Here is a 53,525-nt window from a genome sequence, read left to right as displayed (position 1 = left end):
CGTCTTCGACGACTTCGCCTACGCCTCCTCGTCCGACCCGCAGATCACCGCGCACAACTGGACCGTGCGGACCAACAGCGGCGGCCCCGGCGTCCCCGGGGCGAGCTGGCCGGCGTCCAACGTCGGCTTCCCCGTCGTCAGCGGGAGCAACAGGGCCCTGCAACTGCGGGCGGCCACCGACGGCACCGCCGGGGGCACCTCGCAGGCCGAGTTCCTGCACCAGCGCAAGTTCTTCGAGGGCACGTACGCCGCGCGGGTGAAGTTCGCCGACGCCCCCGACAGCGGCCCGGACGGCGACAACATCGTGGAGACGTTCTTCACCATCACGCCCCTGGCGTACGACCTCGACCCGGACTACAGCGAGCAGGACTTCGAGTATCTGCCGAACGGCGGCTGGGGCGCGCAGGGCCCGATCATGTACACGACCACCTGGGAGACCTACCGCAACGAGCCCTGGCTCGCGGTCAACACGCACACCGAGCGGACGGCGAGCTACGCCGGCTGGCACGACCTCGTGCTGCAGGTCTCCGGAGGCACGGTGCGTTACTACATCGACGGCACGCTGTTCGCCGAGCACGGCGGCGACTACTACCCCGAAACCCCGCAGTCGGTGAACTTCAACCTCTGGTTCATCAGCGGCGGGCTGCTGGGCAGCGCCACTCCGCGCGCCTACACCCAGCAGGTCGACTGGTTCTACTTCAGCAAGAACGAGGTCGTGGCTCCGGCCGAGATCACCTCCAGGGTGAACGCGTTCCGGAGCGCGGGCACCACGTGGAAGGACACGGTACCGATGCCGTAGCTCGGCAGCCGGTCCGGCCCGGGCCCCGGCGGCGGCCGGGCCCGGGCCTCGTGCCTGGTCCGGAAGGGCTCAATCCAGCAGGTCGGGGTCGGAGGCGAGGATCTGGTCCAGCAGGGGCTGGAAGTTGATCCAGCCGACGACGTCGTTGCCGATCTGGCCGTGGGTGAGCTTGGCGTTCTCGTGCGAGATGGGCACCGTCGGCCCGGCGGCCTTGGCCGCGAGCTGCGCCTGGCAGCTGCGCTCCATCGTGATGAACCACCAGGCCGCCGCCTCCACGCTGTCGCCGACGGTCAGCAGCCCGTGGTTGCGCAGGATCACCGCTTTGTGCGAGCCCAGCGCCTGCGCGATGCGGCGGCCCTCCTCGGTCTCCACGACCACCCCGGTGTAGTCGTCGAACAGGGCGTGGTCCTCGTAGAACGCGCACGCGTCCTGCGTCAGCGGCTCGAGCAGCGTGCCCAGCGCCGACAGGGCCTTGCCGTACACCGAGTGGGAGTGGGCGGCCGCGACCACGTCGGGCCTGGCCTGGTGGACCATCGAGTGGATGGCGAACGCCGCCTGGTTGACGTGGTAGCGGCCCTCCACCACCTGGCCCTCGTGGTTGACCAGGATCAGGTCGCTGACCTTGATCTGCTTGAACGACATGCCGAACGGGTTCACCCAGAAGTGATCGGTGTGCTCCGGATCCCGGGCCGTGATGTGGCCGGCCACCCCCTCCTCGAAGCCGAACCTCCCGAACAGGCGCAGCGCCGCCGCGAGCCGCTCCTTGCGGTGGCGCCGCTCCTCCTCCACGGTGTCGAACGTCGGCGGCAGCCGGAAGGCGAGCTGGTCGGCGGGCACTGGCTGCAGGTCGGACAGGCTCATCGCGGCTCCCAAGGCTCGTGAGGCGTACCCGTCCAGCCTGTCTCCGGCACCCCTCTCCTGTCCATGCCGAAACAGAATCCTCTTCGGTTTCCTCTGGCGGGTTCGGCCCTGCCCCCTGGGGCAGTAGAGGCCGGGTCCAACAGGGCAGTGAAGGCCGGCCGAAACCGCGTAAGGTGCATGCAGCGCGAGAGACGGGAGGTACCGATGCGGCTGGAGGCGGTCTTCTTCGACGTCGGAGAGACCCTGGTGGACGAGACCCGCGAGTACGGCACCTGGGCCGACTGGCTGGGCGTCCCGCGGCACACCTTCTCCGCCGTGTTCGGCGCCGTGATCGCGCGCGGCGGCGACTACCGGGACACCTTCCAGCACTTCCGGCCGGGTTTCGACCTCCACAAGGAGCGAGAGCGCCGGGCTCGGGAAGGCAGGCCCGAGACGTTCGGCGAGGAGAACCTCTACCCCGACGCCCGGCCCTGCCTGGCCGAGCTGCGGGAGATGGGCCTGCGCGTCGGCCTCGCCGGCAACCAGACCGCCCGCGCCGAGACCATCCTGCGCGCCCTGAACCTGCCCGTGGACGTGATCGGCACCTCCGAAGGCTGGGGCGTGGAGAAGCCGGACGCGTCCTTCTTCGACCGCCTGGTGGCGGAGGCCGGCTGCCCGGCGGAGTCCGTTCTCTACGTGGGCGACCGCCTCGACAACGACATCCGGCCCGCGCAGAAGGCCGGGGTGCGCACCGCCCTCGTCCGGCGGGGTCCCTGGGGCCACATCCTCCGCGACGAGCCGGCGGCCCGGGCGTGCCTGTTCCACGTCGACTCGCTGGCCGAGCTGCCCGCTCTGATCCGCAAGCACAACGGCGACTGATCGCTCAACCGGCCTCGGTGAGGTCGATCGAGGCGGCCAGCTCCGTCGCCACGTCGAGCAGGTTCCGTACGGCCTGCCGGTCGCGCGCGGGGTGCCAGGCCATGACGGTCTCGGCGCGTTCATCGGCGAGCGGCACGAAGACGACCCCGGTGCGCCGGAGGCTGTGCGCGGACCGGGCGAGCCGGGTGACGCCGACTCCGGCGGCGACCAGGCCGAGCAGGCTCGGCACGCCGTCGGCCCGCTGCACCACCCGCGGCTCGAAGCCCGCCGCGCGGAAGTCCTCGTCGTACTTCCGGTGCCACGGCTCCCACGAGCCGCGCGGGGTGAGCACCCAGGGCTCGCCGGCCAGATCGGCGAGCCGCAGCCCGGCCCGCCCGGCGAGCGGGTGGCCCGCCGGCAGGACCGCGCAGACGGGCTCGGCGACCAGCGTCGCGGTCACCAGGTCGTCGACCAGCGGCGGCCGGGTGAACGCCGCGTCGTACCGGTCCTCGCGCAGGCCCGCCACGAGGTCGGCGATGCCGACGGCCTCGGCGAGCAGCTCGACGTCCGGATACCGCTCCCGGAACGCGCGGACGACCGGCGGCATCATGTAGTTCGCGGTGGAGACGAGGAAGGCCACCCGAAGCCGGCCGATCTCACCGCGCACCGCCTTTCTGGCGGTCTCCAGGGCCGCGTCCGCGCGAGTCAGGACGGCCCGCGCCTCGGGCAGGAACACGCGGCCGACCTCGGTCAGGCGCGTGCCCCGGGTGTCGCGGTCGAACAGCCGTGCGCCGAGGGCGTGTTCGAGCGCCGCGATCTGCTGCGACAGCGACTGCTGGGCGATGTGCAGCTCCCGTGCGGCGACGGTGAAGCTCAGATGCTCGGCCACGGCGACGAAATACCGCAGATGACGCAGCTCGGGGGTCACAGGCTCTGACTGTAACCGCTGCAGGGAACGTGTGTTGGCCGCGCGGGGCTCGCTCGGGGGAGAGTGGTCGCACTGATCACGAGAACGAGGAGTGGGACCATGACCGGACGGGTGTGGTTGATCACCGGATGCTCCGCGGGCTTCGGCCGGGAGCTGGCCGAGGCCGCTCTGGCCGCCGGTGACCGCGTGATGGCGACGGCGCGACGCCCCGAGACGCTGGCGGACCTGGCGGAAACGGGCGGTGACCGCGTGCGCGTCGCACGGCTGGACGTCACCGACGCCGCGTCGATCGACGTCGCGGTGGCCGAGACCCTGTCGGCCTTCGGCCGGATCGACGTGGTGGTGAACAACGCCGGCCACGGGTCGGTGGGGGCCGTCGAAGAGCTCGACATGGCCGACCTGCGCGCGCTGATGGAGGTCATGTTCTTCGGGGCGGTGGCCGTGACCAAGGCCGTCCTGCCGCATCTGCGCCGGCAGGGGAGCGGGACGATCGTGCAGATGAGCTCGATGGGCGGGCAGCTGAGCATGCCGGGCTTCGGCGCCTACTGCGCCGCCAAGTTCGCCCTGGAGGGGGTGTCGGAAGCGCTCGCCGCCGAGGTCGCACCCTTCGGCGTACGGGTGCTGATCGTGGAGCCGGGCGCGTTCCGCACCGAGTTCGGCGGCCACCGCATGCACCGCTCGGAGCCCATCGACGCCTACCGGGTGTCCACGGGCGCGACCCGGGCCGCGGTGGACGAGATGGACGGCGCCCAGCCGGGGGACCCGGCCAAGGCCGCGCAGGCGATCCTCCAGGTCCTCGCCCACGACGAGCCGCCGCTGCGGCTCGCCCTGGGCGACGACGCGGTGGACGCCATCCGCGCCCACCACGAGATGCTCCGCGCGGACCTGGACGACTGGGAGAAGCTCAGCCGGGCGACGAGCCTCTAGAGTCGCCGGCGCCGGGGTCGAGGACGACGCGGAAGCGGGCGTCACCGGAGATCATGCGCTGGTAGGCCTTGGGCGCCTCGCTCAGCGGGAACACCTCGTTGCGGGAGCGGATGCCCTGGTCGAGCGCGAACCGCAGGTTGTCCTCGTTGTCGATCGCCGTGCCGGTCAGGCTGCCGCGCACGACGCGCTCACCGAAGATGAGGTCGCTCGTCGCCACCTGGATCGGATCGGGGGCGGCCCCGACGACGACCAGTTGCCCACGCCGGCCGAGCCCCGGCACCAGTGGCGACATCGACGCACCCGAGGCCGCGGTGGCGACGATGACGGCCGCTCCGCCCAGCCGTTGCAGGGCGGCGCCGGGATCGGTCCGCGTGGTGTCGATGTAGTCGTCGGCACCGAGTTCGGCGGCCAGCGCAGCCTTCCCGCTGCCTCGCGCGATGGCGACGACCCGATGGCCCAGCGCCCGGGCGTACTGGAGGCCGAGGTGGCCGAGGCCGCCGAGTCCCTGCACCGCAACCAGCGCGCCGGGACGCGGGGCCGCCGACAGCAGCGCCTTGTACATGGTCAGGCCCGCGCACAGCAGGGGCGCACCGGCCAGGGAGCCGAGCTCGGGCGGGATCCGAACGAGGCCGGTCGCCCGTGCGTAGGTCACCTCGGCGTAGCCGCCGTCGACGTCGGTACCCGTACGCGGTTGATCGGAGCAGTTGACGAAGTCTCCGCGTCGGCACGGCTCGCAGGCGTTGTCCTGGCCGCCGAGGAAGCCGACGCCGACGCGCTCGCCGATCTGCCACGCCGGGCCGACGCCCTCGCCGAGGGCCTCGATCACGCCGATGATCTCGTGGCCGGGCACGATCGGCGCCGAGGGGTCGGGCCGCAGCCCTTCGACGGCGAGCACGTCGGTGTGGCAGATGCCGCAGGCCTCGACACGGATCCGTACGTGCCCGGGTGACGGCTCGTGCCGCTCGCGTTCGACCAGGTCGAACTGCCGCCGGCCGGTGACGGTGACGGCACGGTAGGTGGAGGCGCTCACGCGGGCAGGTCCGTTCCGGCCTGTTCGCGCACCATGCGGCCGGCGTACCAGTCCGGCCAGCCGGGGTCCTCGGCACCGATGCGCGCCTCGTGCTCGCCGTGCGCGACCGCGGCACGGCGCAGCGCGGCCGCGAGGTCCGAGGCCGAGACGAACGTGGCGACCGGCGGGTCCAGCCGTCCCGGGAGCCGGGTGGTGACCTCCTGCACCACCCAGCCGTTGCCGTCCGGGTCGCTGAACGACAGGAACGAGCCGTAGCTGCGGCGCTGTGGATCCGGGCCGGGCACTCGGGCGTCGGTGCCCGCGTGGTGGAAGATGCCACCGGCGTCGTGGAACACCTCGCTCGTGTCGGCGCCGAGCCGCTTGAGCTCGTCGTACGCGGCTTCGATGTCGTCGACGACCAGATGCAGGCCCTGGGCCGAGCCCGGCGCCTGGGACGTGACCGACGTGCCGAAGATGACCGACGCCGGCGAGCCGGGCGGGGTCACCTGCACCACCCTGAACCCCTCGCCGGTGGCGATGTCGGCGTCCAGCCGCCACCCCAGCGCCGTGTAGAAGTCCTTGGCCCGGTCGACGTCCGAGACCGGCACCACGACGACCTCAAGTTTCATGTCCATGCCCTGCGCCTCCTGCGCTGGTTGTGAGGAAATGCCGAAACGACGAGACTCCGAGCGGCGGGCGTCCGGGGCGGCCAGGCCGTCCCGGACGAGCGGCGGGGCTCACAGGCGGGAGACCTGGTAGTGGCCGATGCGCCAGCCCTCCTCCGTCCGCTTCACCAGCACGCTGAGACAGACGTCGAGGGTGGGGCGGTCGGTGAAGGAGAAGTCGACGGCCAGGTATCCGAGGACGAGGTCGTCGGCGGGCGCCGCGGTCTCCAGGATGCGGTACGCGGCCGTCAGTCCGGGCGGCTGGGAGTCGTAGTAGGCGGCTACACCCGGCCTCCCGACGGTGTAGGGGCGCAGCCCTTGGAAGATCGCGTCCTCAGTGAACAGGGCGGCGATCTGCTGCGGTTCGTGGGCGTCGACGCCGGCCTTCCACCGGTCGAGGACGTCCCTGAGGATCGTTTCCCTGTCCTTGTCGCTGGTCATCAGGCGCCTCCTGCCGGTGGAACCGGGCGTGCGGATCAATGGCCGGCGCTCATGCCGCCGTCGACGTGGAGGATCTCACCGGTGACGAAGGGTGCGTTCTCCAGGTAGACGACCGCGTCCGCGATGTCGCTCGGCTCGCCCATCCGGCCTACCGGGTGCAGCGCTGCGAGGGCCTCGTGGGTCTCCTCGGGGTGCATGGGGGTCTTGATGGTGCCGGGTGAGACGGCGTTGACGCGGATGCCCCGCGTGGCGTACTCGATGGCGAGCGATTTGGTCGCGGACTGCAGGCCGCCCTTGGTCAGCGAGGCCAGCACGGACGGGACCCGGGAGTCGGCGTTGTCCACCAGGCTGGTGGTGATGGTGACGACGTGGCCGCCGCCCTGGGTCAGCATGCGGGCGATGGCGAGCTGGGTGACGTGGAAGAAGCCGTCGAGGTTCACCTTGGTCACGGCGGTGTAGTCGTCGAGGGTGTAGTCGGTGAACGGCTTGGCGACGAAGATGCCCGCGTTGTTCACCAGGGTGTCCACCCGGCCGAACCGCTCGACGGCCGCCGCGACTGCGCGTTCGGCGGTGGCGGGGTCGGCGACGTCGCCCTGGACGGTGAGGACGCCGGGGTCGTCGGAGGGCGCGATGGTGCGCGAGACGGCGACGACGGCGTAGCCCAGCTTGCGGTAGGCCTCGACCAGCGCGGCGCCGATGCCCTGCGACGCGCCGGTGATGAGGGCGACCTTCTGCTGCTGAATGCTCATGATTGCTCTCCTCCAAAGGGAACCGATCGGTTACTAGTCAACCGGTCGTCTATTTCTGTCTGTGAACTTAGGCCGCCGGGGAGGAGAAATCAAAGGTTCACGGCGCCTCGGCCAGAACCGGAATCCTTCCAACTGATAGGCACAGGCTCCTACACCTGGATCAGCGCACCTACGCCCGGGGGCGAGGGCTAGCGACGGTGCGGGTCGCCCTCGGGCAGCCAGGCGTCCGGGCCGTGGATCCCGAAGCGGTCGTCGGTGCGCAGAGCCTCGACGACGTCGAGCACCGAGGTGCGGACTTCGCCGCGACGCCACACCAGAGACCAGGTCCAGTAGATCTCCGGCGCGATGACCTGCCGCCGGACGAGGTCCGGCGGCAGCGGGGTGGCCTGGCCCTTGGGAGAGTTGACGACCGGGCGGCGGCAACGGCGCACATGGTCGAAGAACGCCGGGCCGGTGATGCCGCCGTCGGAGATGCGTACGGCCCGGGCCCCGGTCTGGCCGGCCAGTTCCTCGGCGTAGGCGTTCCACGACGACCAGGAGGTGGTGTCCTCGTCGAGGAGGACGCCGGTCTCCCGGGCGGGAACCGCGGTCGTGTCACGGCCGGTGGCCACGGCGTAGAGGCGGTCGGCGCCGATGAGCTGGGCGTGCAGGCCGCGTCGCTCCAGATCGTCGGTGCGCAGCCAGCAGATCGCGAGGTCCAGGCCGCCTTCGGCGACCCGGGCGGCCTGGGTGTGCGAGGGCGCGACCCAGGCGTCGACATTGACCTGCGCCACCGCCGCGGTGCGGGCGATCAGGTCCGATGGCAGCCAGTTGACGTAGCCGAGCCGGACCGGCTCGGATCCGGCCAGCCGGCGGGCCCGGTGCCGGAGGTCGTCGGCGCGTTCCAGCAGGGCCCGGGCGTCGGAAAGCAGGGCGAAACCGGCCGGGGTGAGGGACACCGAGCGGCGGTCCCGGTCGAACAGGCGCACGCCCAGGTCGCGCTCCAGCGCCTTGATCTGCTGGGACAGGGAAGGGCCGGCGATCAGCAGGCGCCTGGCGGCGCTGCCGAAGTTCAGTTCCTCGGCGACCGCGACGAAGTACCGCAGCTGGCGCAACTCCACGCTCGCCATGCTAGGACGGCGAGAGGCTGCGCCTACCGGCCCGGCCATCCGGGCGGGTGTCAAAGACCGGCGGCCACCTCGGCGCGGGCACCGAGCAGCGCCAGGCAGTTGGCCCACAGGGGGCCGAGCCGCCGCGTGTCGTTGTAGAGCTTGGCGAACAGAACGTGCCCCTCCAACTGGGCCACCACCGACCGCGCGGCTTCCCGTGTGTCGGCCACGGTGACGTCCTCACGCGCCAGAGCCTCGAGGATGACCGCATCGATCATCTCGACCTGCGCGTCAAAGATCTCCTGCAGCCGCCCGCGGATGGCTTCGGTCTGGTTGCTCATCTCCAGCGTGAGATTTCCGAACAGGCAGCCCGAGACGGTGCCGCAGTCCCGCTGCCCGGCACGCTGGGCGGCCTGGGCCGCCTCGAACAGCCGGCGCAGACGGTGCAGCGGCTCCGCCTCGCTGGACAGAATTTGCTTCCAGGCCCGCTCCTGGTCGGCCCAGTGCTCGTCGATGACCGCCAGAGCGAGGGCTTCCTTGGTCTCGAAGAAGTAGTAGAAGCTGCCCTTGGGCACGCCGGCCGCCTTGCAGATCTCCGCCACGCCCAAGGCGGAGTAACCGCGCAGCTCGATGAGCATTCGCGCGGCGCCGAGGATCTTCTCCTTGGCATCGCTGGTCCGTCCCATAAGGTCACTATACGACCGGTCGTATAGGCGCTATCTCGGAGACCTTGCAGTCCGCGGTGGCGCGGGGTGGCGGGCGGGGCCGTCGTCACATCATGAGTTCGGGGTGACTCGAACGGCCGAGGTCGGTCAGCCGTTCGTCCAGCGCCCTCGTCTGCCCCGCCGGCGGCAGGACCTTCAGCACGCCCCGTACGCGGTCGTGCCCGATCGCGTACCACTGATCCTCCAGCGCGTCGACCGCCTGCCTGAGGTGTTCGGCGGCCTGGTCGCCGTCGGTGGAGGCGTGGGCGGCGGCGAGGTCGGCGAGCAGCACCGAGCGCTGCTTGCCGCCGTTCGGGCCCAGGTCGTCGAGCGCCTGGCGCAGCCGGCGGGCCGCCTCCTCGTGGTTGCCCGCCGTCAGCGCGCTGTAGCCGGCGAAGCCGTCGAGCCTGGCCCGCTCGAAGAAGTCCAGCCAGGGCGGGTCGTCACCGCCCGCGTCGACCATGTGGTCGGCGCGGTCGATGTGGCGCATGCACTCCTTCGGCTCGCCGCAGCGGGCCGAGATCTCCGAGGCCACGCAGTGCAGCCATGCCCTCGTGAGCGGGCCGACGCCGTGCCAGGCGTGCGCGAACGCCGCGTCCAGCAGGCCCAGGGCGTCCGTACGGTTGCCCTCGAACCCCGGCACGAACGCCGCGTGGGCGAGCACGGCGGCGGCGAGCGGATGGTCGCCGCACTCCCGGGTGGCCGACAGGGCCATCCGGTACAGCCGCGCCGCGGTGGGGCCGTCGTTCAGGTCGAAGAAGGCGACCCTGCCCGACAGCAGGGCCGAGCGCGCGGCCGCCTCGGCCAGCGTCTGCCTGACCGCTCCCTCCGGCGCCGCCCGCAGCAGGCTCATGCCGAGCCGGGTGTGCGCGACCGACGCCTGGAAGATGTCGTCCGGCGGCGAGGTCCAGTAGAGGGCGCCCTGCTTGTCGACGACCCGGGCGAACGCCTCGGCCGACTCGGCGTCGACCCCGCGCCCGCGTTCCACCGCCGCGGGAAGACGCTCGCCGCCCTCGCCGAGGAGCGGGGCGAGCACGCTCGCGCCCAGGAGCCCCCGCAGGAACGTGGAGCGGTCGATGCCGTCTGCGACGATCATGCTCAGCAGCCTCCGTATCTCGTCCACCACCTCCGTGACCGGCCGCATGGCCATCTCGTCGGGGGTGAGCAGTCCCAGCTCGCTCGCGGGCTTGTCGAAAATCGTCACGAGATGCTTGCGGTAGCGCGGATCCGGCCACCGCTCCCCGGTCTCCCACCGCCGCACCGTGTTGGCCGTCAGGCCGGTGTCCTTCTCGTCGCACGACCGCATGGACGTACGGATGCGCTCGCACAGCTCCTCGTAGGACCACCCGCGCTGCAGGCGTTCCCACGCGAGCCGGCGGTTCGGCGGATGGCGGTGGTTGGCCGGCATGTCGCACCCCTCCTCGCACGACCGCAAGCACGCTGTGTCAGCGTGACACGCTGACACTACGGGAGATTCCGTGTTCGTGTGGCTACTGGCTGTGATTGGACGTCTCCTGGCTGATACTCCAACCGCTTCAAAAGCGCTTAGCTTGGCCCACTTCCGCGAGCAGCCGTTGGAGATGGGTGACATGACCACGTTGGAGGACATCGCACGGGTCCATACCGGCTGGATCATCTGGCGGTCGGACGTCGGCCGCTGGTGGGCGACCAGACGCGGGCCGGTGGACCTCGACGCGATCCGCATGGGATGCGCGATGACGCTCGACGCCGACGACCCCGAGGCCCTCGCCGCCGCCTTGGCCGCCCAGGCCGAGCTGACCGCGGCGTTCGCCGCCGACCCCGCCGCCGCCGGGTGACCGGGGGTCGCGGCGCGGTCAGCGGCCGTGCCGGAGACGGTCCCTGATGTAGTCGACGACGTGAACCGCGCAGGCGCCGTTGTGGGCGCCTGCGCGATCGGTGACAGTGAACTCGGCCGGCGACGCGCACGACGACCCGCCCCAGCTACACCGGCGTTCGTGGCCCTTCGTGCCCGGCCGGTAGTCGTCCGCCTCCCAGAACTTGATCTGCAACAGGTCCATCCGCCCATGCCTCCGCTGCTCAGACGAGGAGATCGTGCCGTCCTTCTCGTCCGCATTGTGTCCCGTCTGCCGCCGCAGTTCCTTCCGTACGGCGTCGAGGATCACCGGCGTGGCGTTCGTCGGCACCAGCCATTCGCCGCCCTGGCGCCGCCCGCGTGCGCCGGTCTCCGCATAAGGGCTTCCCGCCTCCGATGCACATCGCTATAGTGCGAGTTGCAATAAGGCAATGGGGGAGTGATGGCGCGGGGACGGGCGGACAGGGACCTGGTCGGGCTCACGGTGCTCGCCCTGCTGTCCGTACGGCCCGCGCACCCCTACGAGCTGCACCGGTTCGTCATCGACACGCACAAGGACTACATCAGTGGCCTGCCGCGCAGCCTCTACCACGCGGTCGACCGGCTGGCCCGCGAGGAGCTCATCGCCCCCGTGGAGACCAGCAGGGAGGGCCGCCGGCCGGAGCGCACGGTCTACCGGGTGACCGAGTCGGGGCGGGCCGAGCTGGGCACGCGGCTGCGCCGTCTCCTCGAACAGCCGGACGGCGACACCAAGGTCTTCGTGGCCGCGGTGTCGCTGGTGGGATGCCTTCCGGTCCCCGAGGCGGAGCGGGCGCTGGGCACCCGGGCCGCCACGCTGGAGGGCGCCATCGTCTCCGCCGACGCGCACATCGAGGCGCTCACCGGCTCAGGCCTGCCGCGCGTGCTGGTCCTCGAAGTGGAGTACGACCGGGCGATGAAGGCCGCCGAGCTGGAGTGGGTCCGCGCGACCCTCGCCGAGATCCGGTCCGGCCAGGTCTCCTGGAGCGCCGATTCGAACAGCGGACAGCTCGACCAGCAGTGACGCGCCGGCCGGATGCGCCAACATCCGGCCGGCGCCGGACCCGACCACCGCGAAGCGGCCGATCAGGACTCGCACACCAGAGGATAGGCGGCTTCGCGGTCACCCGAGAGGAGCCGCAACCTTGTCCGACGACATCCACCGCCTGCTCGACGCGCTGACCGCGGCCTGGAACGACGCGGACGCCGCCGCCTTCGCCGGGCTGTTCACCGAGGACGCCGACTACGTGACGTTCTTCGGCCTCCACATGGAGGGCCGCCGGGCCATCGAGGACAGCCATCGGGCGCTGTTCGAGGGCCCGCTGAAGGGGTCCCGCCTGGGCGGGCCCGCCGCCGCGCCGCCACTGCGGAAGATCCGCTTCCTGAGCCCGGACGCGGCGCTGGTCGTCACCACCGGGGGCTCGGCCCTGCCGGACGGCGCGGCCGATCCGGGCCGTGACTCGATCATGACGTTCACCGCGGTCAGGGAGGGCGACGGCTGGCGCTTCGCGTCGTTCCAGAACACGCGCATCGGCACGCCGTGACGGCCGCCGGAACCCTCCTCTGTGAGGTGCGCGGCGTCGTCGAGGCGCCGGTCGAGCGTGTGGCAGGCCTGCTCCTGCGCGTACGGCCGGGGCCGGTGGGACGCGACAACTGCTTCCCGTTCGCCGACCACGGCGGAACGCTCACGGGCGGGCCGGACCGCTTCGTCCTGGCCGTGCCCGGCCACGCGATGACGGTCGAGGTGGGCCGGGACCGGCTGGCCGCGCAGGGCGGCTGGTGGTGGCGGGGCGAGTACCGCCTCGCACCCGACCCCGCCGGCACGCTGCTGGTTCACCAGGTCCGCAACGTGGCCGAGCGGCTGAGATGGGGGGTGCCCCTGGCCAACCGGTTCTTCCTCGGGTTCCGACCGGCCACTCGTGTGGGTTTCGCGGTCCTGCTCGACCGGGTGGGCGCCGAGCTGCACTGCCCGGTCCGCCTGCTGGACAGTCCCTGAGGTGTCCCCGGACCGGCCCCGGCGGGGGCCGGTCCGGGGGACGTCGACAGGGTGTCAGCCCTTCTCCGCGCCTTCGTCGGCGCCGTCCGCCACCGTCACCGGCCTGCCGCCGGGCCTTGACCTCGACGTGCTGTGACGAGCCCGGTTCGCGATGGTGGCGGAGTCAGGCATGATCGAATAGATGTTCTAATATGATGGTCCTATGACGGCTTTTCAGGCTTCACTGCTGGACTGGGGTGAAGATGTTCATGTCGGCCCGCTCGGCTCGTCCGTGCGGCGCACCTCCCTGGAGCGCGGCGCCTGGATCGACGTACGGCCGCACTGGATCGAGGGGGCCGACGCGCTCTTCGAACGCCTGCTGGAGGCCGTGCCGTGGCACGCCGAGCGCAGGCACATGTACGACCGGGTCGTGGACGTGCCCCGCCTGCTGAAGTTCTACGACGAGGACGAGGAGCTTCCCGACCCGGTGCTGGCCGAGGCGAGGGACGCGCTCAACGCCCACTACGAGGAGGAGCTCGGCGAGCCGTTCCGTACGGCGGGGATGTGCCTCTACCGCGACGGCAGGGACAGCGTCGCCTGGCACGGCGACACGATCGGGCGGGGGAGCACGCAGGACACGATGGTCGCGATCGTGTCGGTCGGCACGCCGCGTCCGCTGCTGCTGCGCCCGCGCGGCGGGGGGCCGGCGCTGCGGCACGACCTGGGCCACGGCGACCTCGTCGTCATGGGCGGAAGCTGTCAGCGCACCTGGGAGCACGCCATCCCCAAGTCGGCCAAGGTGATCGGCGCCCGGATCAGCGTCCAGTTCCGCCCGAGAGGCGTGCGCTGAGGGATCGCGGCCCGCCCCTGACGGCCGGCGCGACGCCCTCGCCACCGCGGGACGCGATGGATCTCCGGGGCAGCCGCGCCACGGTCTTCAGGCACCTCGATCCCGATCCGCGGTGACCGTGCTCGGCATCGTGATCCGCGAACCGTGAACCGGCACGGCTTCTCGTCCGACTGTGCATGATGACGGGAGGACGAGATGACCGATGAGTTGCTGGTGGTTCGCGCTCAGCTGGGCGAGCGTGCGGCGCTGGCCGAGCTGCTGGCCCGGTGGCGGATGCCGGTGTGGACGTACGTGCGGCGCATGCTGGACGGCGAACGGGCCGACGACGTGACCCAGGAGATCTGGCTGGCCGTGGTCCGCGGCCTGCCCCGGCTCAGGGAACCCGGCCGGTTCGCGCCGTGGCTGTTCACGATCGCCCGGCGGTCGGTCACCGACCGGCTGCGCGGCGAGTACGCCTGGGCCCAGGAAACGTCCGGATTCGGCGACATGGTGGGCGAGAGGATCGCCGAAGACCCGGTCGAGGCCATGGTGGATCGCGCCGCGCTGGTGAACGTGCTGTCAGACCTGCCGGTGCCGGAGCGGGAGATCCTCGTCCTGTTCTACCTGGAGGACCTGCCGATAGAGGAATGCGCGTACATCTGCCAGATTCCTGCCGGAACGGTCAAGTCCCGGCTCAACCGCGCCCGTCGTCTGCTGCGTGAGCACCTGGAAGAGAAGGGATACCGGCCATGACCGAAGAGCCGCGCCTGCCGGCGCAGGACATGATCGAGCGGCTGGCGCCGGCGCTGTCGCTGAGCACCCGTATCCGGGCGGTGACGGCGCTGCTGGCCGGAATGGCGGGCACGCTGTTCGTGAGCGCGTTGTGGTGGTCGGAGCCCGGCCCGCTGCCCGGCCGCACGCATCTGGCGTTCGCGATGCTCACCGTGTTCTGCCTGACCTGGGCCGGATACGGCGGGTGGCTGTTGACGCGCCGGGTTCCGCTGTTCGCCGCCGACCAGGTGATCGCCGCCTGGATCGGCCTGGCCGCCTCGCTGGTCACCACGGCGGTCGTGACGGTCGTGGCCGTAGGGCGGGGCAGCGGGGCGGGGCCGGCCCTGGCGGTCGGGGGCCTGTTCGTCGCGGTGGCCCTGGTGCTGGCTGTGCGCGCCCATGCGCGACGGGAGGCGCTGCTGAGGCGCATGCACGAGCTGACCGGCCGGGAGGAGGAGGGGGGAACGCGCTCGCCCTGACCGGGATCGCCCCCCTGCCGATACGACGCCGAGCCTGACCGGACGGCCCGCGTCCCGAGACCCACCGCCCCTCTTCCGATATCCACGGCCCCGCCCCCAGGGCGGTGGGCGGGCCGTTGACATGTGCGGTTTGCTGGTAGTCCTTGAGTAAGGCCGCGGCAAAGGACCGGCCCAGTCGCGCAAGAAAGGCCACGGATGATCCCGCACCCCTACGTCCCCGCCCCCGCTCGATACGACGACATGCGGTACCGGCGCAGCGGAAGGAGTGGCGTGTTGCTCCCCGAGATCTCCCTCGGGCTGTGGCACAACTTCGGCGACGGCCACCCGCTCGACGTGCAGCGCGCCGTTCTGCGCCGGGCCTTCGACCTCGGCATCACCCACTTCGACCTGGCCAACAACTACGGCCCGCCGTACGGCTCGGCGGAGGAGAACTTCGGCCGCCACCTGCGCGCCGACTTCCGGCCCTACCGCGACGAGTTGTTCGTCTCGACGAAGGCGGGTTACGACATGTGGCCCGGGCCGTACGGCGAGTGGGGGTCGCGCAAGTATCTGCTGGCGAGCCTCGACCGGTCGCTGAGCCGGATGGGCCTCGACTACGTCGACGTCTTCTACTCCCACCGGCCCGACCCGGACACCCCCATCGAGGAGACGATGGGCGCCCTCGACACGGCGGTGCGCTCCGGCAAGGCGCTCTACGTGGGCATCTCGAACTACTCCGCCGAGCAGACCGAGCGGGCCGCCGCCGTGCTGCGCGAACTGGGCACCCCGCTCCTGGTCCACCAGCCGCGCTACTCCATGCTGGACCGCTGGGTGGAGGACGGCCTGCTGGACACGCTGGAGCGGGCCGGGGCGGGGTGCATCGCCTACTCGCCGCTGGCGCAGGGCCTGCTCACCGGGCGCTACCTCGACGGCGAGGTGCCGGCCGACTCGCGGATGGCGATCGGCCACTTCCTGAAGCGCGACCGGCTCACCTCCGATCTGCTGGAGACCCTGCGCGGCCTGAACAAGATCGCCCAGGAACGCGGCCAGTCGCTCGCGCAGCTCGCGCTGGCGTGGATCCTGCGCGACCAGAGGGTCACGTCCGTGCTGGTCGGGGCGAGCTCGGTCGGGCAGCTCGAACAGAACGTCGCGGCCCTGGCCGCACCGGCGCTCACCGCCGAGGAGCTGTCCGAGATCGAAAGCCTGCTGTAGGCCACGCGGACGTGGTCCCGGGCCGGCGCGCAACGCGCCGCCCCGGCCGTCCGTGTCAGGAGAACGCGTCGACGCCGGTGAGTTCGCACGACAGGTCCCAGAGCCGGGACGCCTCCTCGGGGTCGATCGCCCACGGCTTGACCCCTCCGGTGTCCATGTCGTCGGCCGTCGCGAGCTCGGCGACGTCGCAGTCCTGGCAGTAGACCCCGCCCTGATCCGCGAGCATGGGAGAGGTCGCCGCCCAGACCGTCGTCGCCGCGCCCTGCTCCGGAGTCTTGAAGCCCTCCGCCGCCGTGCCGTCGGGGGAGATCCAGCCCAGGGCGATCTGCTCCTCGCGGGGGATGTGCCGCTGGAGGGGAGTGAGAATCTCGCCCGGATGTAGGGCGAAGGCCCGTATGCCGGTGGCCGCCCCGAGCGCGTCGAGGCGCACGGCGAACAGGATGTTCGCCGTCTTCGACTGCCCATAGGCCAGCCACCTGTCGTACCCGTCGCGGAAGTGGATGTCGTTCCATCGGATCCCTGTCGCGAAGTGGCCGCCGGAGGACACCGACACCACCCGCGATCCTCCGGCGGCCAGGGCGGGGCGAAGGCGGTTGACGAGGGCGAAGTGACCGAGGTGGTTGACCGCGAACTGGGCCTCCCACCCGGGGCCGACGCGAGTCTCCGGGCAGGCCATGATGCCGGCGTTGGCGATGAGGATGTCGATGGTCCTGCCGGTCTCCACAAGCGTTTCCGCGAACACGCGAACGCTGTGCAGGTCCGCCAGGTCGAGTTCGCGGGTCTCCGCGCCCGGGATGTCGCGCAGCGCCTCCTTCGCCACCGCAGGCCTGCGCGCGGGGACGATCACCTGAGCCCCCGCCGCGCTCAGCGCCCGCGTCGTCTCCAGGCCGAGCCCGGAGTACCCCCCGGTGACCAGGGCCGTACGCCCGGACAGATCGATTCCCGCGAGCACCTCGCGCGCGGTGCTGCGGGCGCCGAAACCACTGCCGATCCTGTGCTGTGTCGTCATAAGAAGGACGCTAGAAACTAGAGTGTGCTCTAGGTCAAGCTGTACGATCCGCCGCATGACCAGGCATACGGAAGCTCTGTCCATCGGGCAGGTCTCGGAGGCGACCGGGCTGAGCGTGCACGCGCTGCGGTTCTTCGAACGCGAGGGGCTCTTCCTCCGGCCGATCCCCCGATCGGCCGGAAGACAGCGGGTGTACGACCCGGCGGACGTGCAGTGGCTGGTCCTGTGCAACCGCCTGCGCGACTCCGGCATGCCCATCGCCACCCTGCGCAGGTTCGCCGAGCTCGTACGGTCGGGGCCGGGCAACGAGCACGAGCGCCTCGCCCTGCTGGAGGAGCACGAGCGCACCGTCAGGGCACGGATCGCCGAGCTCGACGCGAGCCTCGCCGTCATCCACGACAAGGTGGTCACCTATCGCGGGCACCTGCGCGACGGGACCGCGGCGGGACTCTGGTCGCCGACGCCGTCACGATGATCCGGCGGCGTGAGGGGCGCCGCGGTCAGTCGACCTCGGCGCTGCCGTTCACGCGGAGCTTGCGGCGGGCCCGCTCGTAGAAGGTCGTCGTCCCGAGCCGCACCACGCGGGCGGCGGCGCGCAGCGCGGTCACCGTGAGCCGGTCGCCGGGGCCCAGGTGGCCGCCGATGGTGCCGTCGACCTCCAGGGCGAGCTGCCCGCTGGTCGGGAGCACGTCGAGCGTCACCTCCTCGTCGGCCGACAGGACCAGCGCCCGGTTGAACGCCGAGTGGGCGGCGGCCGGGACGACGAGGAAGCCCTCGACGGTGGGGGAGACGATCGGGCCGCCCGCCGAGAAGTTGTACGCGGTGGACCCGGTGGAGGTGGAGACGATCACGGCGTCGGCGGAGTACCGGACGAACGGCTCACCGTAGACAGAGACGGACACGGCCGCGAGCCCGTCGCCGGGGATGCGGACGAGGGCGATGTCGTTGAACGCGGTCACCATCCGGCCGTCGTGGCTGATCGCCCGGACCGCCATGCGCGGCTCGACCGTGTATCGGTGCTCGTCGATCGCGGACAGCGCGGGAGCCAGCTCGTCCACGTCGATCTCGGCGAGGAAGCCGAGCCGTCCCAGGTTGACCCCGAGGACGGGCGTCGGCCGCCCGGCGATCAGGCGCATCGTGCGCAGCATCGTGCCGTCGCCGCCGAGGCTGACGAGCAGATCGGACCGTCTGACCAGGGTCGGGGCGTCCACCGCGATGGCGCTGCAGTCGATGCGCCCGACCTCGTCGGGCAGCCCCAGCACCGTGCAGTCCCGCTTGCGCGCCCACTCGACGATCGTGTCGATCGCCTCCTTGGAGTCGCGTTGCGGGTGCAGGACGAGACCCACGGTGCTGACCATGCCCATGTCCACACTGTACGGCCAGGCCGTTTGTGGGCTGCCCTACCGAACGGGCTCCGGGGCCGCCTGGTCCACGGGGAGGTAGACCCGGAACCGGGTGTCGCCGGGACGCGAATCCACCCTGATGTCCCCGTGGTGCTTGTTGACCACGATCCGGTAGGAGATGTCCAGGCCCAGGCCGGTGCCCTCGCCGACGGGCTTGGTGGTGAAGAACGGTTCGAAGATGCGAGGCCGGACCTCGGGCGGGATGCCGGAGCCGGTGTCGCCGACCTCGACGATCACGTGGCCGTCCTTGCGCCGGGTGCGGAGGGTCAGCGTGCCCGTGCCGTCCATCGCGCCGAGCGCGTTGTCGATGAGGTTGGTCCACACCTGGTTCAGCTCCGCCGCGTACGCCGGGATGAGCGGCAGCGACCGGTCGTACTCCTTGACCGTGCGGACGCCCTCGGGGATCTTGCCGTGCAGCATGGTCAGCGTGGCGTCGAGCAGGTCGTGCACGTCGACCGTCTGGTGCGGGGCGCGGTCGAGCTGGGAGTACTGCTTGGCGGCGGCGACCAGGCCGGAGATCCGGTTGACCGCGTCGTCGATCTCGCACATCAGCAGTTCGGTGTCCACCGTGTAGGTGAGCCACCGGACCGCGGCCTCGCGGTTCTCCTCGCCCACCGCCCCGGCGATCTGGTCGAGCCAGGCCGCGTCGAGGCCGCCGGCCACGAGCGTCGCCGCCAGGTCCCAGCCGCCGACGATGTCGTGGTCGTCCAGCCAGTCGGCGACCGCGTCCTCGGCGTCGGAGCGCGCCAGCGGCGTCAGGTCGGGGGCGGAGGCGGACCGCTTGACCGCGTCCTCCTGGAGCTCCACCAGGTCGTGCAGTTGACTGCCGTCCAGCCGCCCGTCGGCGATCATGGCGAGCTTGTGCCGCATGCCCGCCACCCGCTCGCGCAGCGCCGACGTCGCCCGTACGGCGGCGGCCGCCGGGTTGTTCAGCTCGTGCGTCAGGCCGGCCGACAGCGAGCCGAGCGCGAGCAGCCGCTCCCGTTCGCCGACGATCGTCTGGGTGGCGCGCATGCCGAGGAACAGCCCCTCGAGCAGGTGCATCGCCATCGGGAACCACTCGCGCACACACGCCCTGATCACCTCGGCCGGGAGCACGAAGAACTCGGCGTCGGTGACCGCGGTCAGCGTGTTCATGTAGAGCTGGGAGAACTCCCCCGTGATGTACGCCTGGGTGGCGCCGCCGTACACGCCGCGCTGGCCGGTGCGGCTCACCTCGACCTCGTCGCCCTGCACCCGCCTGCTCATCGCGACCGTGCCGCTCAGCAGCACGAAGAAGCAGGTGGCGGGGTCGCCCTCCTGGTAGACGCGGGTCCCGGCGAGCCGCCGCTCCACCCGGCCCGCCTCCGACAACCGGGCGAGCTGCGCGTCGTCCAGCGCCTCGAACAGGAACAGGGTGCGCAGCTCGTCAGGCGACAGTGTCGGCTCACTCGGTGTCGGCTCACTCGGATGGTCGGTCATCGAGCCTCCAGATAGCGGTGGACGAGCGAGACCGCCATGGCGCCCTCGCCGACGGCCGAGGCGACGCGCTTGACCGACCCGGCCCGCACGTCGCCCGCCGCGAAGACGCCGGGCATGCTCGACTCCAGGTGATAGGGATCTCTGGACGGCGTCCACCCGGCCGGGCGGCGGCCGTCCGCCAGCAGGTCGGAGCCGGTCAGCACGAAGCCGGATCCGTCGCGGGCGACCACGTCGCCGAGCCAGTCGGTGCGCGGTTCCGCCCCGATGAAGACGAACAGCCACGACGTCGGTACGGCGGTCGTCAGGCCGGTCCGCCCGTCGCACAGGATCAGGCGCTCCAGGTGGTCGCGGCCCTCGCCGCCGACCACCTGCGTGCGCGGATGGACCTCGATCGACGGAATGGCCTCGATCTGATCGATCAAATACTGCGACATCGACCGGGTGAGGTCCTCTCCCCGGATGATGATGTGCACCTTGCGGGCGTACCGGGAGAAGTACACCGCCGCCTGCCCGGCCGAGTTCGCGCCGCCGACGATGTAGACCTCTTCCCCGGCGCAGCTCGGGGCCTCGGTGGCGGCGGCGCCGTAGAAAACGCCCCGGCCGGTCAGGTCGGCCAGGCCGGGCGCGTCCAGGAGCCGGTAGGACACTCCGGTCGCCAGCACGACCGTGTGCGCCGTCACGGCGGTGCCGTCGCCGAAGTGCAGCAGGGTGGCCGAGCCGCTTCGTTCGAGGCCGACGACCTCCCGGGTGGTGAGCAGCTCGGTGTTGAACTTCAGCGCCTGCCTGCGGGCGCGGTCGGTGAGCTGGGCGCCGGAGACCCCGTCGGGGAAGCCCAGGTAGTTCTCGATCCGGCTGCTCTGCCCGGCCTGACCGCCGGTGGCCCGCTGCTCCACGAGCAGAGTGCGCAGTCCCTCGGACGCGCCGTACACCGCGGCGCCGAGGCCGGCGGGGCCCGCGCCGATCACGGCGAGGTCGTAGAGATCCGAGGCCGGGGTGGTGGCCATGCCGACGTGCGCGGCGAGATCGGCCTCCGTGGGCCGTGCCAGGGCCTTGCCGTCCGTGGTGATCACCACCGGCACGTCCGCCTCGCTCATCCCTGCGGCGGTCAGCAGGCGTACGCCCTCGGCCTCGTCGGCCCGCAGCCAGCGGTACGGCACGAGGTTGCGGGCGAGGAAGTCGCGCACCGTGAACGAGTGCGCCGACCAGCGATGACCCACGACCTTGGTCTCCGGCATCGTCACGGCGGGGGTGGCGAGCCAGGCCTCCAGCAGCGCGTCCAGCACCGGGTAGAGCTTCTCCTCCGGTGGGTTCCACGGCTTGAGCAGGTAGTGGTCGAGATCGACGATGTTGATCGCGCTGATGGCGGCGTCGGTGTCGGCGTATGCGGTCAGCAGCACTCTGCGCGCCAGCGGGAAGACGTCCATGGCCGCTTCGAGGAACTCGATGCCGTTCATCTGGGGCATCCGGTAGTCGGCCAGGATGACGGCGACCTGCTCGCCGCGCAGCTTGATCTCGTGCAGCGCGTCGAGCGCGCTGGGGCCGGACTCGGCTCGGATCACCCGGTAGCGGTCGCCGTATCGGCGACGTACGTCACGAGCCACCGCCCGGGAGACGGAAGGGTCGTCATCGACGGTAAGGATCGCGGCATTCTGCACAACTCACACGGTACTGGCGGCTCTTCGCTGAACGGCACCCCCGGGACATAGGTCCCACGGTAGGGGGACGTTCGCCGGTCGCCCCGCCGCCGCTCATGGCCAAGGCTGGGGGCGTGGCCATGAGTGGGGGCGTGGCCGTGATCGGGGGAGACGGAGGAGGTCGCCATGCCCATGACCGTCCGCGACGTCATGAACAGGTTCGTCGTCGCCGTCGAGGCGACGGCCTCGTTCTCCGACGTGGTCACCGCCATGTGCCGGTTCCACGTCGGGGCCGTCCCTGTCGTGGACGGGGACCGGCGCGTGATCGGCATGGTGAGCGACGACGACCTGCTGCTCAAGGACCTCGACAGGCGGCCCGGCGATCTGATCATCGAGGGGCCGTCCCGCCGCAGGGAGCGCAGGAAGGCGAGCGGCCGCAGCGTCGCCCAGATCATGAGCAGCCCCGCGATCACGGTCACCGAGGACACCCCGCTGCGGCGGGCGGCCTGTCTCATGCACCGCAACAGGATCAAGGAGCTGCCGGTGGTGGACGGGCAGACCGGCCGCATCACCGGGCTGGTCAAACAGTCCGATCTGATCAGGGCGTTCTGCCGGCCCCCGGAGGACCTCCGCGACGACGTCCTCGAGGTGGCGTCGCGCCACTCCCGCCAGTGCGCCGTACGGATCCAGGACGGGATCGTCCACCTCGACGGCGGCGTGGAGCGGCGTTCCCAGCTCTGCGCCCTGATCGAGGAGGTCTGGCAGGTGGACGGCGTGGTGGACGTCGACTCCTCCATGACATACGAGATCGACGATGTGGACCGGGCCGTCCCCGCGGGCGCGCCCCGGCGGACCGGCCCGGCGGAAGGCGGGCGGGATCGATGAGCGTCGAGACCACGACCGCGTCCGAGGTGATGACCCGGACGCTCGTCACGGTGGAGCCGGAGGAGTCGCCGTTGATGGCCTGGGAGCTCATGTGGCGGGCCGGTGTCCACCACCTCCCGGTCGTGGACGCCTGCTGCCGGCTCGTCGGCGTGCTCGGGCGGGAGGACGTCGCCGCGCACTGGTCGGGTGGCCCCGCCGAGCAGTCGCAGGCGGTGGTGCGCACGCTCGTGCAGGGGCGGCGCTGTCCCCGGGTCACCCCGGACGCCCCGCTGTCCGAGGTCGCCGCGCTGATGGTCGACGCCGACTGCGGCGCGGTCCCCGTGCTCGGCCCGGACGACGTCCTGCGGGGCCTGGTCACCACCACCGACGTGCTGATGGCGCTGGCCGGGAGGACGGCGCGTCCGGCCGGCGACCCCACGGACGTGAAGGGCGGCCTGTTCCACCTGGAGCCGGTGCCGCCCGTCACCTGTCCATGAGCAGGACGGCCGCCCCCTCGACACGGTCGGCGGCCAGGTCGGCCAGCGCCTGGCCGGCGGCGTCGAAGGAGTAGGGCGTCGTCGTGACCCGCGGATGGTGGAGGGCCGCCAGCCGCAGGAACTCCCGCCCGTCGTCGCGGGTGTTGGCCGTGACGCTGCGCAGCGTGCGCTCCTGGAACAGGTGGCGCTGGTAGTTCAGCACCGGGATGTCGGTGAGGTGGATCCCCGCCACCGCGAGCGTGCCGCCCCGGTCGAGCGCGGCCAGCGCGACCGGCACGAGGTCGCCGACCGGGGCGAACAGGATGGCCGCGTCCAGGGGCTCGGGCGGCGGGTCGGCGCTGCCCGCTGCGGAGGCCGCGCCCAGCTGGAGCGCGAGCTCCCTCGCCGCCGCCGACCTCGTCATCACGTGTACGGTCGCGCCCTCGGCGATCGCGATCTGGGCGGTCAGATGGGCAGAGGCGCCGAACCCGTAGACGCCGAGCCGCCCTCCCGGGGGCAGGTCGGCGCGGACCAGCGCGCGATAGCCGATGATCCCCGCGCACAGCAGCGGGGCGAGCGTCTCGGCCGGGGTGTCCTCGGGCAGCGGGTAGACGTACGCGGCGGGGGCGGTCAGCAGCTCCGCGTACCCGCCGTCGGCGTCCCAGCCCGTGTAGGTGGACGCGGGGCACAGATTCTCCGCACCGCGCAGGCAGTAGCGGCACCGGCCGCAGGTCGAGCGCAGCCAGGCCACCCCCACGCGGGTGCCGACCGGCGGCCCCGCCGTGTCCGGGCCGAGCCCCGCCACGCGTCCCACGACCTCGTGCCCGGGAACCGTACGAGGGCGTCTCGGGGGGAGGTCGCCCTCGGCGAGGTGCAGGTCGGTGCGGCAGACCGCGCACACCTCGACGCGGACCAGCAGTTCCCCGGGCCCGGGCACGGGGTCCGGCAGCACGGCCCGCTCCAGCGGCCGTGTCGCGACGGGCCCCGGCCGGGCCACGACCCAGGCGTCCATCACGCGTGCTGGATGCGCCGGCCGCTGACCTCGTTGGGCGAGATCCGGATGTAGAGCGGACGGTCGCCGCCCGCCCACGAGTCCACGGCGTTCTTGTTCACGTCGCCGGTGATGTGGTGGGCCCCGCCGCGCACGAGCACGCTCCAGCCCTCTCGGGTGCTCTCGTCGATGTGGTCCACCTCGAAGGCCACCATGAAGTCGGCCCCCTCGATCCCCGTGCGCAGGTCGGCGTCCATCGGGCCGCCGAGAGCGGTGCGGAACAAGACGGCGCCCTGCTCGATCGTGTAGTTGACCGGCAGGATCACGGGCCCGGTCGGGTTGTTGAAGGCGACCCTGCCCACACCGCCCGGCGAGATCAGCCGCAGGCACTCCTCGCGGTCGAGCTTGTCCAGGCGCGGCATGCCGGCGGGAGCCGTGTCTTCAGTCATGCGAACCTCCACGATGATCCTCAACGGGCGTCGGCGACCAGTCTGCCGTTCCCGTCCCTCCGGCGGCACCGACGTCCGTCGCTCGGCGGAGGGACTAAGGGCCCGGGAAGCCTTGGCCGCCGCTTGCCGTAATCCATCCCCAATCGCATGCCCCGAATGGGCACGACCGTCACGTGGAAGTGCTGAGCAGCCGCATACTCCTGCGATCGGCCGACCGGGCCGCGAGCCGCCGTTTCTATCGCGACGTCCTGGGCCTGGCCGTCAACCGGGAGTTCGGCCCGGTCGAGGACCCCGGGGTGGTGTTCTTCCTGGGGCAGGGGTTCGTCGAGGTCTCGCCGCGGACCGGCGACGTACGGGAGGGGCCGGCGATCTGGTTGCAGGTGCGCGACGTGCAGAGGGAGCACGACCGGCTGGTGGAGGCCGGGGTGCGGGTGTCCCGCCCGCCTCGGCTGGAGCCGTGGGGGCTGGTGGAGATGTGGATCGAGGACCCCGACGGCCTGCCGATCATGCTGGTCGAGATCCCCGAGGGTCATCCGCTGCGGCGCGACCAGCGTTCCTTCACAGCGCGCCCCGCCTGAGCCCCGTCTCCGGCCGCCCCGCGTGGTTGCGGTGCTGCTGAATTGAAGAATTCTTCAATTGCGAATATGCTGGACCACGCCGACGGAGGAGAGGACGACATGCACGAGTTCACGGCGGAGCTGCGCGCCCGGCTCGCGGAGGCGCGCGAGGAACTGCGACGGGCGCGGGAGAGCGGCGACGAGCATGGCGTCCAGGTCGCCTCGGGCCGGCTGGACAACCTGAACCGACTGGCCGCCGACCACGGGATCGGCCCGGAAGTCGCGGGAGGGGCGGAGTGAGCCCGATGCCCGTCCCGCTCTACCAGGCCAAGGCCGATTTCTTCCGCACTCTGGGACATCCGGTGCGCATCCGCGTGCTCGAACTCCTGCGGGACGGGCCACGCCCGGTCCGCGAGTTACTCACCGAGATCGAGGTGGAGGCGTCGAACCTGTCCCAGCAGCTCGCCGTGCTGCGCCGCACCGGCCTGGTCGGCGCGGTCAGGGAGGGCGGCACGGTGGTCTACTCGCTGGCCACCCCCGACGTCGTGGACCTGCTCGCGGCGGCCCGGCGGATCCTCACCGACATGATCACCGGTCAGGGCGAGCTGCTGGCCGAGCTTCAGGCGGAGGCGGCGGAGTGACCGGCGCGGCCAAGCGGCTGTACGGCCGGGTCGCGGGGCTGCTGCCGTCGCCCGCCGACTGGCGACCGGCCCGCCGCAGCCCCGGCCGCGACCTGATCGCCGGGCTCACGGTCGCGGTGGTGGCCCTGCCGCTCGCGCTGGCCTTCGGGGTCGGCTCCGGGCTGGGCGCGCAGGCCGGCCTGGCGACCGCCGTCGTCGCGGGCGCGATCGCCGCCGTCTTCGGCGGCAGCAACCTCCAGGTGTCGGGGCCCACGGGGGCCATGACGGTCGTCCTCGTCCCGATCGTGCACAGTCACGGCCCGGGCGGGGTGCTCGCGGTCGGCCTGCTCGCCGGGATCGTGCTCATGGTGCTCGCGCTGGCCCGGGTCGGCAGGTACGCCCGCTACATGCCCACCCCCGTCATCGAAGGTTTCACGGCGGGCATCGCCGTCGTCATCGCGCTCCAGCAGGCGCCCGCGGCGCTCGGCGTGACCGGCGAGGGGGAGCGGGTGTGGCAGGCGGCGGGGAACGCGGTCGCGAACTTCGCGCGCGACCCGCATCCGGTCCCGATCGCGATGGCGCTCGTGGTCGCCGGGGTCATGCTGCTGGGCGCGCGGTGGCGGCCCGCGGTGCCGTTCTCCTTCCTCACGGTCGTGGTCGCCACGGTCGTGGCCGAGGCCGCAGGGCTGGACGTCGCCCGCATCGGAACCCTGCCGGCCGGGCTGCCCGCGCCGTCGATCGGCTTCCTCGATCCGGGCGCCGTCACCTCGCTGCTCCCGGCGGCCCTCGCCGTGGCCGCCCTCGGGGCCCTCGAGAGCCTGTTGTGCGCCTCGGTCGCCGACGGCATGAGCGTGGGGGAGCGGCACGACCCCGACCGCGAGCTGTTCGGGCAGGGCCTGGCGAACGTCGTCTCCCCGCTCTTCGGCGGCATCCCCGCCACCGCCGCGATCGCCCGTACGGCGGTCAACGTCCGATCGGGTGCCCGCTCTCGCCTGGCCGCCCTGACGCACGCCGTCGTGCTCGCCGCCATCGTGTTCAGCGCGGGCGGCCTGGTGGGGCGCATCCCGCTGGCCGCGCTGGCCGGAGTGCTCCTGGCCACGACGATCCGCATGGTCGAGGTCGGCTCGCTGCGCGCCATCGCCCGCTCCACCCGGGGCGACGCCGCGGTGATGGTCCTCACCTTCGCCGTCACCGTCGTCTTCGACCTCGTCACCGCGGTCGCGGTCGGCGTCGGCGTCGCGATCGTGCTCGCCCTGCGGGCCGTCGCGCGCAGCGCGCAGATCGAGCAGGTCCCGCTGGAGGCCGGCGACCACAGTGACGAGGAACGGCGCCTGCTGGCCGAGCACATCGTGGCCTACCGGTTCGACGGCCCGCTGTTCTTCGGCGCGGCCCACCGCTTCCTGCTCGAGCTGTCGGAGGTCGCCGACGTGCGGGTGGTCATCCTGCGCATGTCGCGCGTGTCCACGATCGACGCAACCGGCGCCGGTGTCCTCGGGGACGCGATCAGGCGGCTGGAGGGGAAGGGGATCGTCGTGCTGCTGTCGGGCATCCGGCCGGGCCACGACGAGGTCCTCGGCGGGCTCGGGGTGGCCGACCACCTCCGCCGCGACGGGCTCGTCTTCCCGGACACGCCGGCCGCGATCGCCCACGCGAGGACGCTGCTCGGACTCCCGTCCGCGCCGCCGCCGACCCCGGTCCTCTCGGCACGTCACCCGGACGTTTCCGCGCCGACGGTGTGATCGGCGCACGACTCCCCGTAGGCTTCCGAGTGGAAGAACAATAGCCTTAATTTCCTACCAGCTTTGTGGGAGACTGGGGTGATGAGCACCTGGCCCCGCGAGACACCTGTCACCGCCGCCGTCACGGCCGCGCGCTGGGTGCGGTCGGCGGCGGTCGACGACGACCTGGGACGGCGATGGCGGGCCAACCCCGATCCCCGGGGGCGGTCGGCCGGGGCCGGTGACGTCTCGTCCCTCTACGCCGGCGCGGCCGGCGTCGTGCTGTTCTTCCTCGAACTCGCCGCCGCCACCGGCCACGAGGCGTACCTGGAGGACGCGCTCGCGGGAGCGCGCAGGATCGCCGTCACCTGGCCCGAGCAGCGCGACCCGACCTTCTACCACGGGCTCGCCGGCCTGGTCTTCGCGATGGCGGAGACGGGGTGGGCGACGGGCGACGAGGAGATCTTCGGGGCGTCCCGCGCCGCCGCCGACCGCCTCGTCCGCGACGCCCGCCCCCTCGGCGACGGCATCGGCTGGACCGGTGACCCGGCGCAGCGCGGTGACGGGGGGATCGTGCTCGCGCTGCTGCACGCGGCCGGCATCCTCGGTGTCCCGGCGTACGAGGAGGTGGCGATCGAGGCGGGGGAGCGCATCGCGGGCCTCGTCGTCCCCGGGCACCGTTTCGGCGGCGACGCCGCCCCCGACCTGCCCGTGGACGCCGTCACCCCCGGGTTCCTGTCCGGGACGGCGGGCACGGCGTTCCTGCTCGCCCGCCTGTACGGCGTGACCCGCGACGAGCGATTCCTGGCGGCGGCCCGCAGGGGCGCCGACTTCGTCCGCACGGTCAGCGTGGTCACCGACAGATGCGCGCTCGTGCCGCACCACATCCCGCAGGGGCGCCGGCTCCACTACCTCGGCTTCTGCTCAGGATCCGCCGGGGTGGCCCGAATGTTCCACGAGCTGCACCGGGTCACCGGCGACCCGGGTGATCTCGACTGGATGGAACGGCTCGCACACGGAATCATGCTGAGCGGCGTGCCCGGGGCCCGGCCCTCGGGTCACTGGGACGTGGCCTGCCTGTGCTGCGGCACGGCCGGGCTGATCGAGTGTTTCGTGGGCCTGTACGCGGCCACGGGGCACGAGCCCTACCTCGACTTCGCGCGCACGCTCGCGATCGACCTGATCGGGCGTGCGACCGCCGGCGACGAGGCCGGCTTCCGCTGGTATCAGGCCTATCGGCGGCTGCGGCCCGGGGAGGTCACGGCCGACACCGGATACATGGTGGGAGCCGCGGGCATCGGGACGGCCCTGCTGCACTTGGACGCCACGGAGCGCACCGGCACACCGCGCCGGCTGATCCTCCTGCCGGACAACCCGTTCCCGGCCATCCCGATCCCCGCCGCCGTCCTGCGCGGCGATCAGGCGTAGCCACGCGCTCGTAGGCGCCGGACGGGGTTGGGGGCGGACTACTCCGTACGGCGTAGCGCGCCCGCCGGCTGCGTCCGGCGCGGTAGTCGGGAGAGTCCTCCCCGGGGCGACGACAGTGAGGATTCGTCGCGACAAAATCGCCACCGATCGACCCTTTTCGGGAAGGACGGAGCGACGATGTTGTTTGTCGAGCTGCTGGTGCCCAAGGGCATGTTCGACGAGTGGGAGCGCCGGGTGCTCGCCGGGCGGCTCACGGCGCGGCGTCTGCTGTCGCCAGGGGACGGCACGACACCCGCCGCGGACCCCGGTGTCATGGATCTGTTCGACTCGCTCTCCCACGTGGTGGTCCGTGAGGAGGACGTCTGGATCGCGGGCGGGAACCTGCTCGACGGCTCGCAGGACCCCTGGTATGTGGTGAACGTCATCGTCGGGCTGTGGGGCAAGGAGATGAGCGAGCACCTCATCTCCCGGATCACCGCCGAACTCGCGGAGGCGGAGGGGCGCCCCGAGCCGCGTGCCGTGGTGAACGTGATCAGTCTTCCGGAGGGCGGCTACGGCCTGCGCGGGCGGGTGCGGCGTTCCTCGGACTTCCTCGCCCTGATCGAGGAGGTTAAGACCGGATCGGCCGCGCACGTGCCGGACGGCATGGTCGTCGACCCGGTCTGCGGCGCCACCGTGCCGCTGGAAGAGGCGGTGATCCTGGAGCGCGACGGGCAGACCCACGGCTTCTGCTGCACCCATTGCCGCGGGCACTTCGTCAGAGAATCGAGCGCTGCGGGGGCGTCCTGACGGCGGCGGGCGGCCGACGCCCCGGAGGCGGCGCGCCGGGCCGGATCCCGGCTGAAAATTTCACCTGCTCGCGGCAGGTATGCCCAGCTCAGCCGGGGTGACGCCCGCCGCGTCTTTGACTTAACCGGTCCAGTTCACGACGCTTCGCTCCGGTCTTCTATGGAAGGACGGAGCATGCGACGGAGAGGCGCGATCCTCGCCGCACTGGGGCTGATCGCCGCAGGCGGACTCGCCTTGGGCAACACGCCGGCGGCCCAGGCCGCCGTGGCGTGCAAGGTCACCTACACGGCCAGTCAGTGGCAGGGCGGCATGTCCGCCAACCTGAGCATCCAGAACCTGGGCGACGCCCTGAGCGACTGGACGCTCACCTTCACGTTCCCCGACAGCGGTCAGAAGGTCACCCAGGGGTGGTCGGCCACCTGGAGCCAGTCGGGCAGCGCCGTGACCGCGACGGCGATGGACTGGAACAGGTCCCTGCCCGCCGGCGGCTCGACGAGCATCGGCTTCAACGGATCCTGGTCAGGAAGCAACCCGGCGCCGACCGGCTTCACGCTGAACGGCGTCGCCTGCGACGGCAGCACGCCGTCGCAGTCCCCGTCGGCCTCGCCCTCGCCTTCCCGCTCGCCGAGCCCGTCGCCGAGCCCCTCGCGGAGCCCGTCCCCGAGCCCCTCGCCCTCGACGTCGCCCAGCCCCTCCACCAGCCCCTCCACCGGGGCGGCGCCGAAGCTGAAGGTGTCGGGCAACAAGATCGTGAACGCCGTGACCGGCACGCCGTACCGGCTGCTGGGCGTCAACCGGTCGGGCGGCGAGTTCATGTGCGTCCAGGGCCGCGGCATCTGGGACGGCCCGGTCGACAACGCGGCGATCGACGCGATGAGGACGTGGAACGTCCGGGCGGTCCGCGTCCCGCTGAACGAGGAGTGCTGGCTCGGCCTGAGCAACATCCAGTCCTCGTACGGCGGCGCCGCCTACCAGAGCGAGGTCAAGGCGTACGTCGACCGGCTGGTCGCCAAGGGCATCACCCCGATCGTCGAGATGCACTGGAACTACGGCCAGTACACCGGCAACTCCTCGGGCTGCTCCGACGTCCACGCCTCCTGCCAGAAGCCGATGCCGGACGCGCAGTACGCCCCGCAGTTCTGGACAGGGGTGGCGAACGCGTTCAAGGGCCGTGACGAGGTCGTGTTCGACCTGTTCAACGAGCCCTATCCGGAGCGCGCGACCGGCGGCGCCGCCTCGGGGTGGGCCTGCTGGCGCGACGGCGGCACCTGCTCCGGCATCCCCTATCAGGTGGCGGGCTTCCAGTCCCTGGTGAACGCGGTGCGCGCCACCGGTGCGACCAACATCATCATGCTGGGCGGCCTGGCCTACTCCAACGACCTGTCGCAGTGGCTGCAGTACAAGCCCACGGACTCGCGGAACAACCTGGCCGCCGCGTGGCACGTGTACAACTTCAACTCCTGCGTCAGCGCCTCGTGCTGGGACGGCCAGCTCGCGCCGGTGGCGGCCCAGGTTCCGCTGGTGGCCGGGGAGATCGGTGAGAACACCTGCTCGCACGGGTTCATCGACCAGGTCATGAACTGGTTCGACGCCAAGGGCCTGTCCTACCTCGGCTGGACCTGGAACACCTGGGACTGCTCCACCGGCCCGTCCCTGATCAGCGACTACAACGGCACCCCGACCGCCTTCGGGGCCGGGCTGCGGGCTCGCCTGCTGTCGTCCTGATCCCGATACGTGGCGTGCCCTCCTTCCCTCCAGCCCCCCGGGAAGGGGGGCGCGTCACATCTGACTTTGCCACTTCATGGGAAGTTCGTCCAGAAAGTAAAACTTTCGCCTGAGATGTCGAGATTTGGGGTGTTCTTGGCTTAGTGTCCGGTTACCCAACCGTGACCAGTCAGGAGATCCCCCATTTCCAGCTACGCGGACCCCCACAATGCCCTCCGGGAGCAGATGAGCCCGGCGAAGGGCGAGACGCACCACGCGACCGCCGTGTCCCCGCACCGGCAGGACGCCTCCGCCCGCCCCGCCCCGGCGGGCTCCCAGGACACACCCACCGACGGCGCCGACGCGGCCACCGCGCCCGCCGTTCCCGAGGTCGGCTGCCCGACCGCCGAAGGCCACACCGTCCTGTACGCCGGCAAGACGACCGCGTCGTACTTCTGGGACGACGGGTCGGGCGTCAACGGCGACACCGGCGCCCCCGCGTCGGGCGAGCCGATGCAGGAGGGCCTGGCCGCCAGCCCGAGCTGGCCGATGGGCACCAAGGGCTATGTGGTCTACAAGGGGAAGAAGGCCGACTTCTTCATCGGCGACCGCGGCCCCGGCGTTCCCTCCAGCAGCGGCGTCATGCTCGACCTCGACGGCAAGACGTTCGCCGATCTGACCGGCGGCACCTGGAACACCGGCTCGCTCACCGTGGAGGACGCGGACGGGCTCGGCCACATCCCGGTGAAGTACGTGATCACCCAATGGGGCAAGGGCCTCGGCAAGACGGGTGCGCCCAAGCCGTTCTCGACGGGCGCGTACGGGGTCAAGGACCAGCCGAAGCCCCCGCCGCCCTGCCCCACCACGGCTCCCGCTCCCTCCGCCGCTCCCGCCGCGCCGCAGGACTCCGCTCCCACGTCCACGCCCGGCGTGAAGGAGAGCCCGGCCCCCGTGGCGCCCGTGGCCTCCGCGTCCGTGGCGCCCGCCGCGCCGGCCGTGCCCGCGCCGCCCCCCTCGCCGGACACGCCGGACACGCCGGCCATGCAGGCCGAGGCGGCCGTGGCCCAGATGTCCCCGCTTCTCGGTACGACAAGGGCGAACCCCGCCCCCAACCCTGCCCCGAACCCTGCTGCGAACCCTGCCGCGAACGCCGCCGGGAAGACCATTCCGAAGACCGCGGACGAAACCACGGAGAAGACCACCACGAAGACCACCGCGAAGACCGTCACGGAGACCGTGAAGGCGGCGAGGACCGGCGAGGTGACGGCCTCCCCGGCGTTCACCCCCGCGTCGGCCGTGGACGGGCAGCTGGAAGAGGCGGCCGTTCCCGCCTTCTCGGTCGCGATCGTGGTGTGCGCGCTCGCCGCCGTGGGCGCCAAGGCCGTGCTGAGCCGGCCCGGCCACGCTCGCGGAACCTCGCACCAGCAGGGCGATCACCGCAACGGGTAGGGCCCCGGCGGCCCGCGGACCTCTACCGTTTGCGGCGCTTGAGCGCTCCGGCCACGCGCTTGAGCACGCGGTCCCACTCCGAGCCGAACGGGTTGTCCTGCACCAGGTAGGTCCAGGTGGCCGTGGGCCGCTTGAGGCCCTGCTCCGCGAGGTCCCGGGTGACGTCGGCCTTCTCGAAGGTCTCCTTGGAACGCCGCTCGACCTCGTCGAGCATCGCCCGGTAGGCCGGAACGGCCTCGCGGTTGAACTCGTCGAGCGGGTTCAGCCGCCCGAGGGCCCGCAGGTGGATGCCCTCGCGGAGGTCGGCGAGGAAGCCGAGGTGCTCGGTCCAGCAGCGGTCGAGGTGATACAGCACGATCTGCCGGCCGGCCCGTTCGACCGTCGCCTCGCCCGCCGTCTCGCACAGCTCGCGGTAGCGCTCCGGGCAGGCCTGCTCCAGGGCCCGCGCCCCCGTGTCGCCGTGCAGGACGCGGTCGCGCCGCTCCAGCACCTCCGCCCGCTGGCGCTCCTGCAGCCGCGTGTAGCGCCAGGTGTTGCGGTGGATCTCCAGGTTGACGCCCTCCGCCACGCGCTGGGCGTGTGCCACCAGCCCGGCGGCGTCCGCGGCCCGCACGACGCCGTCGCGGCCGGCCGCGGGCAGCGACTGGTCCTGCGCGTACGCGGTGAGGAGCGTGTCCTCTCCGCTGACGAAGAACACCGAGCCGCCGGGGTCGCCCTGCCGTCCGGCGCGGCCCCGCAGCTGGTCGTCCAGCCTGCTGCTTTCGTGCCTGCCGGTGCCGATGACGTAGAGCCCGCCGAGCGCGGCGACGTCCCGCTCCTCGTCCGGGTCGCCCGCGCCGAGCCGGATGTCGGTGCCGCGCCCGGCCATCTGCGTGGACACCGTGATCGCGCCGCGCCGGCCGGCCTTCGCGATGATCTGAGCCTCCTCGGCGTCGTTCTTCGCGTTGAGTACGGCCGCGCTCAGCCCCCCGGCCTCCAGGGCCTCGGCCAGGCGCTCGGACTCGGCGACGTCGAGCGTGCCGACGAGGATCGGCTGCCCGGTGGCGTGCCGGGTCTCGATCTCCTCCAGCAGCGCCCGCTCCTTGTCCTCCAGCGTGGCGAAGATCCGGTCGGGCTCGTCCACCCGTACGCACGGCTTGTTGGGCGGGATGACGGCGACCCTGAGGTCGTAGAACTCCCGCAGCTGATCGGCCACGGCGATCGCGGTGCCGGTCATGCCGCACACCTGCGGGTAGCGGCGGATGAGGCTCTGCACGGTGAGCGAGTCGAGGATCTCGCCCGTCTCCGACGCCGGCAGGTGCTCCTTGGCCTCGACGGCCGCCTGCAGCCCGTCCGGCCAGCGCTGCAGCACGGCGACCCGGCCGCGCGAGGTGTTGATCAGGTGGACCCGGCCGTCCCTCACGATGTAGTCGACGTCCCTGGTCAGCAGCGCGTGGGCGTGCAGGGCGAGGTTGACCTGGGTCACCACGCCGGGGTGCTCGTAGAGGTCGACCCCGAGGGCCTTCTCGACCGTGTCGGTGCCCTTGGGGGTGAGGAAGACGGCGCGCCCCTCCTCGTCGATCGTGTAGTGGTAGCCGCGCGACAGCCGCCGCACCAGGGCCGCCATCTCGGGCAGCGCCGTGCCGGGGTCGGCCGTGCCGGCCAGCACCAGCGGCACCCGGGCCTCGTCCACCAGGACCGAGTCGGCCTCGTCCACCAGCGCGACCTCGGGGGCGGGCACGACAAGTTCGGCCGGGCCGGTGCACAGGCGGTCGCGCAGCACGTCGAACCCCAGCTCGCTGACGGCTCCGTACGTGACGTCGCAGGCGTACGCCGCCCGGCGCTCCTCCGAGGTGGAGGTCTCGGCGATCCACCCGGCCGTGAGGCCGAGCGTCTCGTACAGCGGGCCCATCCACTCGGCGTCGCGGCGGGCGAGGTAGTCGTTGACCGAGACCGCGTGGACCCGGGCGCCGCGCAACGCGAACCCGGCCGCCGTCAGCGCGCCGACGAGCGTCTTGCCCTCGCCGGTGGCCATCTGCACGACGTGGCCCTCCAGCATGGCGAGCATGCCCACGAGCTGCACGTCGTAAGGCCGCTGGCCGAGCGCCCGGCGGGCGGCCTCCCGCATCACGGCGCAGAAGTCGGCGGAGCCGACCCAGTCGGGATCGACGGCCGCGGGGCGCAGGTCGGCGCGCCGGGTGACCTCGCCCTCCAGCTTGCCCGCCTCGGCCGCGATCCGCTGGAAGGGGGCCAGATCGACGCTTCCTGGTTTGTCCAGAAACCGCTTGATCCATTCGCCTACCCGTGCCACATCCGCTCCAACGACTCGCTTGCCGGACTGGTTCCACATGCCCGGTTCATGGTCCCACTATCGATGCCGATTTCCGTGGCGCACCTACCTGACACTCCCTGACAGGTATACGCGGAAAGATGGCCACCATGACAACGATCGCGAAGCTCATCGCCGTGACCATCGACTGCGCCGAGCCGAAGAAGCTCGCCGAGTTCTACTCCCAGATCACCGGGTTCCCCGTGCAGTACGCCGAGGAGGAGTACGCGGGGATCGGCGACGGCGCGACGAGCATCTACTTCCAGCGTGTGCCCGACCGGAAGGCCCCCTCCTGGCCCGGCCCGGACAAGCAGTTCCACCTCGACTTCCGGGTGCCCGACGTGGCCAAGGCGGTGGAGGAGTACATCGCGCTCGGGGCGACCAAGCCGGAGTTCCAGCCGGGCGACTGGGTGGTGCTCGCCGACCCGGAGGGCCACCTTTTCTGCGTGTGTCCGGAGAGGTCCTGACGGCCGACGGTCGCGCCCGGGTGAAGGAGGGGGGCCTGTCCACGAACTGGGTCCTGGAGCACGACAGCGCCATGCAGCTCGCGCTGGCCGGCGACCGCATCGGCCTGGTCCGGGCGGACGGCGAGGCGCTGGTGAAGGAGGGCGGGCTGTCCGCCACCTGGGTGACCGAGAACACCGGGGTCATCGACATCGCCCTGTCCAGCGGCGTCGACTGAGCCGCCCATGGCTCGTTCCCGGGATCCGCGCCGGTCGCGGATCCCGGAAAGCGGATCCGGGGGAGCTGGCCGGAAAGCCGGACTTGTGTCACGGGCTCCCTTGGCGCGTGCCGGGTCCCACTAAGCTTGCGTGGTGATTTCTCGACACGCCGGCGGGCGCGCATGACCTGGGTGGGAGTGGCCATCGCCCTCGTCGGCGCGCTGGGATACGCCCTGGGTGCGGCGCTGCAGCAGTTCGAAGCGGTGAGCGAGGGGGCCACCCTCGCTCTCGTCAGAAGGCCCCGCTGGTGGATCGGCGGGGTCATCGGTTTCACCGGGGCTTCCCTCCACGCGGTGGCGCTCAGCCTGGCTCCGCTGGTCGTCGTCCAGCCCGTGAGCGTGGCGACCCTCGTGTTCGCGGTGCCGCTCGCCGCGACGCTGCACGGCAGACGCCCGCGCCGGGCCGAGATCGCCGGGTCGATCGCGGTGGCGGTCGGCCTGCTCGGCCTCATGCTGCTGGTCCCGGCGCACAACGTGACTCCGGTCCTGTCCGACGCGCACGCCCTGGAGCTGATCGGCTGCGTCGCCCTGGTGGTCGCCGTCACGTTCACCGCGGCCCGCCGGCTGAGGGGCCCGGCGAAGGCGCTGCTGATGGCGGTCGGCGCCGGGGCGGTCACCGCGACCGTGTCCACCTTCGTCCGGGTCGTCGGCGGCGGGCTCCAAGGAGACCTCGGCCACCTGCTCCACTGGTTCACCCTGGCCATCCCCGTGCTGCTGGTCTGCGCCGTGGTGCTGCTGCAGAAGTCGTACGCCGTGGGCTACTTCGGCATCGCCTACGCCGGGGTCCAGGTCGTCGACCCCATCACCTCGGTCACCGCCGGAGCGGTGCTGCTGGGCGAGTCGCTGCCCACCGAAGTGGACAAGGTGATCCCCGCGCTGCTCGCGGCCGGCCTGCTGATCGCCGGGACGATCACGCTCGGCCGCCTCGCCCCCGACCATTCCAAGCCCGCTGCCGCACCGGCCGAGCCGGACAGGATCGGCGACCCGGTGGTCGCGTCCGAGGCGGCCTGACAGCTGCGGCCGCCGATCTCCTCGGCGGTTCAGGGCGACCAGGCGAAGATCTGGTCGCCCTGACGCAACGCGACCCCGGGCCCGAACCAGCCCGCCGCCCGCATCGCGCCGTCGCGCAGAGCGACCGCCGACGGGTTGCGCCACCGGGTGAGCCGGCCGATCGCCCGCGACCGCCGCACGATCGGCGTCGTCCGTGCCAGTCGCTCCCTGCTGTAGACGGCCAGCCCCGCGGCCAGGTCGCCGTGAGGTGAGACGCGCTCGGCGAGCACGACGGCGTCCTCCATGGCCTGGCAGGCCCCCTGCCCGAGATTGGGCGTCATGGGGTGGGCCGCGTCGCCCAGCAGCGCGACCCGTCCCGCGTGGAAGGCGGGCAGCGGGGTGTCGAGGCAGTGGATGTCGTGGCGGAGCACGGCCGCGGGGTCGGCGGCGTCCAGCAGCGCCGGGATCGGGTCGTGCCAGCGGCCGAACAACCGGAGCAGTTCGTCCCTCTCATCCGCCGCGCGCAGGCCCGCCGGAACCGCCGCAGTGGCGTAGCAGTACACCTGACCGCCCGCGAGCGGCATGACCCCGAAGATCAGCCCACGCCCCCAGGTCTCGGAGGCGGCCACAGTCTCGGACGCGCCCGTCACGCCGGCCGGCGGCACGATCGTCCGCCAGCTCGTCACGCCCGCGTAGACCGGCGCGGGATGCCCGGGGAACAGGGTCGAGCGGGTCCGGGACCTGATCCCGTCGGCCGCCACGACCAGGTCGGCCTCGATCGTCTCCGCCGCCCCCGACACGGTGACGCGGCCGGTCGCGGGATCGACGGACTCGACCCGAGTGTTCACCCGCAGGGCGCCCTGCGGCAGGCGTCCGGCGAGGATGCCGACCAGCGCCGGGCGGGTGAGCAGCACGATGGGGTCGCCATACCGGGCGGCGGCGTCCTCGGCGGTGGTCCGCGACAGCCATCGGCCGTCCGGCACCCGGATGCCGCTCTGGCCCTGGATGGCGGTGAGCTTCCTGACCTCGTCCCCGAGCCCGATCACGTCGAGCGCCCGGAGCGCGTTGGGCGCGACCGCCAGCCCGGCGCCCACCGGCTCGATCGAGGCCGCCTGTTCCAGGACCGTCACCGACCAGTCCTTCCGCGCCAGGGCGAGGGCCGCCGTCAGCCCGCCGATGCCCGCCCCGATCACCACCGCGTGCGCCATGCCCGCCTCCTAGTCACTACACCTGTAGTGAGGGTACTACAGCTGTAGTCCGCCTCTACGATGAGGAGGTGAGCACTCAGCGGGCGGTCGTCGTCGCGGACGCGGCCATCGCGATCCTGGCCGAGCGGGGGATGCGCGGCCTCACCCATCGGGCGGTGGACGAGGCCGCAGGGCTGCCGCCGGGCTCCACCTCGAACCACGCGCGCACGCGGGCGGCGCTGCTGGAGCTCGCCCTGGCCCGGCTCACCCAGCGCGAGGAGGCCGCGTTCGCCGTCGCGATGACCTCCGGCGGCCGGACGCCCGAGAGTGCGGGCGCAGTGGCGCGGCTGGCGGATCTCCTGGCGAGGACGACGCACGCGGCGATCACCGTGCACCGGGAGACCACGATCGCGCGATACGAGCTGGCGCTGGAGGCGAGCCGGCGCCCGGAGCTGCGCACGACGTACGACGAGATGGGGCGCCGGTTCCGGGAGCAGGCCGTCGCGGTGCTGGCCGCCGCCGGCTCGCCCGATCCGGTGCGGCACGGCCGGCAGATGGTCGCCTACGTCGAAGGGCTGCTGTTCGACGCGGTCGTGGGGGCGGGGAATGTGCCGACCCTCGAGGAGCTCGACGCCGCCTTCCGGGAGCTTCTCCGCATCGCGTCAGGACGGTGAGTCTCGCCGGTCGTGACGCGGCATCAGCCTCGCTGGAGTAGCAGGAGGTCTGCCAGGTGCCCGAGGTCGGCCGCACCGCTCCAGCCGGCAGGAGGAGCGCGAGAAAGTCCCGTCTAACGGGCGGCCAGCAGGCGGGCGCGGTGCGCAGGCCACTCGTCGTCGAGGATGGAATAGAGGGGGCTGTCGCGCCAGGTGCCGTCGGCGCGGCGGTACTGCCGCCGGAGCACGCCCTCCCGGACGCCGCCGATGCGCTCGATGGCCGCCTGCGACCGCAGGTTGCGGATGTCGGTCTTCAGCACCACGCGGACGAACCCCAGAGCGAAGGCGTGGTCGAGCAGCAGGACCTTGCACTCGGTGTTGACGGCGGTGCGCCAGTAGGCCCTGCCATACCACGTGGAGCCGATCTCCACGCTCTCGTCGAAGCCGCCGACGTCCCAGTAGCCGGTCGAGCCGATCGCCCGGCCGGTCTCCTTGAGGACCACCGCGAACTGGGTGGTGCGCGGGTCGGCGAGCAGCTTGTCCACCAGGCGGCGCGTGTCCTCCTCGGTCTCCGGCACCGGCTCCGTCCGGAACCGCCAGACCTCCTCGTCCTGTCCTGCGAGGAACAGGTCGGGCACGTGTCCGGGGGCGAGCGGCTCAAGGCGTACGGCGCGGCCGTCGAGCACGGCCGGCGCGGGCATCTTCGCGGTCATGCGCCCGACGTTATCGGCGACGTACGGTGCGAGCGGATGGCCACTTCGGGCGGAACGGCGAGGACCACTTGGCCGTGACCATGTCGACACACATACCGTCTGGTCGGTACGCTGACGGCGTGAACGCTGACCCGCCCGGCCTCGACCTCACCCGCCTCGCCGAGCACCTCCAGCGCGAGGGACTGACCGAAGGGCCGCTCACCGCGGAGCTGATCGTGGGCGGCAAGTCCAATCTGACGTACGTCGTCAGGGACGGCACGAGCACATATGTCGTGCGGCGGCCGCCGCTCGGGCACGTCCTGGCGACGGCGCACGACATGGGCCGCGAACACCGGGTCATGAGCGCGCTCCAGGACACCGGCGTTCCGGTGCCGCGCACCTACCACCTGTGCCGGGACCCCGAGATCATCGGCGCGCCCTTCTACGTGATGGAGCACGTCGTGGGCGGGCAGCCGCCGCTCACCCCGGCCCTCGCCCACGGGCTGGTGGACGTGCTGGCCGCGCTGCACTCGATCACCCCGGAGAGCGTGGGCCTCGGCGACTTCGGCAAGCCCGACGGCTTCCTGGAGCGGCAGGTCGCCCGGTGGAAGCGGCAGCTCGACGCCTCGCGCAGCCGTGAGGTGCCCGGCATCGACGACCTCTACGAGCGGCTCGCCCGCGACGTGCCCGCCTCCGGCAAGCCGGCGATCGTGCACGGCGACTTCAAGCTGGGCAACACGCTCATCGCCGACGGCGAGGTGCGGGCCGTGCTCGACTGGGAGATGTCCACGCTCGGCGACCCGCTCACCGACCTGGCGCTGTTCCTCCTGTACGGCGACGTCGCCTCGCTCGACCGGGGCGCGGCCGGGGAGGCGCCGCCCGGCTCCGAGCTGGCCGCCCACTACGGGGAGGCGTCCGGCCGCGACCTGTCCCGGCTCGGCTGGTACGTCGGCCTCGCCTGCTTCAAGCTCGCGGTGATCGCCGAGGGCATCCATTTCCGATACACGAAGGGGCTCACGGTGGGGGAGGGCTTCGCCGAGGTCGGCGACCAGGTCGCCCCGATCGTCGCCCGCGGGCTGATGGAGGTCTAGTGGAGTTCGGGTTCGACGCGACCACGGAGCGCTATCGGGAGCGACTGCTCGCCTTCATGGACGAGTGCGTCTACCCCGCCGAGCACGCCTTTCACGAACAGTCGGTCACCAGCGGGTGGAGTCCGCCGCCCCTGCTGGAGGACCTCAAGGCCGAGGCCCGCTCGCGCGGCCTGTGGAACCTCTTCCTGCCGCCATCCGACAGCCGGGACGAGCACGGCGCGGGACTGACCAACCTCCAGTACGCCCCGCTCGCGGAGATCATGGGCAGGTCGCCCGCCATCGCGCCGCCCGCCACCAACTGCGCCGCCCCCGACACCGGCAACATGGAGGTGCTGGCGGAGTTCGGCAGCGAGTGGCAGCGCAAGGAATACCTGGAGCCGCTGCTGGCCGGGGAGATCAGGTCGGCCTTCGCGATGACCGAGCCCGACGTCGCCTCCTCCGACGCGACGAACATCGCGACCTCCATCAGGAGGGACGGCGGGGAGTACGTCGTCAACGGCCGCAAGTGGTTCATCACCGGCGCGATGAACCCCGACTGCCGGGTCTTCATCGTGATGGGCAAGACCGATCCCGAGGCGCCCAAGCACCGCCGGCAGAGCATGGTGCTCGTCCCGCGCGACGCCCCCGGTCTCACCGTACGGCGCGGCATGACGGTCTTCGGCTACGACGACGCCGACCACGGCGGCCACGCCGAAGTGGTGTTCGAGGACGTACGCGTGCCGGTGGACAACCTGATCGGCGAGGAGGGCGGCGGGTTCGCCATCGCCCAGGCGCGGCTCGGGCCGGGGCGCATCCACCACTGCATGCGGCTCATCGGCATGGCCGAGCGGGCCGTGGAGCTGATGTGCCGCCGGGTGCTGACGCGGGAGGCGTTCGGCAAGCCGCTGGCCCGGCAGGGAGTGATCCAGGACTGGATCGCCGAGTCGCGGGTGCGCATCGAGCAACTGCGCCTGCTGGTGCTGAAGACGGCCTGGCTGATGGACACGGTCGGCAACAAGGGCGCGCACACCGAGATCCAGGCCATCAAGATCGCCGGTCCGGCGACGGTGGAGTGGATCCTGGACAAGGCCATCCAGGCGCACGGCGCCGGCGGGATCAGCCAGGACTTCCCGCTGGCGGCGCTGTGGGCGGGCGCGCGGTCGCTGCGGTTCGCCGACGGCCCCGACGAGGTCCACAAGCGGTCGCTGGCCTACCGCGAGCTCAAGAAATACATGGGGTGATGTGTCGTGGCATGGGATGAGGCGTCGGTCGCCGAGCGCGCCAGAGCCTTCCTCGCGGAGCACGACCCGGCGGCCATGGACCGCCTGGAGTTCCTGCGCGCCCGATTCGACGCCGGGCTGGCCTGGGTGCACTTCCCCGAGGGCCTCGGCGGGCTCGGCGCGCCCCGGGATCTGCAGGCCGTGGCCGACCGGGAGCTGAGGGGCACGCCCGACAACCAGCCGGGCCGGATCGGCATCGGCCTCGGCATGGCCGCCCCGACGATCCTCGCGTTCGGCACCGAGGAGCAGAAGAAGCGCTTCCTGCGGCCGCTGTGGACGGGCGAGGAGGTGTGGTGCCAGCTGTTCAGCGAGCCCGGCGCCGGTTCCGACCTCGCCACGCTCGCCACCCGCGCCGTACGCGAGGGCGACGAGTGGGTGGTGGACGGCCAGAAGGTGTGGACGTCGAGCGCGCACACCGCCCGCTGGGCCATCCTCGTGGCCCGCACCGACCCGGGCGTGCCCAAGCACCGCGGGCTGACCTACTTCGTGTGCGACATGCACGCCCCCGGCGTCGAGGTGCGCCCGCTGCGCCAGATCACCGGTGAGGCCGAGTTCAACGAGGTCTTCCTCACCGGGGTGCGGCTGCCCGACGCGCTGCGGCTGGGCGAGGTGGGCGACGGCTGGCGGGTCGCGCAGACCACGCTGATGAACGAGCGGGTGGCGATCGGCGGCGCCCCCGCCCGGCGCACGATGATGGGCGTCGTCGCCGAGACCTGGCGCTCCCGGCCCGAGCTGCGCACGCACGACCTGCACCAGCGGCTGCTCAAGCTCTGGGTCGACTCGGAGGTCATGCGCCTGACGGCCGTACGGCTGCGCGAGCAGCTCGCCGCCGGGCATCCGGGGCCGGAGGGCTCGGGCATGAAACTGGCCTTCGCCCGGCTGCACCAGGAGCTGTCCGGCATCGAGGTCGAGATGCTGCGCGAGGACGGCCTGGCCTACGACGACTGGACGTTCCGCCGCCCCGACAAGGTCGACTTCATCGGCCGGGAGGCCGGCTACCGCTACCTGCGCGCCAAGGGCAACTCGATCGAGGGCGGCACCTCCGAGATCCTGCGCAACATCATCGCCGAACGCGTCCTCGGCCTGCCCGCCGAGCCGCGCGCCGACAAGGACGTCGCCTGGAAGGACCTTCCCCGATGACGCTGCTGTACACGGAGGTGGAGGAGGAGCTGCGGGCCGCCGTGCGCGACCTGCTCGCCGACAAGTGCTCCCCGTCGGCCGTGCTCGGCCGAGTCGAGTCCGGCACGCCGTACGACGCGGAGCTGTGGAAGGCGCTGGCCCGCGACATCGGCGTGGCCGGGCTGCTGATCCCCGAGGAGCTCGGCGGCTCCGCCTCCCGTAAAGGCGGCGCTTCGGCCCGCGAGGCCGCCGTCGTGCTGGAGGAGCTGGGCCGCGCCGTGGCTCCCGTGCCGTTCCTGAGCAGCGCCGTCCTGGCCACCCAGGCCCTGCTGACGGCCGGGGGAGACATCGCGGAAGAGCTGCTGGGACGCCTGGCCGCCGGGGAGGCGACGGCCGCGCTCGCGGTGTCGTTCGCCGCCTCGCCGTACGCGCCGCCGAATCCGAGTCATCGAAACGGGGTGACCCTTGGCGAGGACGGCACGGTGACCGGCACGGTCACCGGGGTGATCGGCGCGGAGGTCGCCGACGTCCTGCTCGTCCCCGTCCGGCTGGCGCAGGGCACGGAACCGTGCGTGGCGCTGTGCGCGGTGGAGGCGTCCGCCGCGGTCCGGGTGACACCGGTCACCTCGCTCGACCTGACCCGGCCCATCGCGACCGTGTCGTTCGCGTCGGCGCCGGCGCGGGTCGTCGCGAGGGCCGACGGGCTGGAGGTGCCGTGGGTGTGGGAGGCCCTGGTGCGCGGCGCCGGGCTGCTCGCCTCGGAACAGCTCGGCGTCGCCGAGTGGTGCCTCACCACGACGGTCGCGTACGTGAAGGAACGCAGGCAGTTCGCCCGGCCGGTGGGGTCGTTCCAGGCGGTCAAGCACCGGCTGGCCGACCTGTGGCTCGAGGTCGTGGGGGCCAGGGCGGCGGCCCGCAACGCCGCCGCCGCGCTGGCGGACACGGCCTCCGCGGGACCGCTCGGCGACGACGCCGCGGTGGCCGTCGCGGTGGCGCAGGCCCATTGCGGAGCGGTGGCGGTGCACGCCGCCGAGGAGTGCGTGCAGCTCCACGGCGGTATCGGGATGACCTGGGAGCACCCGGCGCATCTCTACCTCAAGCGGGCCAAGGCCGACCAGATCGTACTGGGCACGCCGGGTGATCACCGCGAGGCGCTGGCCGGCCCGGCGGACCTCCCCGCGCCCGTCTGAGCTGTGTTTCCGGTGCTCAGGGTCGCAGCGAGTTGAGCAGGAGGTCGGCGAAGTGGCGGCCGACCTCCTGGCCGGTCAGCGGGCCGTCGGGGTGATACCAGGTGCCGAGGTGGTGGACCGAGCCGAAGAAGAAGTCGACCACCATCTCGGCGGGGATGTCGTCGCGGAAGACGCCGGCGCGCTGCCCCTCGACGACGAGGTCGCGGAACCGCTCGTGGTAGCGCCGCCGCTCGGCCCGCACGCTCTTGTACGTCTCCGGCGCGAGCTGGTGCATCGACCTGAAGAAGATCTTGGAGTCGTCCAGGTTGTCGACCGTGGTCACCACCACGTCGGTCGCCGCCGCGTGCAGCCGCTCGGCCACCGGGCCCTCCGCGTCGGCGAACCGGTTGAGGCGCTCCATCTGCAGGCGCAGCACCCGGGCGTAGATCTCGTGGAGCAGGTCGTCCTTGGAGTCGAAGTAGTGGTACATGGCGCCCTTGGTGACGCCGGCCGCCGCGACGATCTCCTGCACCGACGTGCTCTCGAAACCCCGCCCGGCGAACAGCCGGGTGGCCTCGGCGAGCAGGCGCTGCCGCACCGGCTCCTCCAGGGACCCGTTCGCGGGGCGCTCCCCGTTCGCGCGATCCCCCGTTACGCGGCGGGCCATGCCGACCTCCTTCGTCTCTCGGCTCAAGCATACCGACTGGTCGGTCAAGCGTCGGCACTGGCGTAATTGCGCTACTTCCCTCACCTTAGGAGGGTTGGGATTCCCGCTCGGGTATCCCGGAGAAAGCCGCATGCCTAGTGTGGGGGGTTCGCGTGCCGAATGGGTCTATTTACGTCCCGAAGGACGAGAAGTTCACCGGTGCCTCGCCGCAGAACCTGTACGAGACGTTCTGGTTCGCCGGACGCAAGAACCGGATCCGGGTGCGGGCCGCGATCACCTTCGCGGGGTTCGTCGTCGGCAACCTGGTGGGCCCGCGGCTCGGGCTGAACATGTTCGCCGCCGGCCTCGGGCTGGCCGCCCTCGCGGGCGGCACGGACCTGTTCATCGCCTGGCGCCTGCACGAGCGTACGGCGGTGTGGCGGGGCAAGCGCCGCGGCGAGGTGCGCACCGGGCGGTTGCTGCGTCTCGGGCTGCGCCGGCACGGCTACCGGGTGATGGACGGCCGGGCCGTGCCCGGCGAGGCGTCGATCGACCACCTCGTCATCGGGCCGGGCGGTCTGTGGATCGTGGACAACGAGGCGTGGTCGCCCGACACCCTGATCGCGCGGTACGGCGAGCGCCTGTTCTTCGACGAGAAGTTCGGCACCTCGGTCGCCAAGGGCCTCATCTCCGCCGCCGGTTCGATGGCCGCGCTGCTGACCAAGGAGACCGGCATCGAGGTCTCCATCGCCCCCGTGCTCGCCGTGCACGGCGGGAAGATCAAGGCCAGGGGCGGCACGCTGCACGGAGAGGGGCTGACCGTCGCCTACCCGGGCAGGGTGGCCCGCTGGATCCGCACCCACGGTTCCGCCGAGTTCACCGAGGAGCAGATCGAACTGCTGGCCCGTACGGCGGCCCGCATCCTGCGCCGCATGAGCTGAGCACGCCGACGCGGGCCGGAATCGATTCGGGCGAAGGGTCTCGATTCAGGCCAGGATTCAGGCCAGTGTCTCGACGAACGCGGCGAGCTGCACGACGTTGCGGCACTCGTGCATGGGAACGACCGAGCCGTACGACGTGGCGAGCGAGTCCCCGGTGTCCCACTGGGCCCGGGGCTCGGGGTTGAGCCAGTAGGCGTGCCTGGCCTGCCCGGCCAGCCGCTTCAGCGTGCCCAGCGCCGGGACCTGATAGTTGGACCTGGCGTCGCCCAGGATCAGCAGCGACGTCCGGGGGCCCACGGCGTCCGGGAAGCGTTCGGCGAAGCGCTCGAAGACGTGGCCGTAGTCGGTGCGGCCGAACCTGACGATGTCGGCCTCCTCCGTCAGGCGGGCGATGGCGTCCAGCACGTCCGCACCCGGGGCGAACAGGTCCGTGATCTCGTCAACCGTGTCCACGAACGCGAACGCCCGCACCTTGGTGAACTGCTCCCGGAGCGCGAACGTCAGCAACAGCGTGAAGTGCGAGAACGTGGAGACCGAGTCGCTGGCGTCGCACAACACGACCAGCTCGGGGCGGTGGGGGCGGGGCGGGCGCATGTGGGTGGTGAGCGGCACCCCGCCCGTGGACAGCGAGGCCCGCACGGTGCGCCGGAAGTCGAGCCGCCCGCGCCGCCCCCGCTTCTGCCTGATCGACAGCCGGGTGGCCAGGCGGCGGGCGAGGGGATAGACCTCCCGGCGCAGCCGGGCCAGCTCCTCCTTGGTCGCGCGCAGGAAGTCGACCTGGTCGATCGGCGGCCGGACCGCCGACCTGGCGATCTTCTCGATGCCCGACTCCTCGGCGATCCTTCGGCGTACGTCGGAGGCGACCGCCTCCGTGAACGCCTCGACGGTCCGGGAGATGTGCCGCCTGGCGACCTTCTCCGGCAGGCCGCCGCGCTCGTCGAGCATGGCGTTCAGCATCCGGGCCACCAGCGTCTCGGGCGACAGTGCGCGCAGCACCGGGAAGGAGAACCACGACTGCCTGCCGGGCGCGGCCTGGACCTGCCCGAACCGCCCCACCATCGCCCGGGCGAACTCCCGGAACGCGGGATCGGCCGGATCGCCCATCAGCAGCTCCGCCAGCCGCTCGCGCAGCTCGGGCAGCTCGGCGTCCTCGGCGACGGCGGTGCCTTCGGCGCCGCTGATCACCGGCGGGAACCACAGGTCGAAGAGCAGGTCGAACCCCGGCCGGTGCGCGGGCCGCTTCACCAGGGTCGCGGCGTACGCCTCACGCAGCGTCTCCCGCTCGGCCAGGTCGATGACCATGAGCGCGTGTGCCGCGTCCAGCCCCTCGGCCGGGGAGACCGGCAGCCCGGCCTCCCGCAGGGCGTGGACGAACCCCACGTGCCGGTCCACGAGGGACGCCTGAGTCGTCATGACCGCGACGGCAGGCCGAGCTCCTTGGCGGCCCGCACCTGGTCGGAGTTGTGCTTGAGCACCACACCCAGCGTCTCGCCGATCAGCGCCTCGTCCAGCTCCGTACGGCCCAGCGCGATCAGGGTGTGCGCCCAGTCGACGGTCTCCGCGATCGACGGCGACTTCTTCAGCTCCAGCGCCCGGAGCGTGGCCACCGTACGGGCGAGCCGGTCGGCGATGCTCGCGGGCAGCCCGGGCACCTGCGTGAGCATGATGTCGCGCTCCCGCTCCGGCGTGGGGTAGTCGAGGTGGAGATAGAGGCAGCGGCGCTTGAGCGCCTCCGACAGCTCGCGGGTCGCGTTCGAGGTCAGCACGACGTAGGGCCGGCGCGCGGCGGTGATCGTGCCCAGCTCGGGGATCGTGATCTGGTAGTCGGACAGGATCTCCAGCAGCAGCCCCTCGACCTCGACGTCGGCCTTGTCGGTCTCGTCGATGAGCAGCACGGTGGGCTTCTCGCTCCTGATGGCCTTCAGGAGGGGGCGCTCCAGCAGGAACTCCTCGGAGAAGATGTCGTCCCAGGCGCCGTCGTCGGCCTGGATGCGCAGCAGTTGCTTCTTGTAGTTCCACTCGTACAGCGCCCGCGCCTCGTCCAGGCCCTCGTAGCACTGCAGGCGGATGAGCCGCGCGCCGGTGGCCTCCGCCACGGCCTTGGCGAGCTGGGTCTTGCCCACTCCCGCCGGTCCCTCGGCCAGCAGCGGCTTGCCCAGCGCCCCGGCCAGGAACACCGATGTCGCGATGCCGTCGTCGGCAAGGTAGTCGACGGCCGCCAGCCGCTCCCGGACCTCGTCACGCGAGGCGAACCACATGTGCGCTCCCAACCGCTGATACCGAATGTTGTTCTACTCTAGCCCGATTTCGACTGATCTGATTTGGACTGCTCTGGGGTGTGCGATAGCCTCTAAGGGCTTTGCGCCGCTAGCTCAGTTGGTTAGAGCAGCTGACTCTTAATCAGCGGGTCCGGGGTTCGAGTCCCTGGCGGCGCACCCTGTCGAAAGCCCAGGTCGGTATATCCGACCTGGGCTTTCGTTATTCACTGATCGTCTCGGCGGCGCGGGTTCGGCGTCGGCCGAAAGTGCTACTCAAACGGCGCCGACCGCACCTTCGGCCGATACCGCGCCAGGCCCGGGCCCCGCAGGATCGAGCCATGCCATACGAAGATCCGCATGCTGCGCCGAGAGCCGAGGCCCCCACCAGGCATGACAAGGGTCGTCCGGCTCTGCCCGACCGTCGTCACAGCCGTGGAAAGCCGGCGCTCCGGACTCCGATCCTGCGGGCCGGCCTGGCCGCGGTCGCAGGACTGCTCACCCTGACGGTTCCCGCCTCCTGGACGCCGGCGTCCGCCTCTTCCGGACACACCTCCGCCGGCTCTTCGGTCACTTCGAGCAGCACACCGTATCTGCCCGAGCCGACCGGTCCCCATCCGGTCGGCACAACGTCCCTGCGTCTGAACGACACCTCGCGCCCTGACCCCTGGGTCCCCCAGGCCAAGTCGAGGGAGCTCATGGTCTCCCTCTGGTATCCGGCGAGGTCCCGGAACGGACGGCGTGCGCCCTACGTGACGCCCAAGGAGTCGGAGCTCATCCTGAAGGGCAAAGGGGTGACGGGCGTGCCGTTCGACGTGCTGAGCAGAACGCGGACCCACGCGTTCAGCGGCGCCGAACCGGCGGGACGTGGACACACGCTGCCCCTTGTCGTGCTCTCTCCCGGCTTCACCGACCCCCGAAGCTCGCTCACCGCCCTGGCCGAGGAACTGGCGAGCAGAGGCTACGTGGTGGCCGGCATCGACCACACGTACGAGACCTTCGCCACCACATTCCCCGACGGGCGGCTGGCCACCTGCGCCGCGTGCGAACTCGAAGGCGTCGACGACTTCGGTGAGAAAGCGGTGGAGAACCGGGCGGTCGACGTCTCCTTCGTGATCGATCAGCTGACCGGTCCGCACGCCAAGTGGAAGGGCGCTTCGCTGATCGACGTGTCCAGGATCGCGATGGCGGGCACGTCCCTCGGAGGCGCGAGCGTCGCCGAGACGATGCTGAAGGACCGCCGGGTACGCGCCGGAATCAACATGGACGGCCTCATGTTCGCCCCGATCCCCGCGAGCGGGGTGGCGCGCCCGTTCCTGTTCCTGGGCCAGCCGTTGCACAGCCCGGGCGGCACGGACGCCACATGGGACCGCGACTGGGAACACCTGACCGGATGGAAGCGCTGGCTCGTGGTGGCCGGAGCGGTACATCCGTCCTTCAGCGACTACGACCTGCTGGCCCAGCAGATCGGGGTCGACCTCGGCAGTGAGCTCGCCGGAAGCCGCTCCGTGGACATCACCCGCAGGTACGTCCTGGCCTTCTTCGACCTGCACCTGGGCGGTAGGCCACAGCCCCTGCTGGACAGGCCCTCGGCGCGCTACCCCGAGGTCGGGTTCTGCTCGCCGGAAACGAAGACCTGCACATAGAGAGGAGGACTGTTGATCAGCGGGTCCGGGGTTCGAGTCCCTGGCGGCGCACCACGTCAGGAAGCCCAGGCCGTTCGGCCTGGACCTTCCGCGCTACCCGGGTGGCGTGCAGGGACGCGAGCAGCCGGATTCGTTCGTCGTCGGCGGTGCCTGGCTCGGCCGTGTAGACGAGCAGGACAGGACCGGGATTGCCGGGCAGGGGATAGACGTCCCAGTCGAGGGTGAGGTCACCGACCTGAGGGTGCCGGAACAGCTTCGTCCCGTGGACCGTCTCACGCACCTCGTGCCGGGCCCAGAGCCGGCGGAAGTCCGCGCTGCGGATGCTCAGCTCGCCGATGATCGTCGTGGCGCGCGGGTGGGTCGGGTCGGTGGCGACGGCGGCCCGCAGCATGCCGATGTACTGCAGGGCGGTGGTCTCCCAGTCGGGGCAGCGCCCACGGGTCCCGGGATCCTCGAACAGTGCCATGAGCATGTTCCGCCGCCCCGGCGGCAGGGTTTCCGGATCGCCGAGCAGCGCCTCGGCGAGCGTGTTCCACGCGAGCACGTCGAGGTGCCGGCCGAGCACGACCGCGGGAGTGCTCATGACGTGCAGCAGGCGCCGGGTGCTGTCCGGCACGCGTTCGGGGGCCCGGCGGGTGCGGACGGCCGCCGGCCGCCGTGCCGCCCGGGCGAGGGTGAACAGGTGCCGGCGTTCCTCGTCGCCGAGGTCAAGCGCGGAGGCGATGGCGTCGAGCACCTCGTCGGAGGGCCGCACCTCACGGCCCTGCTCCATGCGCTGGTAGTAATCGGTGCTCAGCCCGGCCAGCAGCGCGACCTCCTCGCGCCGCAGGCCGGCCACCTTGCGCCGGGGCCCCGGCTCAAGGCCGACGTCCTGCGGGCGCAACCGGCCGCGCCGGGCACGCAGGAAGTCACCGAGTTCACGGGCGTACGGGTGATAGACGGCCATGACGACAGTCTGCCGGTGCTGTCCACGTCGAAGGTAGGTCTGGTGTTCCCAGGCAGACGCGTACGACCGAATTCCGGAGACCGCGACCTAGCGTCGTCGCCATGAGCGAATGGAACGCCAGCCACATCCCCGACCAGCACGGCCGGATCGCCGTCGTCACCGGCGCGAACTCGGGACTCGGCCTGGTCACCGCGACCGAACTCGCCCGGCACGGCGCGCACGTCGTGATGGCCGTACGCAACACCGTCGCCGCGGAGCGGGAGGCCGAGGCGATCCGGCGCTCCGCGCCACGGGCCGAGATCGAGGTGCGTGAGCTCGACCTGGCCTCGCTCGCGTCGGTGCACGCGTTCGCGAAGGATCTGACCGCCGGCTTCCCGGCGATCGATCTGCTGGTCAACAACGCCGGCGTGGTCCTCCTCGGCCCCGCCCGCACGACGGCCGACGGGTTCGAGCTTCAGCTCGGCACCAACATGCTGGGCCACTTCGCCCTCACCGGCCTGCTGCTCGACACCCTCGGCCGGGCGGACGCCGCACGGGTGGTCAGCCTCAGCTCGATCACCCACAAGAACGCCCACCTCGACTTCGATGACCTGATGTCGCGGCGCGACTTCAACGCCAGCCGGGCGTACGGCCGCTCCAAGCTCGCCACCACCGTCTTCGGCCTCGAACTCGACCGCCGCCTGCGCGCCGCGGGCTCACCGGTCGTCAGCGTCGTCGCCCACCCCGGGCTGTCGAGGAGCAATCTCACCCCCCGGGCCTGGGAGCACCGCGGCCGGATCGGGCAGATCTTCGCCCGAGGCGGGCTGCTGGTGACGCAGCCGGCCGAGCGGGGGGCCCTGCCCCAGCTCTTCGCCGCGACCGCGCCCGGCGTGCGCGGCGGTCAGTTCTTCGGACCGTCCGGCTTCCTTGAGATGCGCGGCCGGGTCGTGGAGGTCCGCCCCAGCGCGGAGGCGGCCGACCCCGACGTCGGGCGGCGCCTGTGGACCGCCGCCGAGGCGCTGACCGGCATCACCTACCTCTGACCCCGGCCCGGCCGGGAAGCCGCCGGGTCGAGGATCGATCGCTTCCTTCGCAGGTCACCGCAATTCTGGCGGTCGGTCGGGTCGAGAAACCGGAATCCGGCAATCGACATAAGCGGCCTGGCTAGGCTCGGCACCACTTGAAGAGGGGGTCTTCCAGCGGTGCGTGAGCTGTACGGCTTCGAGATCGAGCCAGAGGTTCGAGAGTGGCTCGGCAATCTCAGCGACAGTGACTTCAAGCGGGTCGACGAGGTGGCCGGTCTGCTTGCGGAGAAGGGCACGGAGCTCGGCGGGCCTTGGTCGGATCACCTGGAGGGTCCTGTCTGGGAACTGCGCGTTCGTCTTCGGGATGTTGCGGCACGGGTAACGTACTGGTGTACTTCGCGAAGGACCATCGTGTTGCTCACTGTCTTCTACAAGACGAGACAGCATGATCAGCGGCAGATCGAGCGGGCGGTCCGGGCGCAGAAGGTGTGCGAACGCGATCACCAGGAACCGGTGTCCGAGACCTATGAGAGGCAGGTGTGATGGTCGGCTACCACACCCGCTGGGTGCGACCGGAGGCGCCGGCTGACGATCCGGAGCGCATCGCCATCCGCGAGGCGCTGGCATTCGGCAAGGCCCTGTACGACAGGCGCACCGCCCTCGGCCTGAGCGTGGCGCAACTGGCCGAACGTGCCGGGATGACCGAGGACGACATCGAGTGCATCGAGGAGGGCGGTACGGCGCCGACGGTGCCGCTACTCCGGCTTCTGGCCGCCGCTCTCGACGCCGACGTCCGCCTGACCCCCGGCCATGACGTGGGGTCCCTCTGGTTCGAGGCGCACGCCGCCTAGTAGTGCTGTGACCGGCCGACCGCCTTACGGGTCGAGGGCGTGGATCTGGCCGAACTCGCCGTCGTAGCCGGGGATTTTGGTCACTTCGCCGTTGCGCAGGCGGCCGATCGCCTCGGCGAGACGCGGTGAGCAGCCGGCGATGTCGCCGAGGGGGAGGTCGCCGAGTATCGCGAGCTCGGGCCCGAGCGCGGTCACGAGCCTGTCGGTCTCGGCGCTCACCTTCTTGCTCTTCGGGCCCACCCCCAGGGTCTCGGCCACGAGATCCGGGAGCGGGACGAGGTTGCGGAAGCCCGCCGCACCGCCCGGACTCCTGCCCGCCGGGCGGTCCGCGAGGTCCTCGACCCTGCTCAGCACGCCGACCGTGAGCTTCCTGCCGCACACCGGGCAGAGGCCGCCGAGCTTGCGCGTCTCCTCAGGGTCGAGCCGCACGCCGCACTTGCGGTGGCCGTCGACGTGGTACTTGCCCGCCTCGGGGAAGAACTCGGTCGTGCCGCACACGCCGGCGCCGGTGCGCAGGGCCCGCTCGATCGCGAAGTAGTCCAGGTCGGTCTCGAAGACGGTGGTCTCGCGGCCGACGATGGGCGGCGAGTGGGCGTCCGAGTAGCTGACCAGCCGATATCCGTCGAGGCCGGAGACCTGCCACATCATGGCGGGGTCGGCGGACAGCCCGGTCTCCAGCGCGAAGACGTGCTCGGTGAGGTCGCCGAAGCACTCCTCGATGCTGTCGAATCCCGATTTCGAGCCGAGCACGCCGAACCACGGCGTCCAGACGTGCGCCGGCACCAGGTAGGCGCCCTCGCCGCAGGCCAGGACGGCCTCCAGCAGGTCGCGGGAGCTCATGCGTACGGTGGGCCGGCCGTCCACGCCGAGGTCGGCGATCTTGGCGAGGCCGCGGTCGAACTCCTCGACCTGGTCGAATCCGGGCAGGTAGACGAGGTGGTGGATCTTCCGGGAGCGGCCGCCCTGGGAGTAGACGGTGGAGATCTCCACCGACAGCATGTACCGCACGGGGGCGTCGGCCACGCTGCCCGGCAGTGTCGCCGCGACCTCGCGGTCGAGGTCGTCGCGCAGCCGGAACAGTCCCGGCTCGGCCGGCACGAGAGCCGTACGCAGCCGGTCCAGCCAGGCCGGGTGGGTGAAGTCGCCCGTGCCCATGAGCGTGACGCCCTTGCGCCGGGCCCACCAGGTCAGCTGCTCCAGGTCGCTGTTCTTGCTGCACGCGTAGGCGTACCTGGAGTGCATGTGCAGGTCGGCGTGGAAACGCACGGTGACCTCTCCCGTCGGCTTGACCCTGGATCTACCAGGTTGCCGGCCAGAACAGGTCCAAACGCCCGCCGCGCGGCGACCGGCGCCTACGGTTCGGCGACGCGGTCCAGCAGCGCCTTCTTCG

General features: G+C 71.8%; 60 protein-coding genes and 1 tRNA gene (2 of these 61 running past the window's edge). 36 read left to right on the top strand and 25 right to left on the bottom strand.

The genetic code is table 11. The features are described from left to right. Nucleotides 1–799, top strand: the 3' portion of a protein-coding gene (locus tag HHX35_RS15265) for a cellulose binding domain-containing protein (RefSeq protein ID WP_182899495.1). 608 nt of this gene lie to the left of the window's left edge; only the last 799 of its 1,407 coding nucleotides appear in the window; its start codon lies beyond the left edge, outside the window; it ends in the stop codon at nucleotides 797–799. A 69-nt stretch (nucleotides 800–868) separates the two neighbouring features. Here HHX35_RS15265 and HHX35_RS15260 read toward each other — a convergent pair whose 3' ends face one another. After that, nucleotides 869–1,660 carry a class II aldolase/adducin family protein gene (locus tag HHX35_RS15260; RefSeq protein ID WP_182899494.1) on the bottom strand — a complete coding sequence of 264 codons (792 nt, stop codon included), beginning with the start codon at nucleotides 1,658–1,660 and terminating at the stop codon, nucleotides 869–871. A gap of 204 nt (nucleotides 1,661–1,864) precedes the next feature. Between HHX35_RS15260 and HHX35_RS15255 the strand changes: the two genes are divergently transcribed. Beyond that, nucleotides 1,865–2,518 carry an HAD family hydrolase gene (locus HHX35_RS15255; RefSeq protein WP_182899493.1) on the top strand — a complete coding sequence of 218 codons (654 nt, stop codon included), beginning with the start codon at nucleotides 1,865–1,867 and terminating at the stop codon, nucleotides 2,516–2,518. A gap of 4 nt (nucleotides 2,519–2,522) precedes the next feature. Here the strand turns inward: HHX35_RS15255 and HHX35_RS15250 are convergent, their stop codons facing one another. Continuing rightward, nucleotides 2,523–3,425, bottom strand: coding sequence for a LysR family transcriptional regulator (locus HHX35_RS15250; protein WP_182899492.1), 903 nt, complete (start codon nucleotides 3,423–3,425; stop codon nucleotides 2,523–2,525). A gap of 99 nt (nucleotides 3,426–3,524) precedes the next feature. Between HHX35_RS15250 and HHX35_RS15245 the strand changes: the two genes are divergently transcribed. Continuing rightward, nucleotides 3,525–4,352 carry an oxidoreductase gene (locus HHX35_RS15245; protein WP_182899491.1) on the top strand — a complete coding sequence of 276 codons (828 nt, stop codon included), beginning with the start codon at nucleotides 3,525–3,527 and terminating at the stop codon, nucleotides 4,350–4,352. Here the strand turns inward: HHX35_RS15245 and HHX35_RS15240 are convergent. From HHX35_RS15240 to HHX35_RS15210, 7 genes are all read right to left on the bottom strand, one after another. After that, nucleotides 4,330–5,382, bottom strand: a complete 1,053-nt coding sequence (locus HHX35_RS15240) for an alcohol dehydrogenase catalytic domain-containing protein (protein ID WP_182899490.1) — start codon at nucleotides 5,380–5,382, stop codon at nucleotides 4,330–4,332. The two genes, HHX35_RS15245 and HHX35_RS15240, sit on opposite strands and share 23 nt — an antisense overlap. Further along, complete coding sequence (locus HHX35_RS15235) at nucleotides 5,379–5,996, bottom strand: VOC family protein (protein WP_182899489.1); 618 nt, start codon at nucleotides 5,994–5,996, stop codon at nucleotides 5,379–5,381. Before HHX35_RS15235 ends, HHX35_RS15240 begins: the two co-directional genes overlap by 4 nt. A gap of 102 nt (nucleotides 5,997–6,098) precedes the next feature. Further along, nucleotides 6,099–6,467: a nuclear transport factor 2 family protein gene (locus HHX35_RS15230; protein WP_139577102.1), complete on the bottom strand. Its 369-nt coding sequence runs from the start codon at nucleotides 6,465–6,467 to the stop codon at nucleotides 6,099–6,101. A 35-nt stretch (nucleotides 6,468–6,502) separates the two neighbouring features. Further along, entirely contained in the window at nucleotides 6,503–7,216 is a 714-nt protein-coding gene (locus HHX35_RS15225) for an SDR family NAD(P)-dependent oxidoreductase (protein WP_182899488.1), read from the bottom strand. 188 nt (nucleotides 7,217–7,404) lie between these two features. Next, nucleotides 7,405–8,316, bottom strand: a complete 912-nt coding sequence (locus HHX35_RS44615) for a LysR family transcriptional regulator (RefSeq protein ID WP_182899487.1) — start codon at nucleotides 8,314–8,316, stop codon at nucleotides 7,405–7,407. Nucleotides 8,317–8,375: 59 nt separating this feature from the next. Then, entirely contained in the window at nucleotides 8,376–8,990 is a 615-nt protein-coding gene (locus tag HHX35_RS15215; RefSeq protein WP_182899486.1) for a TetR/AcrR family transcriptional regulator, read from the bottom strand. Nucleotides 8,991–9,075: 85 nt separating this feature from the next. Further along, nucleotides 9,076–10,416 carry a helix-turn-helix transcriptional regulator gene (locus tag HHX35_RS15210; RefSeq protein ID WP_182899485.1) on the bottom strand — a complete coding sequence of 447 codons (1,341 nt, stop codon included), beginning with the start codon at nucleotides 10,414–10,416 and terminating at the stop codon, nucleotides 9,076–9,078. Between the two features lie 181 nt (nucleotides 10,417–10,597). On the opposite strand from HHX35_RS15210, the gene HHX35_RS15205 reads away from it, so the two are divergent. Continuing rightward, a complete protein-coding gene (locus HHX35_RS15205) occupies nucleotides 10,598–10,825 on the top strand; it encodes a hypothetical protein (RefSeq protein WP_182899484.1) in 228 nt (75 codons plus the stop codon). An 18-nt stretch (nucleotides 10,826–10,843) separates the two neighbouring features. On the opposite strand, the gene HHX35_RS15200 is transcribed toward HHX35_RS15205, so the two are convergent. Beyond that, complete coding sequence (locus HHX35_RS15200) at nucleotides 10,844–11,173, bottom strand: hypothetical protein (RefSeq protein ID WP_182899483.1); 330 nt, start codon at nucleotides 11,171–11,173, stop codon at nucleotides 10,844–10,846. A gap of 111 nt (nucleotides 11,174–11,284) precedes the next feature. On the opposite strand from HHX35_RS15200, the gene HHX35_RS15195 reads away from it, so the two are divergent. From HHX35_RS15195 to mgrA, 7 genes are all read left to right on the top strand, one after another. Continuing rightward, nucleotides 11,285–11,884 (top strand): PadR family transcriptional regulator, encoded by a 600-nt coding sequence (locus HHX35_RS15195; protein ID WP_182899482.1) that lies wholly within the window; start codon nucleotides 11,285–11,287, stop codon nucleotides 11,882–11,884. Nucleotides 11,885–12,005: 121 nt separating this feature from the next. Beyond that, the gene (locus HHX35_RS15190) at nucleotides 12,006–12,404 is read left to right on the top strand and encodes an SgcJ/EcaC family oxidoreductase (RefSeq protein ID WP_182899481.1); all 399 of its coding nucleotides are present in this window, start codon (nucleotides 12,006–12,008) and stop codon (nucleotides 12,402–12,404) included. Continuing rightward, nucleotides 12,401–12,856: a hypothetical protein gene (locus HHX35_RS42615; protein WP_220505456.1), complete on the top strand. Its 456-nt coding sequence runs from the start codon at nucleotides 12,401–12,403 to the stop codon at nucleotides 12,854–12,856. The genes HHX35_RS15190 and HHX35_RS42615 overlap by 4 nt, the downstream gene beginning before the upstream one ends. Nucleotides 12,857–13,058: 202 nt before the next feature. Continuing rightward, nucleotides 13,059–13,685 (top strand): alpha-ketoglutarate-dependent dioxygenase AlkB, encoded by a 627-nt coding sequence (locus HHX35_RS15180; RefSeq protein ID WP_182899480.1) that lies wholly within the window; start codon nucleotides 13,059–13,061, stop codon nucleotides 13,683–13,685. Between the two features lie 195 nt (nucleotides 13,686–13,880). Then, nucleotides 13,881–14,417, top strand: coding sequence for an RNA polymerase sigma factor (locus HHX35_RS15175; protein ID WP_182899479.1), 537 nt, complete (start codon nucleotides 13,881–13,883; stop codon nucleotides 14,415–14,417). Next, nucleotides 14,414–14,914, top strand: a complete 501-nt coding sequence (locus tag HHX35_RS15170; RefSeq protein ID WP_182899478.1) for a hypothetical protein — start codon at nucleotides 14,414–14,416, stop codon at nucleotides 14,912–14,914. Before HHX35_RS15175 ends, HHX35_RS15170 begins: the two co-directional genes overlap by 4 nt. Before the next feature lie 195 nt (nucleotides 14,915–15,109). Then, nucleotides 15,110–16,105: an L-glyceraldehyde 3-phosphate reductase gene (mgrA, locus tag HHX35_RS15165; protein WP_182899477.1), complete on the top strand. Its 996-nt coding sequence runs from the start codon at nucleotides 15,110–15,112 to the stop codon at nucleotides 16,103–16,105. Between the two features lie 55 nt (nucleotides 16,106–16,160). On the opposite strand, the gene HHX35_RS15160 is transcribed toward mgrA, so the two are convergent. After that, nucleotides 16,161–17,114: an SDR family NAD(P)-dependent oxidoreductase gene (locus HHX35_RS15160; RefSeq protein WP_182899476.1), complete on the bottom strand. Its 954-nt coding sequence runs from the start codon at nucleotides 17,112–17,114 to the stop codon at nucleotides 16,161–16,163. A 55-nt stretch (nucleotides 17,115–17,169) separates the two neighbouring features. Between HHX35_RS15160 and HHX35_RS15155 the strand changes: the two genes are divergently transcribed. Next, nucleotides 17,170–17,589 carry a MerR family transcriptional regulator gene (locus tag HHX35_RS15155; RefSeq protein ID WP_182899475.1) on the top strand — a complete coding sequence of 140 codons (420 nt, stop codon included), beginning with the start codon at nucleotides 17,170–17,172 and terminating at the stop codon, nucleotides 17,587–17,589. Nucleotides 17,590–17,614: 25 nt separating this feature from the next. Here HHX35_RS15155 and HHX35_RS15150 read toward each other — a convergent pair whose 3' ends face one another. Genes HHX35_RS15150 through HHX35_RS44610 form a run of 3 tightly spaced genes read right to left on the bottom strand, consistent with a single transcriptional unit; the run spans nucleotide 17,615 to nucleotide 21,633 of the window. Next, nucleotides 17,615–18,478, bottom strand: a complete 864-nt coding sequence (locus HHX35_RS15150) for an NAD(+)/NADH kinase (RefSeq protein ID WP_182899474.1) — start codon at nucleotides 18,476–18,478, stop codon at nucleotides 17,615–17,617. A 36-nt stretch (nucleotides 18,479–18,514) separates the two neighbouring features. Next, nucleotides 18,515–19,978 (bottom strand): ATP-binding protein, encoded by a 1,464-nt coding sequence (locus HHX35_RS15145; RefSeq protein WP_182899473.1) that lies wholly within the window; start codon nucleotides 19,976–19,978, stop codon nucleotides 18,515–18,517. Beyond that, nucleotides 19,975–21,633: an FAD-dependent oxidoreductase gene (locus HHX35_RS44610; RefSeq protein ID WP_182899472.1), complete on the bottom strand. Its 1,659-nt coding sequence runs from the start codon at nucleotides 21,631–21,633 to the stop codon at nucleotides 19,975–19,977. Before HHX35_RS44610 ends, HHX35_RS15145 begins: the two co-directional genes overlap by 4 nt. 165 nt (nucleotides 21,634–21,798) lie before the next feature. On the opposite strand from HHX35_RS44610, the gene HHX35_RS15135 reads away from it, so the two are divergent. Beyond that, nucleotides 21,799–22,497 (top strand): CBS domain-containing protein, encoded by a 699-nt coding sequence (locus HHX35_RS15135; RefSeq protein ID WP_182899471.1) that lies wholly within the window; start codon nucleotides 21,799–21,801, stop codon nucleotides 22,495–22,497. Continuing rightward, nucleotides 22,494–22,973, top strand: a complete 480-nt coding sequence (locus tag HHX35_RS15130; protein WP_182899470.1) for an HPP family protein — start codon at nucleotides 22,494–22,496, stop codon at nucleotides 22,971–22,973. The genes HHX35_RS15135 and HHX35_RS15130 overlap by 4 nt, the downstream gene beginning before the upstream one ends. On the opposite strand, the gene HHX35_RS15125 is transcribed toward HHX35_RS15130, so the two are convergent. Both HHX35_RS15125 and HHX35_RS15120 read right to left on the bottom strand, forming a co-directional pair. Beyond that, nucleotides 22,960–23,964 carry a zinc-binding alcohol dehydrogenase family protein gene (locus HHX35_RS15125; RefSeq protein WP_182899724.1) on the bottom strand — a complete coding sequence of 335 codons (1,005 nt, stop codon included), beginning with the start codon at nucleotides 23,962–23,964 and terminating at the stop codon, nucleotides 22,960–22,962. The two genes, HHX35_RS15130 and HHX35_RS15125, sit on opposite strands and share 14 nt — an antisense overlap. Beyond that, nucleotides 23,964–24,392: a pyridoxamine 5'-phosphate oxidase family protein gene (locus HHX35_RS15120; protein WP_182899469.1), complete on the bottom strand. Its 429-nt coding sequence runs from the start codon at nucleotides 24,390–24,392 to the stop codon at nucleotides 23,964–23,966. Before HHX35_RS15120 ends, HHX35_RS15125 begins: the two co-directional genes overlap by 1 nt. A gap of 173 nt (nucleotides 24,393–24,565) precedes the next feature. Between HHX35_RS15120 and HHX35_RS15115 the strand changes: the two genes are divergently transcribed. From HHX35_RS15115 to HHX35_RS43410, 8 genes are all read left to right on the top strand, one after another. Further along, nucleotides 24,566–24,970: a VOC family protein gene (locus HHX35_RS15115; RefSeq protein ID WP_182899468.1), complete on the top strand. Its 405-nt coding sequence runs from the start codon at nucleotides 24,566–24,568 to the stop codon at nucleotides 24,968–24,970. Nucleotides 24,971–25,036: 66 nt separating this feature from the next. Further along, nucleotides 25,037–25,249, top strand: a complete 213-nt coding sequence (locus HHX35_RS15110; protein WP_220505454.1) for a hypothetical protein — start codon at nucleotides 25,037–25,039, stop codon at nucleotides 25,247–25,249. A gap of 5 nt (nucleotides 25,250–25,254) precedes the next feature. Next, complete coding sequence (locus tag HHX35_RS15105; protein WP_182899722.1) at nucleotides 25,255–25,590, top strand: helix-turn-helix transcriptional regulator; 336 nt, start codon at nucleotides 25,255–25,257, stop codon at nucleotides 25,588–25,590. Next, nucleotides 25,587–27,308, top strand: coding sequence for a SulP family inorganic anion transporter (locus HHX35_RS15100; RefSeq protein ID WP_182899467.1), 1,722 nt, complete (start codon nucleotides 25,587–25,589; stop codon nucleotides 27,306–27,308). The genes HHX35_RS15105 and HHX35_RS15100 overlap by 4 nt, the downstream gene beginning before the upstream one ends. Before the next feature lie 81 nt (nucleotides 27,309–27,389). Continuing rightward, nucleotides 27,390–28,715 carry a lanthionine synthetase LanC family protein gene (locus HHX35_RS15095; RefSeq protein WP_182899466.1) on the top strand — a complete coding sequence of 442 codons (1,326 nt, stop codon included), beginning with the start codon at nucleotides 27,390–27,392 and terminating at the stop codon, nucleotides 28,713–28,715. A 177-nt stretch (nucleotides 28,716–28,892) separates the two neighbouring features. Beyond that, a complete protein-coding gene (locus tag HHX35_RS15090; protein WP_182899465.1) occupies nucleotides 28,893–29,504 on the top strand; it encodes a hypothetical protein in 612 nt (203 codons plus the stop codon). Nucleotides 29,505–29,678: 174 nt separating this feature from the next. Beyond that, a complete protein-coding gene (locus tag HHX35_RS15085) occupies nucleotides 29,679–31,229 on the top strand; it encodes a cellulose binding domain-containing protein (protein WP_182899464.1) in 1,551 nt (516 codons plus the stop codon). 225 nt (nucleotides 31,230–31,454) lie between these two features. Then, nucleotides 31,455–32,657, top strand: a complete 1,203-nt coding sequence (locus HHX35_RS43410) for a hypothetical protein (RefSeq protein ID WP_259405086.1) — start codon at nucleotides 31,455–31,457, stop codon at nucleotides 32,655–32,657. A gap of 22 nt (nucleotides 32,658–32,679) precedes the next feature. On the opposite strand, the gene secA2 is transcribed toward HHX35_RS43410, so the two are convergent. Continuing rightward, nucleotides 32,680–34,947: an accessory Sec system translocase SecA2 gene (gene secA2, locus HHX35_RS15075; protein ID WP_310739104.1), complete on the bottom strand. Its 2,268-nt coding sequence runs from the start codon at nucleotides 34,945–34,947 to the stop codon at nucleotides 32,680–32,682. Between the two features lie 128 nt (nucleotides 34,948–35,075). On the opposite strand from secA2, the gene HHX35_RS15070 reads away from it, so the two are divergent. From HHX35_RS15070 to HHX35_RS15060, 3 genes are all read left to right on the top strand, one after another. Next, nucleotides 35,076–35,432 carry a VOC family protein gene (locus HHX35_RS15070; RefSeq protein WP_139577076.1) on the top strand — a complete coding sequence of 119 codons (357 nt, stop codon included), beginning with the start codon at nucleotides 35,076–35,078 and terminating at the stop codon, nucleotides 35,430–35,432. Beyond that, nucleotides 35,414–35,647: a hypothetical protein gene (locus HHX35_RS15065; RefSeq protein ID WP_182899462.1), complete on the top strand. Its 234-nt coding sequence runs from the start codon at nucleotides 35,414–35,416 to the stop codon at nucleotides 35,645–35,647. Before HHX35_RS15070 ends, HHX35_RS15065 begins: the two co-directional genes overlap by 19 nt. 162 nt (nucleotides 35,648–35,809) lie before the next feature. Then, on the top strand, nucleotides 35,810–36,697 hold the full coding sequence (locus HHX35_RS15060) for a DMT family transporter (protein WP_139577075.1): 888 nt from the start codon (nucleotides 35,810–35,812) through the stop codon (nucleotides 36,695–36,697). A 29-nt stretch (nucleotides 36,698–36,726) separates the two neighbouring features. Here HHX35_RS15060 and HHX35_RS15055 read toward each other — a convergent pair whose 3' ends face one another. Continuing rightward, nucleotides 36,727–37,884, bottom strand: a complete 1,158-nt coding sequence (locus HHX35_RS15055) for an FAD-dependent monooxygenase (RefSeq protein WP_182899461.1) — start codon at nucleotides 37,882–37,884, stop codon at nucleotides 36,727–36,729. A 68-nt stretch (nucleotides 37,885–37,952) separates the two neighbouring features. On the opposite strand from HHX35_RS15055, the gene HHX35_RS15050 reads away from it, so the two are divergent. Then, a complete protein-coding gene (locus tag HHX35_RS15050) occupies nucleotides 37,953–38,537 on the top strand; it encodes a TetR/AcrR family transcriptional regulator (protein WP_182899460.1) in 585 nt (194 codons plus the stop codon). 113 nt (nucleotides 38,538–38,650) lie between these two features. On the opposite strand, the gene HHX35_RS15045 is transcribed toward HHX35_RS15050, so the two are convergent. Further along, complete coding sequence (locus tag HHX35_RS15045) at nucleotides 38,651–39,229, bottom strand: GNAT family N-acetyltransferase (RefSeq protein ID WP_182899459.1); 579 nt, start codon at nucleotides 39,227–39,229, stop codon at nucleotides 38,651–38,653. Between the two features lie 119 nt (nucleotides 39,230–39,348). Between HHX35_RS15045 and HHX35_RS15040 the strand changes: the two genes are divergently transcribed. Genes HHX35_RS15040 through HHX35_RS15025 form a run of 4 tightly spaced genes read left to right on the top strand, consistent with a single transcriptional unit; the run spans nucleotide 39,349 to nucleotide 43,867 of the window. Next, on the top strand, nucleotides 39,349–40,299 hold the full coding sequence (locus HHX35_RS15040; protein ID WP_310739103.1) for a phosphotransferase family protein: 951 nt from the start codon (nucleotides 39,349–39,351) through the stop codon (nucleotides 40,297–40,299). After that, nucleotides 40,299–41,519, top strand: a complete 1,221-nt coding sequence (locus HHX35_RS15035; RefSeq protein ID WP_182899458.1) for an acyl-CoA dehydrogenase family protein — start codon at nucleotides 40,299–40,301, stop codon at nucleotides 41,517–41,519. The genes HHX35_RS15040 and HHX35_RS15035 overlap by 1 nt, the downstream gene beginning before the upstream one ends. A 6-nt stretch (nucleotides 41,520–41,525) precedes the next feature. Further along, nucleotides 41,526–42,698, top strand: a complete 1,173-nt coding sequence (locus HHX35_RS15030) for an acyl-CoA dehydrogenase family protein (protein ID WP_182899457.1) — start codon at nucleotides 41,526–41,528, stop codon at nucleotides 42,696–42,698. Continuing rightward, nucleotides 42,695–43,867, top strand: coding sequence for an acyl-CoA dehydrogenase family protein (locus tag HHX35_RS15025; RefSeq protein ID WP_182899456.1), 1,173 nt, complete (start codon nucleotides 42,695–42,697; stop codon nucleotides 43,865–43,867). The genes HHX35_RS15030 and HHX35_RS15025 overlap by 4 nt, the downstream gene beginning before the upstream one ends. A gap of 16 nt (nucleotides 43,868–43,883) precedes the next feature. On the opposite strand, the gene HHX35_RS15020 is transcribed toward HHX35_RS15025, so the two are convergent. Continuing rightward, nucleotides 43,884–44,513 carry a TetR/AcrR family transcriptional regulator gene (locus HHX35_RS15020; protein WP_182899455.1) on the bottom strand — a complete coding sequence of 210 codons (630 nt, stop codon included), beginning with the start codon at nucleotides 44,511–44,513 and terminating at the stop codon, nucleotides 43,884–43,886. 152 nt (nucleotides 44,514–44,665) lie between these two features. Here HHX35_RS15020 and HHX35_RS15015 point away from each other — a divergent pair, with 152 nt between their 5' ends. Then, the gene (locus tag HHX35_RS15015) at nucleotides 44,666–45,433 is read left to right on the top strand and encodes a nuclease-related domain-containing protein (protein WP_182899454.1); all 768 of its coding nucleotides are present in this window, start codon (nucleotides 44,666–44,668) and stop codon (nucleotides 45,431–45,433) included. 57 nt (nucleotides 45,434–45,490) lie between these two features. Here HHX35_RS15015 and HHX35_RS15010 read toward each other — a convergent pair whose 3' ends face one another. Beyond that, nucleotides 45,491–46,846 carry a VWA domain-containing protein gene (locus HHX35_RS15010; protein WP_182899453.1) on the bottom strand — a complete coding sequence of 452 codons (1,356 nt, stop codon included), beginning with the start codon at nucleotides 46,844–46,846 and terminating at the stop codon, nucleotides 45,491–45,493. Next, the gene (locus tag HHX35_RS15005; RefSeq protein ID WP_182899452.1) at nucleotides 46,843–47,691 is read right to left on the bottom strand and encodes a MoxR family ATPase; all 849 of its coding nucleotides are present in this window, start codon (nucleotides 47,689–47,691) and stop codon (nucleotides 46,843–46,845) included. Before HHX35_RS15005 ends, HHX35_RS15010 begins: the two co-directional genes overlap by 4 nt. Nucleotides 47,692–47,794: 103 nt before the next feature. On the opposite strand from HHX35_RS15005, the gene HHX35_RS15000 reads away from it, so the two are divergent. Both HHX35_RS15000 and HHX35_RS14995 read left to right on the top strand, forming a co-directional pair. Then, nucleotides 47,795–47,868 (top strand) — tRNA-Lys (locus tag HHX35_RS15000). Between the two features lie 233 nt (nucleotides 47,869–48,101). Beyond that, nucleotides 48,102–49,334: an alpha/beta hydrolase gene (locus tag HHX35_RS14995; RefSeq protein ID WP_310739137.1), complete on the top strand. Its 1,233-nt coding sequence runs from the start codon at nucleotides 48,102–48,104 to the stop codon at nucleotides 49,332–49,334. Nucleotides 49,335–49,350: 16 nt separating this feature from the next. Here the strand turns inward: HHX35_RS14995 and HHX35_RS14990 are convergent, their stop codons facing one another. Continuing rightward, nucleotides 49,351–50,280, bottom strand: a complete 930-nt coding sequence (locus HHX35_RS14990; RefSeq protein ID WP_182899450.1) for a helix-turn-helix transcriptional regulator — start codon at nucleotides 50,278–50,280, stop codon at nucleotides 49,351–49,353. A gap of 101 nt (nucleotides 50,281–50,381) precedes the next feature. Here HHX35_RS14990 and HHX35_RS14985 point away from each other — a divergent pair, with 101 nt between their 5' ends. The 3 genes from HHX35_RS14985 (at nucleotide 50,382) to HHX35_RS14975 (ending at nucleotide 52,135) form a co-directional block, all read left to right on the top strand. Further along, entirely contained in the window at nucleotides 50,382–51,302 is a 921-nt protein-coding gene (locus tag HHX35_RS14985; protein WP_182899449.1) for an oxidoreductase, read from the top strand. A 159-nt stretch (nucleotides 51,303–51,461) separates the two neighbouring features. After that, entirely contained in the window at nucleotides 51,462–51,827 is a 366-nt protein-coding gene (locus HHX35_RS14980; RefSeq protein ID WP_182899448.1) for a type II toxin-antitoxin system RelE/ParE family toxin, read from the top strand. Next, a complete protein-coding gene (locus HHX35_RS14975) occupies nucleotides 51,827–52,135 on the top strand; it encodes a helix-turn-helix domain-containing protein (RefSeq protein ID WP_182899447.1) in 309 nt (102 codons plus the stop codon). Before HHX35_RS14980 ends, HHX35_RS14975 begins: the two co-directional genes overlap by 1 nt. 24 nt (nucleotides 52,136–52,159) lie before the next feature. On the opposite strand, the gene HHX35_RS14970 is transcribed toward HHX35_RS14975, so the two are convergent. Together HHX35_RS14970 and HHX35_RS14965 are read right to left on the bottom strand one after the other, a co-directional pair. Beyond that, nucleotides 52,160–53,401: an endonuclease Q family protein gene (locus tag HHX35_RS14970; protein ID WP_182899446.1), complete on the bottom strand. Its 1,242-nt coding sequence runs from the start codon at nucleotides 53,399–53,401 to the stop codon at nucleotides 52,160–52,162. 86 nt (nucleotides 53,402–53,487) lie between these two features. Further along, a protein-coding gene (locus HHX35_RS14965) for a hypothetical protein (RefSeq protein WP_182899445.1) crosses the window boundary here: on the bottom strand, nucleotides 53,488–53,525 show its final stretch. Its footprint extends 121 nt past the window's final position; only the last 38 of its 159 coding nucleotides appear in the window; the start codon falls outside the window, past its right edge — the gene reads right to left on this strand; it ends in the stop codon at nucleotides 53,488–53,490.

Source organism: Microbispora sp. H10830 (assembly GCF_014161375.1).
GTDB lineage: Bacteria > Actinomycetota > Actinomycetes > Streptosporangiales > Streptosporangiaceae > Microbispora > Microbispora catharanthi.
The sequence above is the reverse complement of the archived record's forward strand: the minus strand, read 5'-3'. Positions and strand labels throughout refer to the sequence as shown.

What these genes read in the sequence shown, in the direction of transcription:
- HHX35_RS15230 (WP_139577102.1), bottom strand. Translation starts at nt 6,467, where the DNA reads ATGACCAGCGACAAGGACAGGGAAACGATCCTCAGGGACGTCCTCGAC.
- HHX35_RS15180 (WP_182899480.1), top strand. Translation starts at nt 13,059, where the DNA reads ATGACGGCTTTTCAGGCTTCACTGCTGGACTGGGGTGAAGATGTTCAT.
- HHX35_RS15135 (WP_182899471.1), top strand. Translation starts at nt 21,799, where the DNA reads ATGCCCATGACCGTCCGCGACGTCATGAACAGGTTCGTCGTCGCCGTC.
- HHX35_RS15255 (WP_182899493.1), top strand. Translation starts at nt 1,865, where the DNA reads ATGCGGCTGGAGGCGGTCTTCTTCGACGTCGGAGAGACCCTGGTGGAC.
- HHX35_RS15195 (WP_182899482.1), top strand. Translation starts at nt 11,285, where the DNA reads ATGGCGCGGGGACGGGCGGACAGGGACCTGGTCGGGCTCACGGTGCTC.
- HHX35_RS14985 (WP_182899449.1), top strand. Translation starts at nt 50,382, where the DNA reads ATGAGCGAATGGAACGCCAGCCACATCCCCGACCAGCACGGCCGGATC.
- HHX35_RS15260 (WP_182899494.1), bottom strand. Translation starts at nt 1,660, where the DNA reads ATGAGCCTGTCCGACCTGCAGCCAGTGCCCGCCGACCAGCTCGCCTTC.
- HHX35_RS15125 (WP_182899724.1), bottom strand. Translation starts at nt 23,964, where the DNA reads ATGGACGCCTGGGTCGTGGCCCGGCCGGGGCCCGTCGCGACACGGCCG.
- HHX35_RS15145 (WP_182899473.1), bottom strand. Translation starts at nt 19,978, where the DNA reads ATGACCGACCATCCGAGTGAGCCGACACCGAGTGAGCCGACACTGTCG.
- HHX35_RS15210 (WP_182899485.1), bottom strand. Translation starts at nt 10,416, where the DNA reads ATGCCGGCCAACCACCGCCATCCGCCGAACCGCCGGCTCGCGTGGGAA.
- HHX35_RS15070 (WP_139577076.1), top strand. Translation starts at nt 35,076, where the DNA reads ATGACAACGATCGCGAAGCTCATCGCCGTGACCATCGACTGCGCCGAG.
- HHX35_RS15225 (WP_182899488.1), bottom strand. Translation starts at nt 7,216, where the DNA reads ATGAGCATTCAGCAGCAGAAGGTCGCCCTCATCACCGGCGCGTCGCAG.
- HHX35_RS14975 (WP_182899447.1), top strand. Translation starts at nt 51,827, where the DNA reads ATGGTCGGCTACCACACCCGCTGGGTGCGACCGGAGGCGCCGGCTGAC.
- HHX35_RS15060 (WP_139577075.1), top strand. Translation starts at nt 35,810, where the DNA reads ATGACCTGGGTGGGAGTGGCCATCGCCCTCGTCGGCGCGCTGGGATAC.
- HHX35_RS15010 (WP_182899453.1), bottom strand. Translation starts at nt 46,846, where the DNA reads ATGACGACTCAGGCGTCCCTCGTGGACCGGCACGTGGGGTTCGTCCAC.
- HHX35_RS43410 (WP_259405086.1), top strand. Translation starts at nt 31,455, where the DNA reads ATGAGCCCGGCGAAGGGCGAGACGCACCACGCGACCGCCGTGTCCCCG.
- HHX35_RS15155 (WP_182899475.1), top strand. Translation starts at nt 17,170, where the DNA reads ATGACCAGGCATACGGAAGCTCTGTCCATCGGGCAGGTCTCGGAGGCG.
- HHX35_RS15175 (WP_182899479.1), top strand. Translation starts at nt 13,881, where the DNA reads ATGACCGATGAGTTGCTGGTGGTTCGCGCTCAGCTGGGCGAGCGTGCG.
- HHX35_RS15095 (WP_182899466.1), top strand. Translation starts at nt 27,390, where the DNA reads ATGAGCACCTGGCCCCGCGAGACACCTGTCACCGCCGCCGTCACGGCC.
- HHX35_RS15245 (WP_182899491.1), top strand. Translation starts at nt 3,525, where the DNA reads ATGACCGGACGGGTGTGGTTGATCACCGGATGCTCCGCGGGCTTCGGC.
- HHX35_RS15085 (WP_182899464.1), top strand. Translation starts at nt 29,679, where the DNA reads ATGCGACGGAGAGGCGCGATCCTCGCCGCACTGGGGCTGATCGCCGCA.
- HHX35_RS15150 (WP_182899474.1), bottom strand. Translation starts at nt 18,478, where the DNA reads ATGGGCATGGTCAGCACCGTGGGTCTCGTCCTGCACCCGCAACGCGAC.
- HHX35_RS15105 (WP_182899722.1), top strand. Translation starts at nt 25,255, where the DNA reads ATGCCCGTCCCGCTCTACCAGGCCAAGGCCGATTTCTTCCGCACTCTG.
- HHX35_RS15055 (WP_182899461.1), bottom strand. Translation starts at nt 37,884, where the DNA reads ATGGCGCACGCGGTGGTGATCGGGGCGGGCATCGGCGGGCTGACGGCG.
- HHX35_RS15215 (WP_182899486.1), bottom strand. Translation starts at nt 8,990, where the DNA reads ATGGGACGGACCAGCGATGCCAAGGAGAAGATCCTCGGCGCCGCGCGA.
- HHX35_RS15170 (WP_182899478.1), top strand. Translation starts at nt 14,414, where the DNA reads ATGACCGAAGAGCCGCGCCTGCCGGCGCAGGACATGATCGAGCGGCTG.
- HHX35_RS15025 (WP_182899456.1), top strand. Translation starts at nt 42,695, where the DNA reads ATGACGCTGCTGTACACGGAGGTGGAGGAGGAGCTGCGGGCCGCCGTG.
- HHX35_RS15160 (WP_182899476.1), bottom strand. Translation starts at nt 17,114, where the DNA reads ATGACGACACAGCACAGGATCGGCAGTGGTTTCGGCGCCCGCAGCACC.
- HHX35_RS15110 (WP_220505454.1), top strand. Translation starts at nt 25,037, where the DNA reads ATGCTGGACCACGCCGACGGAGGAGAGGACGACATGCACGAGTTCACG.
- HHX35_RS15130 (WP_182899470.1), top strand. Translation starts at nt 22,494, where the DNA reads ATGAGCGTCGAGACCACGACCGCGTCCGAGGTGATGACCCGGACGCTC.
- HHX35_RS15020 (WP_182899455.1), bottom strand. Translation starts at nt 44,513, where the DNA reads ATGGCCCGCCGCGTAACGGGGGATCGCGCGAACGGGGAGCGCCCCGCG.
- HHX35_RS15120 (WP_182899469.1), bottom strand. Translation starts at nt 24,392, where the DNA reads ATGACTGAAGACACGGCTCCCGCCGGCATGCCGCGCCTGGACAAGCTC.
- HHX35_RS15235 (WP_182899489.1), bottom strand. Translation starts at nt 5,996, where the DNA reads ATGGACATGAAACTTGAGGTCGTCGTGGTGCCGGTCTCGGACGTCGAC.
- HHX35_RS14990 (WP_182899450.1), bottom strand. Translation starts at nt 50,280, where the DNA reads ATGGCCGTCTATCACCCGTACGCCCGTGAACTCGGTGACTTCCTGCGT.
- HHX35_RS15045 (WP_182899459.1), bottom strand. Translation starts at nt 39,229, where the DNA reads ATGACCGCGAAGATGCCCGCGCCGGCCGTGCTCGACGGCCGCGCCGTA.
- mgrA (WP_182899477.1), top strand. Translation starts at nt 15,110, where the DNA reads ATGATCCCGCACCCCTACGTCCCCGCCCCCGCTCGATACGACGACATG.
- HHX35_RS15205 (WP_182899484.1), top strand. Translation starts at nt 10,598, where the DNA reads ATGACCACGTTGGAGGACATCGCACGGGTCCATACCGGCTGGATCATC.
- HHX35_RS15090 (WP_182899465.1), top strand. Translation starts at nt 28,893, where the DNA reads ATGTTGTTTGTCGAGCTGCTGGTGCCCAAGGGCATGTTCGACGAGTGG.
- HHX35_RS15005 (WP_182899452.1), bottom strand. Translation starts at nt 47,691, where the DNA reads ATGTGGTTCGCCTCGCGTGACGAGGTCCGGGAGCGGCTGGCGGCCGTC.